Raw genomic sequence first — 57,671 nt, forward strand, 5'->3', positions numbered from 1 at the left:
CCGCCGCGTCCGCAATGTGGTCGAAAGCCGCGCTGATTTCTCGGGCCAACGCTCGTGCATGCCCGGACGCGACCATGCTTTGCCCATCGCGCACGAACAGTGGCTGGCCGAGCCAGTCTTCAAGGATGGTGATATGACGGCTCACGGCGCCGTGCGTCAGGTTGAGCTCACGCGCGGCTGCGGAGTAGCTGCCCGCGCGCGCGGCGACTTCGAACACGCGCAGGGCGTTGAGTGGGGGAAGCTTCGATCGCATGTGTGAGTTTATTTAACGCAATCCGGACAATTTTGTCGGTTGTGTGAGTAGATTGATCATCATACGCTGCCGTCATTCCACTCAGAAAGGTGTCCCCATGACCCAGCAGATCACCGTCAACTCCCGAACTTATCAATTGCCCTCCGCGCCGACGATTGTGGTGTGCGTCGACGGTTGCGAGCAGGAATACATTAATCAGGCGATCCTGGCCGGCAAAGCGCCGTTTCTGGCCAGCCTGCGTTCGTTCGGCACAGTGCTGACCGGGGACTGCGTCGTGCCGTCGTTCACCAACCCGAACAATCTGTCGATCGTCACAGGCGCGCCGCCGTCGGTACATGGCATTTGCGGCAATTTCTTTTTCGACGAGGAGACGCAGACGGAAGTCCTGATGAACGACGCCAAATACCTGCGCGCGCCCACCATTCTTGCGGAGATGGCTCGCGCGGGTCAGCGCGTCGCTGTCGTTACCGCGAAGGACAAGCTGCGCAGTCTGCTCGGACACCGGCTGGAAGGGATCTGTTTTTCGGCTGAGAAAGCTGACGAAGTGACGCGGCAGGAGCACGGCATCGACAACATCCTGGCAAGAGTCGGCATGCCTGTGCCGTCCGTGTACAGCGCAGAGCTTTCGGAGTTCGTGTTTGCCGCCGGGCTTTCCCTGTTGCGCGAAGAGCGCCCTGATCTCATGTACCTCTCTACAACAGATTACGTCCAGCATAAACACGCGCCGGGCACGTCAGACGCAAACGCCTTCTACGCGATGATGGACGACTACCTGCTGCGTCTGCACGCCGAAGGCGCCGTGTTGGCGCTCACCGCCGATCACGGCATGAATGCGAAAACCGATGCGATCGGCCGGCCCAACATCGTGTTTCTGCAAGATAGGCTCGATGCGCAATACGGCGCGCGCACGACGCGTGTTCTCCTGCCAATCACTGATCCGTATGTCGTGCATCACGGCGCGCTCGGCTCCTACGCTACGGTGTACCTGCGCGATCACGACGAACAAAAGCAGCGCGACGTGGCAGCGTTCCTCGCGGCTATCAACGGCGTCGAGGCGGTATTGACCCGTGCACAGGCTAGCGAGCGATTCGAGTTGCCGTCAGACAGGATCGGTGAACTCGTGGTGCTCGGCGAAAGGCTCACGGTGCTCGGCAGCGCAGCCGACAAACATGACCTGTCCGGGCTCACCGTGCCGCTGCGCTCCCACGGCGGTATGTCCGAACAGAAAGTGCCGCTCATTTTCAATCGCAAGCTCAGTGGCAACGACGGCACGCGACGCTTGCGCAATTTCGATGTCATCGATCTCGCGCTCAATCACCTCGTCTGATAACGAAAAACGGCCAGCGCGGCAAAGACCGCGCTCCGCATGGAGACAGCAATGCCCACAGATACGCCTGACGCGTTGCAATACGCGTCGATCAAAGGGAGCACGACGTTCGCGCAATATAAGTGGCGTGCGTTGATCGGCGTGACGTTCTGTTACCTGTTCTACTACACCGGCCGGCAGACGCTGGGTTTTGCCGTTGCCGGTATTCAGCACGACTACGGTCTATCGAAGTACGAGATTGGCTGGATCAGCGCGACCATGCTGTGGTGCTATGCCGGCGGCCAGTTCATCAACGGCAATCTGGGTGACAAGCTGGGTGGCAAGACGATGATGATCGCCGGGGCCGTCCTGTCACTGGCGGCGAACTGGCTATTTAGTTTCGGTCACACGTTCGTGTTCTTTCTGCTGGCGTGGGGGCTCAACGGTTATTTCCAGTCGATGGGTTTCGCGCCTGGCAGCCGCCTGCTATCCAACTGGTGGGGTCACAAACATCGCGGCTTTGTCTATGGCGTTTATGTGGGCTTCTCCGGATTCTCTTCGGTGCTCGCCTACGTTTTTCCGGTCATCATTCTGGGCACGATGCAGCTCGGCTGGGTCTGGATCTTCCGTCTTGCGCCGCTGTCCATGCTGCTGGGCGCACTGGTGTTGTTGCTATTCGTTTCCGAACGACCGGAGGCTCAGCATCTGCCCGCTGCGGAAAAACCGGAAGACGCGGCCTCTCCAGCGGAGTCGGAGGATGAGCTGACGAGCGCGCAGCGATACGCGCTCGTGATGAAGAACTGGAGGCTCTACATCACGGGTCTCGCAATCGGTTTCCAGAACGCGGCACGGTACGCATTGGTGGTCTGGGTGCCGGTCCATTTTCTCGGCATGGACTGGAAGACTTCATCGGCGCTGATCGACCCCAAGTGGATCACGGTCGCGTTACCGGTAGGCATGGCGCTCGGCTCGCTGTCGAATAGCTGGATATCCGACGTATTGTTTCAAGGGCGCCGTTATATGGCGATCGTCTGGTACATGGTGCTGGCCTGCGCGACGGCGATCGTCATGATGTTCGTGCCGCACGGTAGTATGTTTGCGATCGTGCTTCTGTTTTTGTGCGGCTTTTTTGTCTTCGGGCCGGCGTCCTCTTTCTGGGCCTTGTGTCCTGATATTTTCGGGCGCCGCGCTGCGGGGACAGCAACAGGTGTGCTCAACACCATGTCGTACATGTTCGCTGGCATCGGCGAACCGGTTATCGGCCGCATTATCGATGCCACCGGCCATACGTCGATCATCTTTCCGATTGTCGCGGGGCTTTGCGCAGCAAGCGCAGTGCTTTCGATGCTGATCAAGCGCTGATGAATCGCGCCGCGCGAACCGGGATGGACTTATGACGCTTCACTGGAGAGGCGCTGCCGCGGTCTTTATGCGGTCAACCAGTGCGTCTTGCGACCCACGTCCGCTTTGATCTCAGATGTCGAAGAGGGAGACGGCTTGCGCGACGCCGGCCGCTTTCAGACGGATTTCTTCGGATATCGAAGCAACGGGGTCCACCAGTGGCGCAATGAATGGGCTTCTCGACGAAATTATCGAGGCGCATGCCCGCGAGCATGTTGCCCACCCTGACTTGACCGCTAAAAAGCGAGAAAGCGGGCTTGACGCACTGATTGAAGCCATTCGGCGATACACGAAATGACAGACTCAAAGAACCAGGCACTCGGACACGAGCACTCTTTTTTAGGAAGCTCCCACGACGAGAACGCACGCCGGACGCGCTCTGTCGTCGCACTGACGTTCATCATGATGGTCGGCGAGATAGTCGCTGGGTACGTCACCGGCTCAATGGCGTTGCTCGCTGATGGGTTTCATATGGCAACCCATGCAGGGGCGCTCGGAATCGCGGTCCTTGCATACGGATATGCAAAGCGAAACGCTGATAACCGTGCCTACAGCTTTGGGACTGGATTCGGGCCATACAGCCTTTCAAGCGGCAAACTACTCGATCGAGCGAATGACCGAAGCTGGCCGATCACGGTCCGACGTTGCACTGGCCGAGTAAGCCGCGATTGATCGGTCCGCGTCGTGCAGAAGTCGGCCCTCAACGGGCCTTCAAGTTTCTACAAAGCGGACATTGCCGCGCCGGCAGATTTGTCAAAGCGCCGCTTGCGCGACTTCTGTCAGACGCGTTGCCGCCCCGAACCCTGGTTCCTAGTTTTCCGCCGTGACCACGAGCCGTTCGGGCGCAAGCACTCCCTCGCCCGGCTTCGCGACACCGAGCAGGCGGCCCTGCGCCGCCGCGTAGACTCGCACGCGCGACGCGTTCATCGCCTCGCGGCTCACGTTCAGTTCCGCGAGCTTCAAGCGCTGGCCATGCAGAAAGCGGCGCGTCGCGTCCTCGTCGAGATGCACGGACGGGAACGTCGACAGCAACGCGTCGACCGGTTGGAGCCACGCATCGCGTTCGCTTTCCGTTGCGTCCGACAACGCGTCGAGCGTCACCGAATGCTCAAGCGTCAACGCGCCGACGCCGGTGCGCCGCAACGCCACCAGATGCGCGCCGCAGCCGAGCGCCTCGCCGATGTCCTCGGCGAGCGTGCGCACGTACGTGCCCTTGCTGCACGTGACGCGAAAGGTGACGTCGGGCAGCGCGCAAGCGAGCAGTTCGAGCGCGTGGATCGTCACCTCGCGCCCTTCCCGGTCGACGGTCTGACCGGCGCGCGCGTATTCGTAAAGCGGCTTGCCGTCGCGCTTGAGCGCCGAATACATCGGCGGCACCTGAACGATGTTACCGAGAAATCCGGGCAAGGTCGCCAGCACCGCCGCTTCGTCGCAGGTCACCGCGCGCGTGTCGACGGGCTCGCCTTCGGCGTCGCCGGTCGTCGTGCGAATGCCGAGGCGCATGGTGGCCTCATAGGTCTTGTCGGCCTCGAGCAGATCCTGCGAGAACTTGGTGGCTTCGCCGAAACACAGCGGCAGCAGGCCCGTGGCAAGCGGATCGAGCGTGCCGGTGTGGCCTGCCTTCTTCGCCAGATAGAGGCGTTTGGCGCGAATCAGTGCGTCGTTGCTCGACAACCCGAGCGGCTTGTCGAGCAGCAGCACGCCGTCGAGCGCGCGGCGCGGCACGCGGGGGCGTTGAGGTGCGGTCATGTCGAAAGAGGAATTTGATAGTGAAGCCGGATCGGTGCGCGTCAGGTGCGCTGGGTTGCTGCGCCGCGGCCGTTGCAACACGCGGCGCAACGCGAGAACCCCACGCAGCGCTCAATCCTCTTTCGCACGACTGGCGTTAGCCTCGTCGATCAGGCGCGACATTTCGACAGCGCGCTCGATGGTCTTGTCGTAATGGAAATGCAGCGTCGGCACCGTATGGATATGCAGGCGCTTGAACAACTGATTGTGCAGATGGCCGGCCGCGTGCGTGAGCGCCGCGAGCGTCTGCTGCGGATCGCCGGTCAAGGTCGTGAAATAGACCTTCGCGTGCGCATAGTCCGGCGTCAGCTCGACGCTCTGGATCGTGACGATGCCGATGCGCGGGTCCTTGACCTCGCGCAGCAGCTCCGACAGATCGCGCTGGATCTGATCGGCGATCTGCACGTTGCGATTGGGTGAAGAACGTTTTTTAGGCATGGTGTTGTGTGATCCGTTGTGACGGATGCAAAAAATGGTTCGCGGCCGGGGCGTGCCGGACAAATCGCGGCGTTCGCGCGGCGGCGCCGCTCACGGCGCCAGAAGCAGCAGGCCCGAAACGGAAGAGCCCTAAACGGAAGGCCCCAAGCGGCAGGCCCAAACGGGCCGCCCCCAGCGGGTCGCCCCAAACGGGTCGCCCCAAAAACAACGGGCGGAGCGGGCGTTGATGCCCGCTCCGCCCCCTGGAACCGTGCCGCGTGACTTACAGCGTACGCGCGACTTCGGTGACCTCGAAGACTTCGAACTGATCGCCTTCGACGATGTCGTTGAAGTTCTTGACCGACATACCGCACTCGAAGCCCTGACGGACTTCCTTCACGTCGTCCTTGAAGCGCTTGAGCGAATCCAGCTCGCCCGTGAAGATGACGACGTTGTTGCGCAGCACACGCACCGACGACGAGCGCTTCACGAAACCGTCCGTGACCATACAGCCGGCCACCGTGCCGACCTTCGGCACCTTGAATACCTGGCGAACTTCGACCGTACCGGTCACGACTTCGCGCTTCTCCGGAGCCAGCATGCCCGACATCGCGGCCTTCACTTCATCCACTGCGTCATAGATGATGTTGTAGTAGCGAATGTCCACGCCGTTGGACTCGGCCAGCTTGCGAGCCTGCGCATCCGCCCGCGTGTTGAAGCCGATGATGACCGCCTTCGAAGCCGTTGCCAGGTTGACGTCCGACTCGCTGATGCCGCCCACGGCGCCGTGCACGATCTGTACGCGCACTTCGTCGGTGGAGAGCTTGAGCAGCGACTGCACCAGCGCTTCCTGCGAGCCTTGCACGTCGGCCTTGACGATGAGCGGCATGTACTGCACTTCGCCTTCGCCCATCTGCTCGAGCATGTTCTCGAGCTTCGCGGCCTGCTGCTTCGCCAGCTTGACGTCGCGGAACTTGCCTTGACGGAACAACGCGACTTCACGCGCCTTGCGCTCGTCCGGCATGACGATGACTTCCTCGCCAGCCTGCGGCACTTCCGACAGACCCTGGATTTCGACCGGGATCGACGGACCCGCCGACTTGGTCGGCTTGCCGGTTTCGTCCAGCATCGCTCGCACGCGGCCATAGGCGCTGCCTGCCAGCACCACGTCGCCACGGTTCAACGTACCCGACTGGACGAGGATGGTCGCAACCGGACCCTTACCCTTGTCGAGCTTCGCTTCGATGACGAGACCCTTGGCCGGCGCTTCGACCGGTGCCTTCAGTTCCAGCACTTCGGCTTGCAGCAGCACGTTTTCCAGCAGGTCGTCGATACCCGAGCCGGTCTTGGCCGACACGGACACGAACGGCGAATCGCCACCGTATTCTTCCGGCACGACGCCTTCGGCGACCAGTTCCTGCTTGACGCGGTCCGGATTCGCATCCGGCTTGTCGATCTTGTTGATCGCGACGACGAGCGGCACGCCGCCTGCCTTCGCGTGGGCGATCGCTTCCTTCGTTTGCGGCATCACGCCGTCGTCGGCTGCGACCACCAGAATCACGATGTCCGTTGCCTTCGCACCGCGGGCACGCATGGCCGTGAAGGCCTCGTGACCCGGCGTGTCGAGGAACGTGATGACGCCACGCGGCGTTTCGACGTGATAAGCGCCGATGTGCTGCGTAATGCCGCCCGCTTCGCCCGCTGCAACCTTCGCGCGGCGGATGTAGTCGAGCAGCGAGGTCTTGCCGTGGTCGACGTGACCCATGACGGTGACGACCGGCGGACGCGGCAGTGCTTCCGCATCCGACACTTCGCCTTCCACCAGCATGGCTTCCGGATCGTCCAGCTTGGCCGCCACCGCGTGATGGCCCAGTTCCTCGACGATGATCATCGCCGTTTCCTGGTCCAGCATCTGGTTGATCGTGACCATCTGGCCGAGCTTCATCATCGACTTGATGACTTCCGACGCCTTCACCGCCATCTTGTGCGCCAGATCGGCGACCGTGATGGTTTCCGGCACGTGCACTTCACGCACGATCGGTTCGGTCGGCGCCTGGAACGTGGTGTTCTGGTCCTGATGCTTGCCGCGACCCTTCGGGCCGCCGCGCCAGCCGCGGTCGACGCCGCCGCTCGTGTCGCCGCGCGTCTTGATGCCGCGGCGCTTGGCTGCGTCGTCCTGCCAGCCGCCCTTGCCGCCCGGCTTCTTCTTGTCGCCTGCCGACGGCGTGGTCGTCGTCGCAGCCGGAGCCGCGGTAGCGGGCTTGCGGGCTGCGGGACGCGCGGCCGCTTCGCCAGCCGGACGCGCCGGCTTGTGCAGCGTGCCCTTCGCTTCGGCGGCCTTGGCCGGCTCGGCGGGCTTCGGTGCCGGTTCCGGCGCCTTCACCTGCGCCTTGCGCGGCGTGTTCATCATTTCGCGGATCGCACGCGCTTCGGCTTCCGCCGCGGCACGGCGCTTGGCGATCTGTTCCTGCTCGGCACGCGCCTTTTCAGCAGCCTGACGCGCTGCGTCTTCCGCCTTCTTCGCCGCTTCGCGTTGTGCCGCGCGTTCTGCTGCGGCACGCTCGTCGTCCTGCTCGGTGTCTTTCGCGACGGCCGGTTCGGCCGCGCTTGCAGCCGCCGCCTCGACCTTCGCCGTTTGCGTGGCCTGCTGCACTTTCTCGCGAGCCGTTACCTCGGCCGCAGCCGCTGCGCGCTTCTTCGCCGCTTCTTCTTCCGCGCGACGACGCTCCGCTTCAGCAGCCTGCTCGCGCGCCTGGCGCTCGGCCTCTTCGCGTTCGAGCTGCTCCTGACGCGCCTTCAGTTCCTGAGCCTGCTTCTCGAGCAGTTCGGCTTCATGACGCGCTTCTTCTTCGCGGCGCTGAAGTTCGAGATCGTCGACTTCCGGTGCCTCGGCCACATGATTCGATGCCTCTCCGCCTTCAGCGGAGGTTTCGTCGCGGCGGACGAAAGTGCGCTTCTTGCGCACCTCGACCTGAATGGTGCGAGCCTTGCCCGTCGCATCGGACTGCTTGATCTCCGACGTATGCCGTTTCGTCAGCGTGATCTTGCGCTTGTCTGCATCAGTCGAGCCGTGTGACTTGCGCAAGTGGTCGAGCAGACGCGCCTTGTCCGTTTCGGACAAGGAGTCGGCTTCGCTCGCTTTGGTGACGCCCGCCGCCTGCAGCTGCTCGAGCAGCACGCCTGCAGGCATTTTCAGTTCCGCGGCAAATTGGGCTACGTTGTTACTCGCCATTCATTCCTCTTAATGCAAGGACCGATTCCTTGCGGTTAGCATCGGGTCATGCGGCCTGACGGCCGCGTTCAATTTAGTGCGCCATGGTCATTTCTCACTGGAACCAGTGTTCACGTGCTTTCATGATCAACGCCTTAGCGGCATCCTCTTCCATTCCGGTCATCTCGACCAGTTCGTCCACAGCCAGCTCGGCGAGTTCGTCGCGCGTCTGGATCTGATGTTCGGCCAGCTTTGCGAGCAGGTCGGCGTCCATGCCGTCCAGGCTCTTCAGGTCGAGCGCTACATTTTCGACCTTTTCTTCATTCGCGATCGCCATTGTCAACAACGCGTCACGCGAGCGGTTACGCAGTTCGTGGACGGTGTCTTCGTCGAATGCTTCGATTTCGAGCATTTCGTTGAGCGGCACGTAGGCGATCTCTTCGAGGCTCGTAAAGCCTTCGTCGATCAGGATGTCAGCGACTTCCTCGTCGACATCGAGACGCGCCATGAACAGGTCGCGCAGAACACCGCGTTCCTGATTCTGCTTTTGCGCAGATTCGTCCGGCGTCATGATGTTGATCTGCCAGCCAGTGAGTTCGCTGGCAAGACGCACGTTCTGGCCGCTGCGGCCGATCGCGACCGCCAGTTCGTTTTCGTCCACGACGACGTCCATCGAATGCTTCTCTTCGTCGACGACGATCGATTGGACGGCTGCCGGCGCGAGCGCGCCGATCACAAACTGGGCGGGATCCTCCGACCATAGCACGATGTCGACGTTTTCGCCACCGAGCTCGTTACGCACCGCCTGCACACGCGAACCGCGAATGCCGACGCAAGTGCCGATCGGATCGATGCGCTTGTCGTAAGCGACCACGCCGATCTTGGCGCGCACGCCGGGATCGCGCGCCGCCGCCTTGATTTCCAGCAGGCCCTGTTCGATTTCGGGCACTTCCATTTCGAATAGCTTCATCAGAAATTCGGGCGCCGTACGCGACAGTTCGATCTGCGGACCGCGCGCGGTGCGATCGACCTTCGCGATATAGGCGCGCACGCGGTCGCCCACGCGCAGGTTTTCCTTCGGAATCAGCTGGTCGCGGCGCAAGAGCGCTTCGACACGGCCGGTTTCGACGATGAAGTTGCCCTTGTCCAGGCGCTTCACCGAGCCGGTCATGATGTGCTCGCCGCGCTCGAGGAAGTCGTTCAGGATCTGCTCGCGCTCGGCGTCGCGCACCTTCTGCAGGATCACCTGCTTGGCGGCCTGCGCGCCGATCCGGCCGAATTCGATGGACGGCACCGGTTCTTCGATGTAGTCGTCGATCTGGATTTCAGGCTTCTGCTCGCGTGCTTCGAACAGCAGGATTTCCTGATCCGGCTCTTGCAGACCGGCTTCGTCCGGGACCACTTTCCAGCGGCGAAACGTTTCGTGCTCGCCGCTTTCACGGTCGATATGGACGCGGATGTCCGCGTCTTCTTCGAAGAGTTTCTTGGAGGCCGAAGCGAGAGCCGCTTCGAGCGCGGCAAATACCACGTCTTTGTCGACGTTCTTCTCGCGTGCCAGCGCATCCACCAGCATCAACACTTCGCGACTCATTGTTTGCGGCTCCTAAAGTCAACTTTCGGAACGAGGCGTGCTTTGTCCATGTCCGCGAGCGTGAAATCGAGCATCGCGGCGCCTTCCTTCCCTTCAAATTCCAGACCGATGGTCTCGCCTTGCGGGGCATGCAAAATACCCCGGTACGATTTCCGTCCGTCCAATGGCTTTTTCAATGTGATTACCGCTTCGCTGCCTGCAAAGCGTTCAAAATCCGCCAGTTTTTTCAGCGGACGGTCGAGCCCCGGCGACGATACTTCGAGCCGCTCATAATCGATATTTTCGACCGTCAGTACGTGCTGGAGCTGACGCGTGACTTTCTCGCAGTCTTCGATCGCGATGCCGGCAGGCTGGTCGATATAAATACACAGCATGCCGCGCCCGGTGCGCTCGAGATCGACGAGCTCGTAGCCGAGTCCCACGACCGTGGTTTCAATCAGTTCCGTCAGTTGCACAGTGCCCTCTTAGATGTTCGCGCAGCGAGCCTGCCGCTTGTTCTGCAAACAACCAATGCGGGCCGCGCGCCTGGCCGGCGCACGTTCGTGCTACCCGAGATGACGAACCACGATGAACTGAGCGGCAAAAAAAAATGGGCTAAACGCCCATCATCTTATTACCGGTGGTCGCACCTGAGCCGCACATGAAAAGCCGCACGCCCAGCGACTCCGCGATTGTAGCCATTTTTCAGGACAAACGCAAACCGCAGAGCGCCGCGCCAAGCGGATTCCCGCTTGATTTCATGGCGATCTTTCGACGATATGGCGGCGCTTGCGGGACTTTACAAGGCGGCGCCGCGCGATGCGGCCCGAGTTCGGCCTGCGCGGCGTTTCATACGCCTCGCGGTCAGCGACCGCGACGCCCGTCGATTGAATGATTAAGACGGCACTTTGCGGCTGGCGCGATGAAGCCGGGCCGCAATGATCGTCACGCTCGCGATCAGCGCCCGCGCGAACGGCCGCGCGGTGCGCCGCCGCTACGGTTTGCACCGCCGGCGTTGGGGTTGCCGCCACCCGAGCGGTTGGCGTTGCCGCGGTTGCCCGCGGGCGCACGATTGCCGCCGCCCGCATTCGGACCGTTGCCGCCAGCGCGCTTGCCGCCGCCCGAAGGAGCGCGATTGCCGCTGCCCGAAGGCGCGCGGTTGCCGTCGACGTCGCGGCCGCCGCGCGGACCGCCTGCACCGCCGCCTGCGCCTCCCGCGCCGCCGCTAAATCCACCAGCGCCGCCCGCGCCGCGACCCGTGCCGCGATTGCCGTAGCCGCCGCCGAACCCCGTGCCCGCACCCGCGCCGCCGCCGAAGCCGCCGCCTGCCGCACCGCGCCGGCCCTGGCCGCGCGGCTGCTGCTCGAAGCGGCTATGCGACATCAGCACCGGTTCGCGGTTGATGAAGCCCATCGACGTCTGCATCGGATCGGGTTGCTTGCGCTCAGGCGCCGCATTGCGGCCGCCGCGCTCTTCGCTCGGCGCCTTCAGGCCAACCGACGCCATCAGCGCGCGCACCTGATTGTCTTCAAGCTCTTCCCAACGACCGCGCTTCAAGCCCTTCGGCAGCGAAATCGGGCCGTGACGCGTGCGGATCAGACGGCTCACCATCAGACCGGCCGCCTCGAACATACGACGCACTTCGCGGTTACGCCCTTCGGCGAGCGCGACGTGATACCAATGATTGGTGCCTTCGCCGCCGCCGTCGCGAATGCGCAGGAAGTTCGCCGGGCCGTCGTCGAGTTCGACGCCGTTCAGCAGCTTTTGACGCATGCCTTCGGCCAGTTCGCCGACCACGCGAACCGCGTATTCACGCTCGACGCTGTAACGCGGATGCATGAACCGGTTCGCCAGATCGCCCGAGGTGGTCAGCATCAGCAGACCTTCGGTATTGAAGTCCAGACGGCCAACCGCGAGCCACTTGGCGGTTTTCATCGGCGGCAGTTTGTCGAACACCGACGGACGGCCTTCCGGATCGGCATGGCTGACGATCTCGCCGGTCGGTTTGTGATACAGCAGCACGCGCGGCGGCTTGTTGGCGAGCTTGCGCTTGACCGGCTTGCCGTTGATGCGGACCTGGTCGGTCGGCATGATGCGCTGGCCGATGTGAGCCGGCTCGCCGTTCACCGACACGCGGCCGGCGACGATCAGCTCTTCCATGTCGCGGCGCGAACCCATGCCGGCCTCGGCCAGCACCTTGTGGAGCTTCGGCGCGTCGTCGTCGGCGGACAGCACGCGCTTCGGCGCAGCCGGCTTGCCACGGCGCAGCATCGGCGCGCGCACGCCGCCCGTCGTGCTGTTGTCGGCATCGAAGGCCGGCGACGTGACGTAGGAGAACAGATCATCCTGATTCCCTTCGGCCGCTGCGCCCGCTGCTGTGGGAGCTTCGCCGCCGCGGCGATTCTGCCGCTGGCCGCCTGCGCGCGGCTGACGCTCGCGCTGGCCTTCGCGGGGGGCGCCTTCACGGGGGGCGCCTTCACGCGGCGCGCCGTCGCGTTGACCGTCGCGTTGACCGTCGCGTTGACCGTCGCGTTGACCGTCGCGCTGCCCTTCGCGTTTAGCGCCGCCTGCATTGCGTCGCGGCCCTTGACCCTTGGCGCCCGCGTCCTTGCGCGGCGGACGCGCTTGCGCCACCGCTTCGCCTTCCGGCGCAGCCTCGCCGGCGGCCGGCGCGGCCTGCCCCGGCGCGCCTTCGACGGCCTTCGTCTTCGCGCCGGCACGGCGCCGGGCGATCAGGCTGCGCGGCCCGCGACGCAGGCCGCGGCGCGGACGGTCCTCGCCGTCTGCTTCCGTGGTCTGCGCCGGGCGCTCATGCTCGCCTGCCGACGCTTGCGTGGTGCGCGTTTCGTCAGCGCGCGCCGACGGCACGGCGCGCTCGGATTCGGACGAATCGGTGTCGTGGGTATGTGTCAAAACAACCTCAAAATGTCAGGTCGCGCGCGCCCCTTGCAGGCGCGGCAAAAAATGTTCGGTTACGTCAGGCGCTGCGCGACTCGGTTTCGTCGTCGGTCAGAATGCCTGCGTCCTGTGCGGCGTCGCGACGATCTTCCTGATCGCCGTGCGCCGCCCTGGTCGGGTTCGATCCGGCCGCATGCTCCGCGTCGCGGAGAACGTCCGAACCATGTGCGGCTGCTGCCGGATCGGCCTTGGCGGCCGGATCGCGATTCTCTTCGGATGCCACGGCGGCGGGCAGCGGTGCAACGTTTGCCGCTTCGGCGCCGGCCTCGCGGGCGTGTTCCGCACGGTCCGCGTTGTCCGCGTGTTCCGCGTCGTTCATCACGTCCGCCTGCTCCGCGGGTTTTGCTTCTTCTGGTGCTACGTCGGGTTGCGCTCCGAAAGCCTCATTCGCGGCGACTTCAAGAGTGTCGACGCCATCAGCCGCGATGCCCGTTTGCGTGCCATCGGCCTGCTGCGCCGGATCGCCCTGAGCCTCTTCGCCAGCGATTTCCGTTCCTGCCGCGAGCTGCGCGCCGCTTGTTGCTTCCGCGTGAGCCATGTCCGGCTGTTCGGACGCGCTCGCTTCGCCTTCTTCGTTCGATGCCGGCGTCTCGCCGACCTCGGCGTCCGCATCGGAAAACTCGATTGCATGCTGTCCGAGCAAGTCCGCGTTCAGTTGCGCCGACGGGTCCGCGAGCGGCGGCAATTCGTCGAGCGCGCGCAAGCCCAGGTCGTCGAGAAACTGCCGCGTGGTCGCGTAGAGCGCCGGGCGGCCCGGCACGTCGCGATGGCCGATCACTTCGATCCAGCCGCGATCCTCAAGCTGCTTGACGACCTGCGTGTTCACCGTCACGCCGCGAATCTCTTCAATATCGCCACGCGTAACCGGTTGCCTGTATGCAATGATCGCGAGCGTTTCGAGCACCGCGCGCGAATATTTCGGCGGCTTTTCCGGATGCAGACGATCCAGATACGAACGCATCGCGGGCTTGCTTTGAAACCGCCACCCCGACGCCAGCCCGACCAACTCCACACCGCGCCCCGACCAATCCTGTTTCAGGTCTTCGAGCAGAGTCCTAACGGTGTCTGCCGACACGCCGTCGGCAAAGAGCTTGCGCAAATCGCCGAGCTTTAACGGCTCCTGCGCGCAGATCAAGGCTGTCTCGAGGACGATCTTCGCCTCTTGGGTATTCATGCAGCTAGGTCAGACCCTGTGGTCAAAGAACCGGATCAAACAGACGATGTGGAACTGAAGACGCGCTCGCCCGATTCTGATCGGTCATATTGATGGGAGCACGCACCGGGGGGAGGCGAAACAGACTATCGAGCCAAACCCAGCCGGACGGAGCAGCGATATTCCGGACAGGAATCGCGTGACTGAGCGCCATATTACGCAAAAACATCCGGTGCGTAAAGCCAACCGCCGCCAGGCGCCGGAGAACATGCCCGGCGCATTGGTGCATATGCGCGAATGCGGGTGCATCCGTGAGGGCGCTCGTCGCACGCGAGGTCCCTCGCGTCTTTCCCCGCATCAGCTACAGCGCGGCATGCCGCGCGAGAAAGCGCTTCAGGCGCTCGACGCCCGCATCCAGCCGCGCGACGTCGCACGCGTAGCACCAGCGCAGGAAGCCCTCGCCCTCGGGACCGAACGCGCTGCCGGGCGCGATTCCCAGGCCGACTTCGCGCACCAGCGCCTTGCATAGCTCGAGGCTGCGCGAGGCGCCCGTCATCGAGAAAAAGAGATACATCGCGCCGTGGGGCGCCTTCACGTCGACGCCGGGCACGGCAGACAACGCCCGCACCAGATGGTCGCGCGATGCCTTCAGGTCGCGCACCAGGTCCTGCGTGAAGCGCTCGCCCTGCTGCACGGCGGCGATCCCGGCCTGCTGGACGAACGACGGCGCGCACGAGGTGTTGTACTCGACGAGTTTGCCGAGATCGTCCATCAGACGCGTCGGCGCGACGATCCAGCCGAGACGCCAGCCTGTCATCAGCCACGCCTTCGAGAACGAGTTCACGCAGATCACCCGCTCGTCGCGCGAGGCCAGATCGAGAAACGACGGCGCCGTGCGGGCGGGAGCGGCGCCTTCGCTTTCGATGGAAGCGTCCGGGTAATAAAGGCGCTCGTAGACTTCGTCCGCGACGATCCAGATGCCGTGCCGCCGGCAATGCGCAAGCACCGCGCGCTGCTGCTCGCGGCTCATCACCCAGCCGGTCGGATTGTTCGGCGAATTGATGAGCAGCATTTTCGTGTCGGGCGTGAGCGCCGCGAGCAGGCGCGCCAGGTCAAGCTGCCAACCCCCTTCGCCGTAATCGAGCGAGACGGTTTCCACATGAGCGCCGAGAATTTTCGGAATCTCGACGAGATTTGGCCACAGCGGCGTGACGGCAACCACGCGGTCGCCCGCTCCCACGACCAGTTGCGCCGCCAGCATGAGCGCGTTGACGCCCGCGCTCGTCACCGCGACGTGGTCCGGCAAGGTGGCGCCATGCAGTTCGCCGACGTAATCGGCGAGCGCCGCGCGCAACGGCGCGATGCCCAGGTTATGCGTGTAGAAGGTCGCGCCCGCCTGCAGCGCGGCGCTGGCGGCATCGCGGATAAAGGCCGGCGTCACGCGGTCGGACTCGCCGAACCAGAACGGCAGCACGTCGGCGACGCCGAAGCCGGCGTTCGCCACTTCGCGAATCTGCGACGGACGCAGCGCGCGCACCGCCTCGCGCGCGTTGGGCATGGATGACACGGAGAGGTCCGGTTCGCTCATCGAGAGTTCCAGGTTAGAAGAAATGCAGAGGTCGGGCTGGCGCGCCACGAGGCGATATATGTTGTCGGGAAGCGCAGCCGGGAGTGTAGCCCAGCGTTCGGTTGCGTTCGGTTGCGAAACGTCGTGCCGCGCGGGGGTTATGAGAGGCGAGGTGTTGGGGCAAGGCATTGAGAACCTACTGCGGCCTTGGTATTGCGGGAACACCCGAAAGACCCGCCACGACGAATGCAACCCGCCGTGCGCCGGGCCACACCCTTCTGCCTCGGGCGACCGCACCGACCGCACCGACCGCACCCGCAATCGGGAGCTCAAAAGCATCCAGGCCCCCCTCCTCAAACCAGATCTTCCGCCCGCGCCGGCAGTTCGCGGATCAACTCCCACACCGCCTCGGCCGCCGGCGATAGCGAGCGGTCGCGCCGCCGCACCAGTTCGACCGTGCGCTCGGCCCGCGGCACGAGAGGACGCGCGGCAAGCGCAGCGCCCGCCGGCAACGGCAACGCGAGCCACGGCAGCACGCTCACGCCGATGCCCGCCTCGACAAGACCGAACACCGTCGCCGAATGCCCGAGCTCCTGCACCACCGTGGCGTTCACGCCGTGCTCGTGCATCACCGCGTCAATGAGGGGACGGCTCCCCGATGCGTAGTCGAGCATCACCAGCCGCTCGCCTTCGAGATCCGCCCACGCGACCTCCTTCTGGCGGGCAAGCGGATGATCGTCGCGCGAGACGAGGCAGAAGGAGTCGGTCATCAGCGATTCGCTCAGCAGATCGTCGGCGGCGAACGGCCCAATGATCACGCCGAAATCCACCTCGCCCGACTTCACCTTGCGCACCACGTCGCTCTGCACGTCGTCGCGCAAGCCGAGCGCAATGTGAGGAAAGCGCTCGCCGCACGACGCGAGCACGCCCGGCATCAACCGGCAGGCGATGGTCGGACTCGCGGCCACCACCACCCGTCCGCGCCGCTGCTCGCCGATTTCGCGGATCTCGCGCAGCGCGTCGTCCAGATCGCCGAGGAGCCGCGACACGCTCGAGACGAGATTCCCGCCGACGTCGGTGAGTTGCACCTCGCGCGTCGTGCGGTCGATCAGTTTGAGGCCGATTTCGCCCTCCAGCTCGCGCACGCAACGGCTCACCGCCGATTGCGTCAGCCCGACCTCCTCGCCCGCTCGGCTGAAGCTCTGCAGGCGCGCGACCTCGATGAAAACCCTTAGCTGGCGCAGCGTGACGTTCATTTCTTCGGCTCATCAATGGCATGTTTTGATGCGCATTGTACGCGCCGGCGCGCGGTGGCACGGGCTTTCGACGCACTCGTTGCAATGCAGCATTGAGGCGCAAACGCACGCCCTGCGGGCCTCGTTGCACAAGATTGGTGATTGTCCCGATTTGCGAGATGGGTTTTTTGGATTCTCATACGGCCCTAGCTAGCGCCCGCGCTGGCCCGCTGTTACGGGGCTTCGAGGCGGTTGGAGTCAACTTGGCATACATCCTGCATTGACATGCTCACAGGATCGGCGCCACGACTTCTGACCGCATGGCAGACCGTGGCAAACCCGACCCCCTTGGCACTCGCCTATCGAGTGCATGGAGAGTGCGCGGCGCGGGGCAGCGCACCGGAGTTAGCTTCGCTGAGGTGAAACATGATGCTGTTCGACGATTTGAGAGACAACGAGTGGGCGCTGGTCGAGGCGTTGTTCTGTGCGGAGCCTGCACGGAGCGAGCGTCGCGGTCGGCCGCGTGTCGAAGCGCGCGCGGTCGTCAACGCGGTGCTGTGGGTGCTGTCGACAGGCGAAGGCTGGTCCAAACTGCCGGGCCGCTATCCGTCGCCGCCGACTTGCCGCCGCCGTTTCGACGAGTGGCAAGCCGACGGCACGCTCGCCGAAATTGTGAAGCGACTCGGCACGAGCGGCCGCGAGATTTCGCTGCGCGGACGCATCGGCGCAACCGCAGCCAAGCCGCCCGCACCGCCGAGCCGCGACCGTCTGCGTGGCGCATTCTGGACCAATCCGGAATCGTGGCGCGCGCCGGTGAAGATGGCTTAAGCAACCTCGTTTTTCTCCGGGCGCCTGCGGGCGCCCGAAGCTTATCTGGACCCGCCCGGCGCACGCCCGGCGGCTTGTTCCCGACGGCCTCGTTTCCACGGAACTGGGCGGCCGCCACGGTTCACGTGGGCCGCTCGGCCCGCGTCTCCAGACGGTCGCCGGGGAGGCGGCAGTGCATCGGCAAGCCACCGCGCCGCTGGGCGCGCTCCTCCTCGCGTGTGCCGCCGCATTACGTGTCTCGAATCGAACACTCCCCGCAACCACTGAGTTGCGGGTGAAACATCCATTTACTATTACTTACAGCGTGCTTTCGTCCATCCGCATACCTTATACGTATGCAAACAGGCCTGGTAACCAGGGGGCTTGGACGGGAGCTCAGCATGAAACCAATGTCACTGCTTCTGTGCGGCATTGTGCTTTCATCAATGGCCGCATCGGCGCTTGCCCAACAGCGCCCGCAAGGCTGGAACTGGCGGCCCGACCGCACGGCTTCCGTCGAGGCCTGGCAGCGCAGCGCCGAGCGTGGCCGCAACTTCACGCCACCGGCGCCGCGGGGCGACTTGCGCGGCGATATCGCGAGCAATGTGCGCACGCGGCCCGAAGCGCCGCACGGCGACGCGCCGCGGCGCCGTTAACATGCGCGGCTTCGGTAGCTGCGCAGTGCGAACCGCAGCTCGCGCGAAGATCGGCGCGAGTCGCCGAAAGACAAGCGAATCTCGGGGAACCACGGCTATCCGTATCGGTCTGACTTAACGCCATTAGCACAGCGTGGCAGTAGTAATTCCGGTACGCCCGTATCCTTGCGATACGGGCTTTTTTTCGCCGGCGAGAAAGGGAAGAAACGAGAAGGACAACGACGGGCCGAACGCGCACACGCGTCGCGTGATTCGCGCTTGCGCGTCGCTCGACCAGCGGGATTGGCTAAATGCGGCGCAGCTAGGTGCGCGCTTCGAGCGGTGCGACGGCGTGCGTCTCGGCGGCAGCCAGGACGTAGTCGTTCATGCGCTGCACGGTCCAGGTCAGGCGGGTTTCGTCGTGTGAGAGCCGCGCAAATTCGGCGCGGCCGCGATCCGTGAGGACGGCGATGTCGACAGGAGCATGAAAGCCAGGCGCCGGCGCGACGGTACGTTGCCGAACAGTGTCCATCAGGCCGAGCGCGCGAAGATATTGGAAAACGCCCGGGCGCCTGGCCCACGGCACTTGACGATATTGCGCTCGCCGCAGCGCTTCGAGTACTGCTTCGTTGGAATACGTGGTCATCTCACTTCTTTCTTAAAGTGCAGCCATGACACATTTATGCCAACACGTCGCCGCGCCACCAGCGACGCGCCTGGCACCCGCCCATGGCTGGAAGCTGGCCGTAAGCACTACGGCCGAATTCCGCCAGGTGCTGCCTGGTCTAATGTTTCAGGACCCCCGTCAGAACGGCATGTTAGCGTTCTACCTACGAACCGACGATGCAACCGCTGCGGCGCGATAGCAGGCCCGAAGATTTAATCCCGAAAGACATACGTTACCCCATCTAAATTGATTCTATTCACTTTATTGGCGCTTTTTTTTGCAGCAATTGTTATATGGAAGCGCGCTCGACGGCCTCTCCTCTTTTGCACAATCGCCATTTTCTGGCTGCTTTCTGCCGGCTGGCTGACGGCTCCGCTCTTGAGCCTTGCGCAGCCGCAAGCGCAAACCAGCACGCCCGCCAGATTCGCGCCGCGCACCGCCATCGTCCTGCTCGGCGGCGGTACGGTGTACAACCGCGACAAGGTGCTCGTGCCGCCGCGCGAAGTGCTCGCGCGCATCGCGGTCAGCGCGAAAAACTACGCCGCATGCAAACGCAGCGCGACGGTCTGCAGCGTGATTGTCAGCGGCGGCAATCCGCAGCGGCATCCTGCAACCGAGGCCGACACCTATCTGCCCTACCTGCTGCGCGAACAGGTGCCGCGCTCGGACATCGTGCTTGAAAACCAGAGCCTCACGACATACGAGAACGCGCGCAACGTGTCGGCCATTGTGGGCCAGTCACGTTACGATTCCTTGATACTGGTCACGTCCGCGTATCACATGCCGCGCGCGATGCTCGACTTCAGACATTTCGGCCTCGAGCCGCAGCCGTTGATCTCGAGCGCGCGCCGCGCGCGCCTGGGCGTGCTGCCGCGCTACTCGAATCTGGCGAACGCTGAGATCGCGTTGCATGAACTGATCGGCATCGCGCAATATCACCTGTATAGCGCGATTGGCCTGTTCTGACATGGGTCTGACATGTGTCCGACATACGCGGCAGCGGCTTTGCTTAGCGATGCCAATCAATCTGACAGAGCGGCCTCGCTCGCGCGACAAGGACGCCGCATCTAAGCAACGCGCATCAAGAAGCCAGTAACAAGATGTAACCAATGGCGCGCGCGGTTACAAACCGTCCGCTGGAGCGGAGATTGCTGGCTAGAATGCACTGTCTCTCCGATGGATAGACAAGTACTCGGGTCCACAACCACTCTGCGGAGGTAGCAATGAAGAAAGTGTCCCTCGCGATTCTGATTTCTCTCGGTGCCCTATCCGGCGCGGCCTATGCGCAACAAGGCGGCGTCACGATGAGTACCGATCCGGCGCGGGCCGCCGACGTCGAGCAGCGCGCGCAAGATTTGCAAAACCGCCAGCAAACGATGGAAACCGCGCCCGCCGCGCCGATGAAGCATCACAAGGGCTCGCAGCATCATCACAAGAAGGGCGCGAAGGCCGACGCCTCGGGCTCCTGAGCGCAGTGCGCGGCCTTTGGTGAGAGCGGGCAACGCGGGCCATTTTGCCGACCCGCAGCAACGCCCCGCGGCCTCGCCGGCGCAGTGGAAAAGCCGAAGCCGGCAGCGCCGGTTCCGGCTTTTTTATTGTCCAATGGCCCGGCCGGCGCACGATGCCCGGTATGCTAAAGTCGCGCACCGACCGGCGCCTGCCGGAACCCTAACCCGTGCGCACCCTGGTGCGGAGGACAGCATGAGCAACATCCAGCTAGATATCGAATGGACTGAAGCAGCATCCCGCAAAATCGAAAAACTGATGCCGCGCGGCGGTCAGGAAGCGTTCCTTGCGCTGCCGCCCGTCGAATGCCTGCCGATGGAAGGCGACGTGCTGTTTCTCGGCCCGGACGGCAAGCAGCAACCGTTCATCGTCGCCGAGCGTCAGTATCATCACGATGGCGAGGCCGACTGGACGATCATTCTGATCCTCGACGTGCCGCAAGCCACGCATTGATGTGCGCGTCTAGCGGTGCGCGGCGCGCGCCGCGCTAGCCCACACCGCTGATCGCACGAAAACCGCACGATCAGCGCGTCGAACCGCCAGGCGCTCCGCGGAGCGCCCGGAAGACTTACAGAATTTTCGACACCACGCGAATCTCCGCGTGTTCGACCCAATCGGCCACCGCCTGCTTGTAGGCCGTGATGTGCGCCGACTTTGCGTGTGCGGCGAGCGCTTCCTGACTTGTCCAGCGCTCGAAAAAGACGAACCGGCGCGGCTCCTGCATGTCGCGGTGCAAATCGTACTGAAGCGCGCCCTGCTCTTTGCGTGTCGGCCCGACGATTCCTTCGAGCGCTTCGCGCAAGCGCTCTTCGTAACCGGGTTTCGCTACCGAAATGGCGACCACCGCGATCTCCGACATCTTGACTCTCCGTTTTTGCGAAAGCAGCAGCATACCCGCCACCCGCCGATGTTGCAGGCGGCCGCGCACCGCCGCCGCGCCGTTCGGCGTAGAAGCCGTCGAGCGCGCGAAGCTAACGTCTGAGCACCGTCGCCGCCTGGAGTTTGGCGGGCATTCACGGGCCGCCCTGATACCCTCGGCTCATGCAAGCTTGCAGATACCTCACGACGGCCCGCGGCCCGCCACAGCCGGCGCGCGGGGCGAAGCGATGCAAGCGCGCATCGCAGCGAACGCCGGCGAATCCACCGTGACACCGCGCGCGCCGCGCCGTTTGCCCGCGGCAACGCAAATGTCATGCGTTGCACGCGCGGTTCGCGCCTCTGTGACAGCCCGCACATTCATGCGAAATGCAAGCTGCTAGACTCAATTTGACCACTCCGCCGGAGTCCCGCATGGCTGGCACCGCTCTCCGCGTTCCAGGGTTCGATCCGGTCCGCCGTGCGGGTGCTCCGGTTGAGTATTCCGTTGCGCATCCGCCGCGCGCCGAACTCGCGCGCGTGCCCCGCCACCCGATTGCCGCGATGCCACCATGTCCGCTCTCATGCCCGCCGTTATGCCCGCCGTTATGCCGTCCGTCAGCGAACTGAGTCTGAGCGGCCTGCTTCCGCATCTGGTCCGCGACGAGTCCGGCTGGACGGCGACGTGGCGCGCGCTCACGCTGCACAGCGTGTTTCAGCCGGTGCTGTCGGTCACGCATCAATGCGTGGTCGGCTACGAGGCGCTGCTGCGTGCATTCGATCCGGTCGGTTTGCCGGTGTCGCCGGAAGTGCTGTTCTCGGGCACGCGCTCGGCGGCCGACGCGCGCGAGCTCGACCGCATCGCGCGTTGCCTGCACGTCGCGAATTTCATGGAGCAACGCGTCGCGAGCGGCTGGCTCTTTCTGAACACGCGGCCGCAGGTGTTCGAAACCGGCTGGCCGCAGCGGACGTTCATCGACGAACTGTCCGCGCATTTCGGCTTGCCGCAGGAGCGCATCGTGATCGAGGTGCTCGAGCAGCCCGCCGATGACGAATCCGCCGTCGCCAGCATGCTCGCCGCTTCGCAGCCGCGCGACTTCCTGATTGCAATCGACGACTTCGGCACCGGTTTCTCCAATTTCGATCGCGTCTGGCGCTTCCGGCCGGACATCGTCAAGCTCGACCGGTCGCTCGTCGCGCGCGCGGGCAAGCGCGAGGGCGACGACTCGATGATCGGTCACCTGATCGCGATGCTGCATCAGTCCGGCACGCTGGTGCTTGCCGAGGGCGTCGAAACGGACGAGGAGCTGATGATCCTGATGCAGGCCGACGTCGACTTCGTGCAAGGCTTCTGGCTTGGCCAGCCGAACGGTTCGATCGAGGCCGCCGTCGCGAGCGTGCCGGCACAGATCGAGTCGATGTGGGGCAAGTTCGCGGACTACGAGCGCGCGCACGCGCGCCACAAGCAGCTCGGCTTCGAAGGTTTCGCGGAAGCCGTCACAGCCGCCGCCGACGCATACCGGAACACCGGCGATCTGGATCAGGCGGCGCAGAAAGTGTGGCATCTGAGCGAGGCGCGCCGCGTGTTCATCACCGACGAGCACGGTCAGCAGACCCAGGCATCCGTCACGGCCGCGTCGGTGCCGCTGCCCGAACTGCGGCTCGCGCCGCTCACGAGCAGCGCGCGCAGCAACTGGTCGCGGCGCGCCTATCTGAAACACGCGCTCGCCGCCCGCGGACGCGTCGCGATGATGGGTCCGCACTACTCGCTCGCCGACGGCGACGACTGCTACACCGCCGCGCTCGCGTTCGAGCGTGACGGCAAGACGCACGTGCTGTGCGTCGACTTCGTGCCTGCTGGGTCTGCCGGGCCTGCCGGCTCCGTTGCAGGACCGCGCGCCGGCGGACGGGCTCGCTAATCGTCGATCCGGCCACGGCCGGCCTTGATCTCGCCGCGCCGCGTTTTGCTCTCGAGACGCCGCGTATTCGATGCGCGCGTCGGCCGCGTTGCGACGCGCGGCTTGCGCGTCACGCTGACGCTTTCCACCAGTTCGTCGAGCCGCGCGAGCGCCGCCGCGCGGTTCAGATCCTGCGTCCGATGCTCCTGAGCCTTGATGACCACGACGCCGTCACGCGTGATGCGGCGATCGGGCAACGCAAGCAGGCGCATCTTCAGCACCTCGGGCAGCGACGAAGCGCGCACGTCGAAACGCAACTGAATGGCGCTCGATACCTTGTTGACGTTCTGACCGCCGGCGCCCTGCGCACGAACCGCGGTCAACTCGACTTCGTTCAACGGAATGGGATAGCGGGATGTCATGGCGCTCAAAGTGTACACAGCCGCGCGATGCGGCGCGCGTCGGGGGCGGGTGAAAACCGGCGTGCGAGTTGATCCGGCGCCGCGCAATCGTCGATACTGGGCGCTGTCTCTTTCCCTTTCTCCTTCGACGGATCTTTGCATGAAGCTTCGTCCCGGTTTTGTGGCCGAACTGGCCGTCAATTTCGTGTTGCCCTGGCTCGCCTATCGGCTGGCCCTGCCGCATCTTGGCGAAACGCGCGCGCTGCTCGCCTCCGCCGCGCCGCCCGTGATATGGAGTCTCGTCGAACTGGCGCGGTTTCGCCGCGTCGACGCACTCAGCGTGACGGTCGTTGCCGGCATCGTGCTCTCGGTCGGCGCGATGGCGCTCGGCGGCAGCCCTCGCATGTTGCTGTTGCGCGAGTCGCTCGTGTCCGGCGCTGTCGGCGTGGCCTTCCTGCTGTCGCTCGGCATGCGCCGGCCGCTGATTTTCTACCTTGCGCGCGCGACCGTCGCCCGCGAGATGGAAGGCGGTGCGCAACGCTTCGAAGCGCTATGGCGCGAGCGTCCCGCGGTGGTCAGCAGTATGCGGCTGATGACCGTTGTATGGGGCGTCGGGCTCACCGCCGAAATGGTGCTGCGAGCATGGCTGGCAATGGCCTGGCCGATCGAGCGGTTTCTCGCGATGTCGCCGTTCATCGGCTACGGCATCTACGGAGCGTTGGCTCTGTGGACGCTGCACTATCGCCGGACGATGCGCAGGCGCGCGGAGGAACCGGTCGAAGCGGCGCCGAGCGCGAGTTGAGACGACGTGGCGGCTGTGGGTGTGATTGCTGTGTGCGGCGCGAAGCACCGAGCACAGCGCATCCCTCGCTTTTCACACCGATGCACCGCTACTGCTAACGCCCCCGCGAAGCCTCCGCAATTCTCGCGGCAAGCCCCGAGTCGCGCTGCGTCGGCGTGGCGATCGCTTGCGCCAGCACCGCGCGCGCCCCGATCACCTCGACCCGTTCACGAGCGCGCGTGATCGCCGTATAAACCAGTTCGCGCGACAACACCCTGCTGAATGCGGACGGCAGCATCAGAACCGCATGCTCGAACTCCGAGCCTTGCGACTTGTGCACCGTCAGCGCGAACGCGGTGTCGTGCGGCGGCAGCGCGGCGGGCGACACGGCTCGCAGACCGCCGTCGCCGGTGCGAAAATAGACCCGCAGCGCACCGCCCGCGCCCGGCAGCGCAATGCCGATGTCGCCATTGAAAAGCCCCAGCGCGTAGTCGTTGCGCGTGACCATCACCGGCCGCCCGGCAAACCACTGCGCACCGACTGCGAGCGTGACGCCGGCCACGCGCCGCACCTGCGCCGCCATCAGCGCGTTCACCTGATCGACGCCGCGCGCGCCGGAGCGCGTCGCGCACAAAACACGGAAGCGATTGAGCGCGTCGAATAGCGGCAACGGGTTCGGCGTCGCCTCGGCGAGCGCTGCGGCCAGCGCTCGCGCATAAGGCGCGAAGCCGGCGGCGAGGCGCTCGACGGTGCGCTCGGTCAGCGTCGCCTGCGCGTCTTCGTGAAGCACGGCCGCAGCTTGCGTCGCGTCGGCGAGCAGCACGTCGAGCGCGGCGCTCGCCGCGCCATTGCGAATCGCCAGCGACAGGCGGCCGATCGGCGATTCGAGCCCGAACCGATAATTGCGCTCGAGCCACACGACGCAATCCGCGAGTGGGCTTGGCGGCTGCTGAGCGGCCGGCGCGGGGCGCAAGTTGTTGCTGGAGACGTCGGCGTCAAAGAGATCCGCATTGACTGGCTCGCGGGCGGAACGGGCCGCAACGGGCTCGTGGAAAACGTCGTCTTCGGGGCCGCGGAAAAGATCGGGGACGTCATCGCCATCGCTGTCGGGCAAGTGCGAGCCTTTCGTGAAACGCCCGGCGTCCGCGTCGATGTCCTGCGCGACTCGCGGCAGCGACCGAACCAGCCGCGCCTCGTCAATGCCCAAAGCGCCGGCAATCCGCTTCAACCCTTGCGCGGTAAAAGTCGGCTGGGCGCTCAATTCCGCGAACACGGCGCCGGCCTCGACCGCCGCGAGCTGATCCTTGTCGCCGAGCATCACGAGCCGCGTATGCGGTGCAATGGCGTCGAGCAGATGCGCGGCCATCGCGACGTCGATCATCGACGCCTCGTCGATCACGACGACGTCATACGGCAATGGATTATCCCGATGATGCCGGAAGCGCCCGCCCGGCCCCGAGCCGAGCAGACGATGCAACGTATACGACGTCTGCGGCAAACGCGCGGCCAGCTCGGGCGGCAGATCTCCGGCGCGCGCGAGCAGGGCTTCCTGCATGCGCTGCGCCGCCTTGCCGGTAGGCGCCGCCAGCGCGATCCGCAAATCGGCGCGCGTATCGAGCAGACACGCGAGCACGCCGACCACGGTCGTCGTCTTGCCCGTGCCCGGGCCGCCGCTGACAATCGTGAGCCGTCCCGACAGCGCCATCACGGCAGCCACGCGCTGCCAATCGACCTGGTCGTCCTTCGGCGGGCCGAAGTAGCGTAGGAGACGTTCGTTGAGCGTTTGGGTGTCGTCGGCGTTGGTGGAGGCGTTGGAGGAGGCGTCGGTGATCGCGCCAGTGGCTGCGCCAGTGGCTGCGTCGGTGGCTGCGTCGGTGGCTGCGTCGGTGGCTGCGTTGGAGGTGGCGTCGGCATCGCCGCCCGCCACCTTTCTTGCACCGACCGCCTCGTCGCTGCGCGCACCGCCCGCTGGGCCGGAACGCCCGACGAGCCACGGCGCCGCGGCATCGGAAAAACGGTGAGCCGCGCCCGCATGCGCGACCAGCGCCCGTGCGAGACGCCGTTCGTAATCGTAGTAGCGCGCGAGGTACAGCCGCCCTTGTCCGTCGATAACAAGCGGCCGCAGCGCCGCAGCGCCGCTCGCGCCATCGCTCGCCATGCCGCTCGCGAACAGCGCTGCGCGTACCTCGGCAGCGGACGCCTCGAAGCGCTGCGCGAGCGACGCAAGCGGCACGCACACGTGCCCTTCCGCGGTCGCGCGACTCGCGGCGAAAGCAGCGCGCGCCGCCCACTTGACCGCGTCGCCGGATGCGCCGCCGCGTCGCGCCAATGCGCCAATGCGGCGCGCGAAACCTTCCGCGAGCGCAATGCTGAAATCAGCCGGCGCAGGCAGATTGACGCCGATGTCTTCGAGTTGCAACGACGGCACCGACGCCAACGGCACCGATGCGTCCCGATCGAACGTGCTCATACGCCGCCGCCGATCATCGCCGCGTCGAGCAACGCGACCAGTTCGAACGACGGCCGTCTGGCATGCACGCCGGCCGGCCCTTCCGCGTCGCGCCAATGCGGACGCACGCCGCGCACGAACAGATACAGATAGCCGCCGATATGCGCGTCGTACGAATAATCGCGCAACCGCGTCTTCAGATAGCGATGCAGCGCGACCGTATAAAGCAGCGCCTGGAGGTGGTAAGCATGGCTCGCCATCGCGGCTTCGAGCGGCACGGCCGAGTAGTCTTCGGCGGTCTCGCCCAGATGGTTCGACTTCCAGTCGACGATCCAGAAACGCCCGTCGTGTTCGACGATCATGTCGATGAATCCTTTGACGAAACCGCGCAGCGCGCCCGGCTCCAGCGCTACATCTGGATAGCCGTGCTCGATCAGCAACGCGCGCAGCGCGGCGAAATCGAGCGAAGGCGCGGCGAACAGAAATTCGAGCTCGTTCAGACGCCGCCGTGGATCGAGTTGCGCGAGCGTCATGCCGGGCACGAGTTCCGTGCTCACCACGTCCTCCAGCAGCTTATGCATCATCGCCGGCAAACGCGGCGCGAGGTCCGGCGACGCCGGCGCGGGACGCTCGCGCAACGCACCGCGAATCGCGTCGGGCCACGTGCACGGATGGCTGAAATCCGCCAGTTCGAACATCCGGTGCAGGCACTCGCCGGCCGCGGCACCGCGCGGAAACGCGAGAATATCGTCGGCGGCAAGCGAGGATACTTGCAGCGCAGGCGCGGCTGCCAACAACGTCGGCGCCGCGGCCAGCACATCGGCTATCTCGTCGTGATCGGGACGCACTTCCTCCAGCGGCGCTTGCGCCTCTTCGGCCTTGTCGCCCGCGGCGATCAGACCGCTAAAGCTCGCCATGCGCCACTGATCGCGTAAAGACCGGCGATGGCTCCGAGCGCGTTTCCGCGCGCCGCTTTCCTGCATGCTCTCGAGCGGCCTGCGGCGCTCCACCTTCGGCAGCGGCTGCAATGCGATCGGACCGCCCGCCAGCGCTTGCCAGCGCGCGGACAACGCCGCTTCGTCCGGCGGATCGGCGAGCCAGTCGTCGAATTCGTAGCCGCTGCCGGCCACCAGCCAGTTCAACACGCTGCGCCGCGACTCTTTCGTGGAACGCGACGACAGGTAGGTGCCCGCCACGAGATAACAGCGATACACCGCACGCGTCAGCGCGACGTAGACGAGCCGCGCCCGCTCGGCCGCCTGCTCGCGCGCCGCGTGACGGGCCGCGCGTTCCGCCTCTTCGTCGTCGCAGCCGTAATGCAGTACCGCGTCGCCGCCCGGATCGTGATATTCGCGTGCATCCGGCAAACCCGACGACGGCGGTTCGCGCAATCCGCCGTCATTCAGAAATGGGCAGAACACGACTGCATATTCGAGTCCTTTCGACTTGTGCACGGTGACGATCTGCACGAGATTGCGGTCGGACTCGAGCCGCAACTGCGCTTCCTCGCCGCCGCCCTGCGTCCGCTGCGCGGCAAGCCAGCGCAAGGTCGGCGCGATGCCCGGCTGCGTGGCCGCGCGCGCCTGCACGAGTTCGGCAAGATGGTTGACGTTGGTGAGACGTCGCTCGCCGTCCGGCGCGGCGACGAGCCGTTGTGCGATCCGCAGTTCGCGCATCAGCGTGCGCCACATGACGGCAAAGCCGCGCTCGTGCCAGAGCATGCGATAGCGCGAAAACCGCTCGACCCAGCCCATCGCGTCGGCGGCGTGCGCGGGATCGTCGGCGACAGCGGGCGCGTCGGCGACCTGCTCCAAACGCCACAGCGCCGCAGCATCGAGCCCGAGCCAGTCGGTCGCGAGCGCGGCGCGCAGACGGCGCAAGTCGCCGGGCGTATCGACGGCGGCCAGCACGCGCTCGATCTGCTCGGCGTCGAGCGTCGCGAACACCGACGCCTGCGCCAGTTCCACACTGCCGACGCCCCACGCCGCCAGCACGCGTTTGATGAGGCTGCCCTGCTTGTGCGTCTGCACGAGCACCGCGATATTGCCCGGCGCAAGCGGCGCGTCGCCGATCGTCACGGTGCCCTCGCGCGCGCCGCGCAACAGCCGGACGATTTCGGCCGCGCACGCTTCGCTCGCTTCGCGCTGAGCCTCGCGCTTGGTCAACGCCTGCTCGCCCGGTGGCAAGGTCCAGATGCAAAAGTCGCCGCCGCTCGCATCGAGATCGGAGAACGGCGGCCTGCGCCGTTCGCCCGCGCGCACCGGCTGATAGTCGAGCCCTTCGAGCACGAAGGCCTGCGGGTTCGCCTCGAACACGCGATTGCAAGCGTCGACGATGGGCGCCGTGGACCGCTGATTGACGGCCAGCGTATAACGCGCCGAAGCCGACGCGCGCGCCGCCAGATACGTATGCAGATCGGCCGCGCGAAAACTGTAGATGGCCTGCTTCGGATCGCCGACCAGAAAGAGCGGCCCGGCCGGCGCGAAAATGCGGCTGAAGATCGCGAACTGCAGCGGATCGGTGTCCTGAAACTCATCGATCAAAGCGGCGGGATAACGGGCGCGCAACGCATCGGCTAGCCACGGATGCGCGGCCAGCGCACGGTACAAATTCGACAACAGATCGTCGAACGAAACGACGCGGCGCGTGCGCTTGCGCGCGACCAGTTCGGCGGGCGCATGATCGAGCCAGGTTTGCACGATCGCGAGCCAGCGCGCGCGTTGCGCCGCTTCCGCCGCGACGACGGCCGCGGCGAGCGCTTCCGCGTGTTCAAAAAACGCGTGTTGCGGCGGATCCAACTTGACCTTCGTGGCCTTCTTCAACGCCGAGGCCGTCAGTTTCAGCGCGGCCCGCGGCGGCGGCGCATGGCAATCGCCTTGCGCGAAGTACTCGGTCCATGCGGCAATCGCGGCGCTCACGTGATCGGGCTTGTGTGTGGTCTTGCTCAAGCGGTCCTGTGCCTCGGCGAGCAGGCTGACGATCGCATCGCGCTCGGCATGCCACAACTCGCAGGCGGCGTCGAAACCGGCTTGCGGATCGGCGCTCGCGTCGGCGCTCATGCTTCCCCAGCGCAATTGCGCCAACGGCTTCTTCAGGCGCCGCGCGAGTTGTTCGTCGAGCGATGCGGGCCCGGCGCGTCTCGCCACCAGCCATGCGGCGAATGAGGGATGCGCATGCGCGACGGGCTCGACCTGCTCGCGCCAGAAATCGGCGGCCATTTCGAAGCGGAGTGCGGCGTCGTCGGCTTCCATCTCGAAGGCGAACGGCATGGCGGCAGCAAACGGCGCCTCCTGAAGCGCGCGCTGGCAGAACGCGTGAATCGTGTGGATGGCCGCCTGATCGAATGTGCGCAGCGCGCGGCGCACGACCTTCAGCGCGGTCTCGCGGTCGATGCCGCGCTCCGGCGCAAGCGTCGTTTCGAAGAGCCGGCGGATAAACGGATCGCCGCCGTCGTCGTCAAGTTCGATCGCGCGATGCAGTTCCGCGAGCCGGCCGCGAATGCGCTCGTGCAGTTCGGCGGTCGCGGCCTTCGTGAAGGTTACGACGAGAATCTGATCGGCGTTCAGGTTCTTCTCGAGCAGCAAGCGCACATACAGCGCGCAGATGTTCCACGTCTTGCCGGTGCCCGCCGAGGCTTCGATCTGATTGACGCCGTCGAGCGAACACGCGAAGACGTCAAGCTCCTCAGCCGCCAGCGTATGACGATGCAGCGCGCTCATGACGTGCTCCGCAGATGCTGCATCAACGGCTTGAACACGATCGACGCGAGGCTGCCGAACGGTTCGTCGAGCGTGAGCGGCGTGCCTCGCAGCGCGATGCGCAAGGCCGGGTCGTCGGACTCGCCGCGCACGCGGTCGTTGATCCACACGCCCTGCGCTGCGGAATCGCTTTCGCTGACTTTGGCCCACGCGCTCTTCGGGAAAAAGCGCAGCGGCAATCTGCGCCCTGCCCTGAACAGCGCGGCGAGCGGCGCGAGTTGATCGAGCGGCGCGGCGACCGGCGCAAGCTCGAAGCTCTCGCCGCTGCCGTGCCAGACGGTGCGGCGCGGACCGTCCGGCCGGGCCGCGCAATAAGCCAGATGCGCGAGCCATGCCGACAGATAGTCGCGCGCGGTGGGTTTGGCGTAGCGAAAAATCACTTGTCCCGTATCGGTCAGCAGGTTCAACGTGCCGTGCAATTGCAACGGCGCTTCGGCGGCTTCGCGAAGCGCTTCGTCATGCGAGCCGAACAGGTCGCCGGCGATGTCCGCAGCGTCCGGCCAGCGCGGCGCGATGTCGAGCACGAACGGCAAGCGCTCGATGCCCGACGCCACTTCGCGGCGCACGCTGTCGGCCAACTGGCGCAGCGCGCCCAGTTCGCGCGCGCGCCACACCGCGCCGGTCGCGCCTCCTGGCAATTCGGGACTCGCCTCGGCGACACGCCGCACGCGGTCGAACATGAGATCGCCGTCTTCGTCGTCCGTGTCGAGCAGTACCGGCAACAGACGCCCGGCCAACGCGTCGCGACCGGCGTAGTCGAGTTCGAACGGCTCGGTGTCGAGCAGTTCGGCCTGCGCGTCGGACAACACGATGCCGAGGCGATCGCGCAGCACTGCTCGCGCCGGATGACGCCAGAAACGCACGAAATCGTCGAACGCGACAGGCGCGGCGTCTTCGGGCGGCAAGGGCTGGTCGAAGAACGGCGCGGCGGTTTTCTGCTGCGGCGCGGCCAGCAAGGTCGCGAGTTCCGCGCGATCGGCGTCGTAGGTGAAAAGCTCGGGCTGCGCGGCGAAGTACTCCGACGCGAACGCCTGCAACGGATGATCGACAATGAACGCGCGGCGCGCCTCGTCAACCTCCGCGGGACTCGCGCCCTCGCCCGCCGACACTTGCGCGAGATAGTCGAGCAGTTCGTCGACGAGCGCGGCCGGCGGCAACGGTGCGTTGTCGCGAATGCTACGTCCCGTGTACGCGATAAAGAGACGGCTGCGCGCGGCGAGCAGCAGATCGAGAAACAGATTGCGCTCGTCGTCGCGGCGCTGGCGGTCGCCGGCTTTGCCGAACGCGGCCATCAGATCGAACTCGTCGGCACGCGCGAGACTCGGCAGCACGCCGTCGTCCATGCCGAGCAGACACACCACGCGGTAGGGCAAGCCACGCAAGCTCGTCAGCGATGAAAACGTCACGCTGCCCCAAGGCACGCCGCCACGCGCCGGGTCGTCGAGCGCTTCGGTGAGCGCGCCGCGCACGACCGCGGCGGGCAGCGTGACCTCCTGCGCGCCGGCCTGCATCGCGTCGCTCATCTTGTCGATCGCGTCTCGCACGGCGGAGAGCGACTCGGCGAACTGGACGCCGCCGTCAAAACATTGAGCAAGCGTTTCGAGCAGCAACTGCGTCCATTCGGCGGGCGTCTGTTCGCTCGCGCAGCGGCTCGCGAAGCTGTCCACGTCGTCGACGAAACGCGACAGACGGCCGAGCAGTTCGGCGTCCGAGCCGCCCGCGCCCTCGACGGGCAGCCACGCATCCACCGGCTCGCCGCCGTCGGGCATCGCATAGCCGAGGTACAGGCGCGTCAACGCATCGGCAAACGTGTGACGCGCGACCGGCACGTGTTCGCCGCTCGGCTCGGCAGGCGACAGCCCGCGCCGCGCGCCGGCCGCCGCGAGCCATTCCTGCGCGGCTTCGAGCGAACCCGCGTCGATGCCGTAACGCACCGCAACCGCGTCGACGCGCAACCATTCGATCAGGTCCGGCGCGCCGACGCTGCGCTCGGGCAACGCGAGCCAGTCGAGCAAGAGACGCGCGACGGGATTGGCCTGCGAAGGCGGCAAGCCGGTGATCCGATACGGAATGCGGCGCGTGTCGCCAGCCGGCGTGGTGCCGAACACGGCGTCGATCAGCGGACCGGCGGCGGCCAGATCGGACACGGCGACGAGCACGTCAGACGGTTCCAGGTTGTCGAACTCGTCGAACCAGCCAAGCAGACGATCGTGCAGCACTTCGAGCTGCCGCGAGAGGCTATGGCACACATGAACTTCGATGCCGTGCTCGTACGGCAACTCGTCCGCCTGCGTCTCGGAACGCAGATCGAGAATGCTGTTTTGCACGGCGGCGAGCCAGCTCGGTTCGGGATTCTCCGTGAACTCGCCCGTCTCGCCCGAAGCCGCGCTTTCGGTGAGTTCGTGCAGCATGTGCAACTGCGCCTGCGTCTGACGACCCCATTCGGCCAGCAGCGGATGACCCACTTCCTGATAGTCCAACTGCCCTGCCGCGTCGAGCGCCTGAACGCGGCCTTCGCTCACCACGTCGAACCAGAATTCGCGGCACGGGTTCATCACGTACAGACGCACGTCGACCCAACGCGATAGCGCGCGCAGCAACGCGACGTGCAATGGCGGCATGGTGGGCAGCGCGAACACGCTCACCGCTTCGGGCCACCTGGCGTTGGCAATCGCGTCGAGATCCAGCGTGCCGATTTCGTCGAGGAAACGATAGGCGGGCGGCAGCGCGGCTGCGGGCGCTTGTGCCCCCCCGGCACCCCCGGCACCCCCCGCGTCCCCGGCTTCCCCGGCGAGTTCGGTCAGCACCGCGCGCCACAGCGCCGCCTGCCATCGCTCATCTTCGCGCGCTGCCTCGCTTGCGCCGACGAGGCGCGGGCCCGTGTCGTCCGCTGCACCGCTCGCGAAAATCGAACCGCCCTTCTGCCATTGCAACAGCCACTCCGGCCGATAGGTCAGATAGTGATCGAGCACGGTCGCCACACGGCGCGCGAGTTCATAGCGCATGGACGGATCGGCCGCATCGAGATACGCGCGAAGACGCGGCGACGCATTCCACGGCAAGGCTTCGTTCGAATCGCCGAGCAAACGATAACAACGCCACACGAGCCGGTCCGGCGCGAACGGCGAATGCCGCGGCACCTCGATCACGCCGCCGATTTGCGCCCACAGCCATTGCGCGAGATAGCCGAAGCTGACGTTCGCGCACACGCCCTGGCGCGCCGCGATGTCCAGTTCGAGCCGCCGCCGCACAGCAGCGCTCGGCACGATCACGGGCTGCGCGGTCCAGGGATCGGACGGCGCTTGCGCGAGATCGTCGAGCAGCGCGCCGACGAGCGTTTCATAACGGTTCGAATAGAAGAGCTGGAGCATGGGTCCTGACAACGCGATGGGGCTTTGCCGCATTCGCGACGAACGCGCGAAGCTCGGCAGACATTGAAGCGACAGCATAACAAAGCCGCTCGCGGCGCAGAACCCGCCCGAATCGGGGAGGTCAGATCAGACGCAAAATCAGTTAGACTCGTCGGCAGTTTTGGGCTGTCCAAGTTGCGCCCGAAGTTGTATCCGAAGTTGTGTCCTCAACCGCTTTTTGTCAGTGAATGAAACCAGGCTGTCGATGCGCTATTCGGTCGAAATAAAAAAATTCCTTTACAGCCAGTATTTTTATGGCGGACTGCGCATCGCGGTCGGCGTGTCGTTACCAGCGGTGCTGTGCCTGATCGTGTTTCACAATCGCGAGCTGGGCTTCACGATTGCGACGGGCGCGCTCGGCGCATGTGTCGTCGACATGCCGGGTCCGCTCAAGTACAAGCACAACGAAATGCTGGCGTGCTCGGTGATCGGTTTTCTGTCCGCGCTCGCCACCGGCCTTGCCACGGTCAATCCGGTGGCGCTGTGGTGCACCGTCGTGCCGCTCACGTTCGTGCTGTCGTTGATCGTCGTGTATGGCAACCGCTGGCCGCAGATCAGCTTCGCCACGCTCTTCATGATGATCATGACGCTCGAGGAGCACTTTACGCCGATGCAGGCGCTCGTGAATGCGTCGTGGATACTCGTGGGCGGGCTCTGGTTCACGTACTGGTCGACTGCCGTGAGCCGCTGGATGATGCATCGGATCGAGCAGCAGGCGCTCGCCGAAAGCGTGTTCGCCTGCGCCGATTATCTGCTCGCGCGCGCCGCGTTTTACGACCTCGATAACGATCTGGACGAGTGTTATCGCAACCTGGTCGCCAAGCAGATCGCCGCGGTCGAGCGGCAGGACGCGGCGCGTGACATCGTGCTGCGCAATCTGCCGAAGTTAAAGAGCGGCAAGCTCGAGCCGCGTCGCGCGATGCTGTTCAATCTGTTTATCAACACGGTCGATTTGCATGAGTTGTTCGTCGGCACGCATACCGATTACCCGCTCGTGCGCAATACCTTCGGCGGCACCGACCTGCTGGTGTTCTATCGCGATCTGATCCGCAAAGCCGCTGAGGATCTCGAGGAAATCGGGCTCGCCGTCCTGCAGAATCATGCGCCGCGCGCACGCGTGAATGTGAAGGCGGAACTGCGCGCCATCGAGTTCGAAATCGAACTGATGCGCAAGCAGGAGTTGCCGGCGAAGAATCCCGAGGCGTATTCGGCGGTGTCGTCCACATTCCGCCGCGTGTGGAGCGCCACGCGACTGATCGACAAGATGCGCAAGAGTCTTTCGAGCGATCCGGCCACGACCGAAACGGAACTGCGCCTCGATCAGGCGCTGAACCGCTTCGTGTCGAGCCGCCGTGTGCCGTTCGGCCAGATCTTCTCGAACCTGACGATGTCCTCGCCGAGCTTTCGTCACGCGTTGCGCGTGACGATCGCGGTGGCGGTCGGCTTCTGGCTCGGCCGCCTGCTGCCGCTCACGAACGCTTACTGGATCGTGATGACTACGGTCATCATCCTGAAGCCCGGTTATTCGCTGACCAAGCAGCGCAACGGGCAGCGGATCGTCGGCACGTTGATCGGCTGCACGGCGAGCATCGCGCTGATGATCTTCGTGAAGGAGCCGCACATTCTGCTGGTGGTGATGTTCGCGTCGATGGTGATGAGCTACAGCCTGCTGCTGTTCAATTACGCGGCGAGCGTGGTGTTCACGTCATCGTATGTGCTGCTGATGTTTCATCTGCTTGCGCCCGGCAGCCTGCACATCATCGGCGAACGCGCGATCGACACCGTGGTCGGCTGCGCGATCGCGATTGCCGCGAGCCATCTGTTCCCGTACTGGGAATATCGTCTGATGGGCAAGCTGGTCAACAACGTGATCAGCGCGACGCGGCAGTTTCTTGAAGCAAGCTGGTGGTGGAGCGGCAAGCCGGCCGCGCCGCTCGCCGCCACCGTGACCGAAGCGGGCGCGCGGGCGCCGGTCGCGGCGATGGCGGACCCGGCGATCGATGTCGGCAGGCCGGCGTTGGCGGCTGCAAGCGGGCCGCTGACGAGTGATGGTTTGGTGGCTGGCAATCGGGGGCTATCGCAAGCGGATGTGTCGGCGAACGTGCGAACAGGCGCCGAAGCGAACATCGCAGGGAGCGCGGCGTTAGGAGCCGCGGCAGGCGCAACAGCAAGCCCATCGGCAACTGCACCGGCAACAACATCAAGCGCGCCCGCAAGCACACCAGCTTCCGCAACCACCAACACGACGGCGAAGCCCGTCGCCGGCGCCTCGCCCGCTGCCGCGGCCGCCGCCACTGCACTCGATCGCGATTACCGCTACCGCCTCGCGCGCAAGAACGTGCACGTCGCGTTTGCAAACCTCGGCCAGGCCTTTCAGCGGATGATGCTCGAACCGAAATCGGCGCAGAAGTTCGTCCCCGAACTCAATGGTTTGCTGGTGAGCAGCCATGTGCTTGCATCGCAAATCACCGCAGCCGCGCCGCTCTTGCGCACCTCCGCGCAACACGCCGAGGGCGTGTCGCTGCAGCCGCTGCAACGCGCGTTGAGTCTCGTGCGCGACAATCTCACCGAAGCAGAAGCAGGCACTGCGCCGCCTGCGGACCAGGGCGAGCAGATCAAACAGATCACGCGCGAACTGGACACGATGGTGGTCGAAGCGGAGAAATCGCAGGACTATTCGGCCGATGCGGTGCACGACATCAAACTGCTTGCGCATCAATGCAAGCAGATGCTGACGGCGGCGGCGTTGATTCGCAAGGACGCGAGCGTGATCCGCCTGCCCGATGAATGACGCGACCGGGCTTGAACTAGCGTAGTGAAGTGCGACGCCTAAGCGCGTCCGACTCAAACTCACACGCGGTCATACACCATGACCGCGACAAGCTCACTGCGCCGTGCCGCTCGCAGGCTTCGCAGCAGTAGCCGCAGCGCTCGTCGCCGTGGCCGTCGCCGCCGCTGCGCCCGATGAAACGGAAGCCGCCGGCGCGTTGTCGTTGTCGAACTCGCGCTTCTCCTTGATCGCGTTATAGAACAGCGTGGCGATGACGAACAGTACCGCGACCACAATGAATACAGCGATGCCGAAGGTCGGGTTTTTCTTGCGCGGCGGTTTGTTCATGAGGCGACTCGGACCGCGAGGCAATCGCGGAAGATAGCGGAGAAGGCGGCATTCTACGCCGAGGCGCCTTGCACTCGCCTTGCAGTCGGCAAGCGGTGGACAGCAAGGCTTGCGATGCTATCGAACCGAAATGAAAAATCCCCGGCACGCGCAATGCTGCGCCGCTAATGCGGGCCGAAACATTGGAGCCACGCATCACGCCCGCACAAAGAAGCGCGACCCAACGCGCGGTAGTCGGGAGGAAAGATGGATGCGCATGTGCAGTGGACGAAGCACGCTGTTTGCAACAGCGGCGTTGTAATCATCGGATTCGGCAGCATAGCGAGTTCGCTTTTACCGGTGCTTTTAAGACACATCGAGGTGAGCCCAAAAGACGTGACCGTGGTGTGTCCGCCTGGTAATGACACGGCGATCGCCCATGAATGCGGCGTGCATGTCGTCGAGCAGGCGCTCAGCGAAGACAACTTCGAGACACTGCTTACGGCATATGTGACGAAAGGCACGCTGCTGGTCAACCTGTCCGTCAATGTGTCGAGCGAATCGCTGATTCGCTTTTGCTGGTCTCGCGACGCGCTCTATCTCGATACGTCCATCGAACCGTGGGAAGGCGGATCAACCGATCCCGACCGTCCTCCATCACGGCGCAGCAATTACGCACTGCGCGAGGCGGTGCTGGCTTTTCGCCTCGACAAGCGCGACGGCCCGACAGCGGTTTTGACGCAAGGCGCGAACCCTGGGCTCGCTTCGGCTTTCGTCAAACAGGCGCTGGTCGACATGGCGGAGAACAGCGGCATCCAGCCGACCGCGCTCGACAGCTACGAAGATTGGGCCGTGCTCGCGCAGCGCCTCGACATCAAGGCGATTCACGTCGCTGAACAGGACTGGCAGTTCTCCGAACGCCGCAAGGCGCGCAACGAGTTCGTCAACACCTGGTCCGTCGATGCCTTCGTCGAAGAAGGCATGCAGCCGGCGGAACTGGGCTGGGGCACGCATGAGCGTCATTGGCCCGCCGACGCACAGCGTCATGGGTTCGGCAGCGATGCGGCGATCTATCTGCAACGGCCGGGACTTGCCACGCGCGTACGCAGTTGGACGCCGCTCGCCGGCAGCTATCAGGGCTTTCTTGTCACGCATGGCGAGTCGATCTCGATCGCGGACCATCTGACATTGCGCAAGGACGGCGAGGTCGTGTATCGCCCGACGGTTCACTATGCGTATCGTCCGTGCGACGACGCGCTGCTGTCGATCGAGGAATTCGCCGGACGTGGCTGGCGCATGCAGGACAACAAGCGGATCATGCGCGACGAAATCGTCGACGGCGCCGACGAACTCGGCGTGCTGCTGATGGGCAACGACAAAGGCGTTTACTGGTACGGCTCGCGGCTGACCACGCCGCAAGCCCGGCGCCTCGCGCCGCATAACACCGCGACGAGCCTCCAGGTGGTGGCCGGCATCATGGGCGGCATCGTGTGGGCACTCGAGAATCCGCGGGCCGGCGTGGTCGAACCCGACGACATCGACTATCGGACGGTGATGCGGGTCGCTCGTCCGTACCTGGGCGAACTCGTCGGCGTGTACGACACATGGACGCCGCTCGACCAGCGCTCGCCGCTTTTCGACACGCCGTACGACGAGGACCCCTGGCAGTTTCTCAACGTACGGGTTCCGTGGTGAACCGATACCTGGAGCGCAGCCTATGTCGTCGCTGCTGAACAAGGAGCTTGGCGTCGTCGAGGACTCGTATTACGAGGCGAGCGTCACGCGTCCGCAACCGAGCGCGCCGCTGCAGCAAAAGCTGTCCGTGGATGTGTGCGTGATCGGCGGCGGCTACGCGGGCGTTTCGTGCGCGTTGGAACTGGCCGGGCGCGGCTTCGACGTCGCGCTGCTGGAAGCGCAGCGCATCGGCTGGGGCGCGTCGGGCCGCAATGGCGGGCAGGCGATTGTCGGCTTCGGCGCGGAAGGAGAAGACGCGATCGAGCAGCAGTGCTCGCGCGAGATCGCGCGCAAGGCCTGGGACGTGTCGCTCGAAGGTCTGCGCCTGCTCGAAGAGCGTCTCGCGCGTTATGACATCGAATGCCATTATCGGCGCGGTTATCTGACGCTCGCCGTCAACGATCGGAAGGCGCGCAAACTCAAGGAGTGGATGGAGCGCACACAGGACCGGTATGCGTATCCGCTCGAATGGCTGGATCGGTCGGCGCTTCGTTCGCATATCGCCACGCAAAGATTTTCTGCCGGCGTGTATGACGGCGGGTCCGGTCATCTGCATCCGCTGCTGTACTGCCTCGGTCTCGGCGAAGCGGCGCGGCAAGCGGGAGTCAAGGTCTTCGAAAATTCAGCGGTGTCCCGGCTCGAACGCGGCGCGCGGCCCGTCGTGAAGACAGCCGAAGGCGCGGTGTCGTGCGACCGCGTGGTGATCGCCGGCAACGTTTATCTCGGCGAATTCGGCGATCATCCGGCGCCCGAGATCGAGGCGCGGATCATGCCGGTGGGCACCTACATGGTCGCCACCGAGCCGCTTTCCGACGCATTCGCCAACGAGCTCATGCCGGGCCGAGCCGCGGCGTCGGACAACAATCTCATCCTCGATTACTTCCGGCTGAGCGCCGATAACCGGCTGTTGTTCGGCGCCGGAGAAAGCTATGACGCCACGACGCCGCGTAATCTGATCGACAGGATGCGGGATCGGATCACGGGCGTTTTCCCGCAACTCGCCGATGTCGGCATCGACTACGCGTGGGGCGGTTTCGTCGACGTCACCATGAACCGCGCGCCGGACCTCGGCCGGATCGGCGCGAACATTTACTACGTGCAAGGCTTTTCCGGGCACGGTCTGGTGTTCGCGGGAATGGCCGGGAAGATTCTCGCCGACGCGATCGCGGGCGACGCGTCGACCTTCGACGTGTTCAGCCGCATCCGGCATCGGCGCTTCCCCGGCGGCAAGGCGCTTCGCACGCGGGCTCTGGTGCTGGGCATGTGGTACTACAAGCTGCGCGAGCTTTTGTAGGGCAACGCCGTCAGAGACGCGAAGCCGATCGCTACGCGCCCGCTCGCCGTCACGCGCTATACCGCACCGGCAGCGCCGTCGAATATTTGATCTGCTCCATCGCGAAGCTCGAACTGACGTCGTACAGCGGCACGGCGGCGATCAACAGCTTGTACACGCGGTCGTAGTCGTCGATGTCGGAAACCACCACGCGCAGCAGGTAATCCGTCTCGCCGCTCATCCGGTAAACCTCCACCACTTCGGGAATGTCCTGCACCGCCTGCGTGAAAGTCTGCGCCCACGCCTGCGTGTGCTGATTCGTGCGCACGGCGACGAACACGGTCGTGCCGACGCCAAGCTTGCGCGCATCGCACAGCGCCACTTGCCCACGGATCACACCGGTCTCCTTCAGACGCTGCAGCCGCTTCCAGCACGGCGTTTGCGACAGATTCACGCGCTGCGCCAGTTCGGCAATCGGCATGGTCGCGTCTTCCTGCAGCAACTCGAGCAGTTTCCTGTCGATGATGTCCATTCCCATCGTCTCACCCCTTTAGCAAATTTTTCTACTTTTCAGATTGATGGGGGAATTATATGGAAACTCTTTCTCCGGACAAAACGGTATAAATCCTGATCCGAAGAAAAACACGGCAGCCAGTGCCGTTCAACGACCGTGACTCACAACCTCGCTTCCTCCGCCGCCCTCCTCGATACGTTCGCACAAGCTTGCGCCGCGCACGATCTGCCTTCGCGCGCCGCTCAGCCCGCGCCTCTCGCCCGCCTGTGCGATGCGCTCGACGCCATGTTCGAAGCGTGCGCCCAATTTGCCGAGCCTTCGCATTCGAGCTTCTTCGCGCGCAGCATGCGTATCGCGCTCGCGGAAGCGGCTGCGGACGCCGCGCTGCTGACGCCCGCGCAGCGCGAAGGATCTAGTGAGAACTACCGCCGTCATCTGCTCGCCGCCGATCCGCACGGCCGCTATGCGGTCGCCGCGCTTGTCTGGCAGCCGCATCAGGCGAGCCCCGTGCATGCGCATCACACATGGTGCGGATACGCGGTGATCGACGGCGCGTTGAGCGAAACGGTTTTTGAGTGGAACGAGCGCGAGCAGTGTGCGAGCGCTGAACGCACGCAGGCGCGCAGGCAAGGCGCGGTGTCGTTCGTGCGAGGCGGCCGCGGCAGCATTCATCGGCTGCAAAATTGCAGCGATGCGCCGGCCGTGTCGCTGCATATTTACGGCGTGCCCGGCGCGCGCATCGCCACGCATGTCAACGATGTAGTGCGCGCCGCGCCCGTGCTCGTCTGACAGCGGCACGGCGAGCACGGGCAAGGCACGAACAGGCGCACGCACATACGTACACACACGCACAAAACTTCGCGCCCTCTGCCCTCGCCGAATAATCAGCTCTTGCCTTCGCCCGCCGTGGGAACCTGCGGCGGAATCGGCGCCGTTTGCGCGGTCGCCGGCGGCGCCGGCCGTGGTTCATGCGACACGTCGCGCGCCACCGCTACCGCCGGATGCGCGCCGCGCATCGGCAGCGTTTTCTCCGTGTGCGGGCGAGCATGGCCGGACTCGTGGCCGTGCTCTTCATGTCCGGTTTCGTCCGGTGTACTGTCGTCGCGCCACGGCTGCCCCTCGCTGTCTTTCGACGACGTGAACAAGCGCATCTGCGGCACCGGAATCTCGATGCCGGCTTCGTCCATCTTGCGCTTGAGCCGCGCATTGAACGCCCGCGCCACGCTCCATTGCTGCAGCGGCCGCGTCTTGATCTGCCCTTTGACGACCATCCAGTTCGGATCGAAACGGTCGAGGCCCCACACTTCGATCGGCCCGAGCATCTCACGCCGGTAACGGAAGTCGGCCATCAGGTCGGCGCCGACTTCGCGGATCATCTGCGTGATTTCATCGACGTCGGTAGAGAACGACATGCGCACTTCGAACACGGCATACGCGAAGTCGCGCGACAGGTTCTTGACGATCTTGATCTGCGAGAACGGAATGGCGTGAATCGCGCCCTGACCGTCGCGCAGGCGCACCGTGCGGATCGACAGATGCTCGACCGTGCCCGCATGGCCGCCGTCCACATCGATCCAGTCGCCCACTGAAATCGTGTCTTCGATGATGATGAAAAGCCCCGTGATCAGGTCGGTCACGAGCGACTGCGCGCCGAAGCCGATCGCGAGACCGATCACGCCGGCGCCTGCGAGCAGCGGCGTCACGTTGATGCCGAGATTCGCCGCGGTGACGATGCCCGCGATCGTCATGATGCTCACGAGCAGCACGTTGCGCACGAGCGGCAACATCGTGCGCGCCCGCGTGCTCGGGTTGCGCGACTTGTTGCGCGAGCTGCCGGGATTGAGCGCCTCCGTGATCGCGGTGTCGACGAGAATCCACAGCAGCCACGCGATGAACACCGTCGCGACGATCGCGGTCACCGCATGTGCGATGCCGCGCGCCGCGACGTTTTCCTCGACGACCGCGGCCAGCGACACGCCCCACAAACGCGCCGCCAGTTCGAAGAAAAACAGCCAGATGAAAAGCGTCAGCAACGTGCCGCAAAAACGCAGCAAGCGCGTGAGGTACGGCGAGCGGCGCCGCGCGCGCGGACTGCGCGGGCGCGTCATGCGCAGGACGATGGCCGACAGGAAGAACGCGAGCACGAGCAACAGCGCGGTCACCACCGAAATCTGCAGCACGTTTTCGCTCGACCCCGAACCGCCAAGCGTGGCGACCACGGACGCCGTCGCCAGCACGAGGACCGGCACGTGCCACAGCGCGGCGAGCACCTCGAAGGCGTCGGTCGCGGCCTTGTGATCGTTGCGCTGTTCGTAAGGCCGGTTGCGGATCAGGTGCGCGACCGGCCGGCGAAACGCCAGCGCGAAATAGCCGGCGAGCACGGCGGCCGTCATGTTGGCGGCGGTCGAAACGAGTGCGGCCAGGTTGGTGCCGAGTTGATGCGCGACGTCGTAATTGACCGCCGCGTCGCCGAGCGCGCCGAACACGCCGACCGCGAACAGCAGGCGCCGCGCATGATCGATCAGCAGACGCACGGCGATGCGCCGGTGCCCCGAGCCGAACAGCGAAAACATGATCAGGCAGATCGCCGAAAACACCGCGCCCGCGACGATCGCATAGGCGACCACCATGCCGAGCGTGCGGCCGAGCGCATCGGGCATCGCGCGCACGAACAGCAGCGCGGCGACGAACGCGATGATCCACGGCCCCACGCGCCGCAACGCGAAGACGAGCAGCTCGCGTGTCGTCGGATTGGGATTCAGTCCCATCACGATGCCGAGGCGCCGGTACAGCCGCTGCTGCAAATAGATCAGCGCGGCCGCGCATGCGCCCCAGCCGGCCAGCATCGCGAACATCGACAGGAGAATGCGGCCGAAGCTCTCCGGCCCCTGCCCGGAGATGATGGTGTAAAGCTCGTTGCCGGCCGCGTTGAAGCGCCCGCCCCAGTAGCGCACGGGCGTACGGCCCTGATGCATGTCCGATTCGAACGACGCGATGCCCGACGCAATCGCGCCGAGCAAGCCGGGACTCGGCTGCGCGGGCGCCGGCGCGAGCGGACCGACGGTGCGCGAGACGTCGCGCAGTTTTTTGAGTTGCGCGACGAGCGCGGTGCGCTGGCGGTCGTTGTCGAGCGTGGCGATGACGCTGTCGAGCGAACGCGCGATTTCCGCCTGGCTCGCGGGCGACGGCGCCGACGCGGCCTCGGCCGCCGATGCGCCGGACGCCTCCGACGCGGGCGCGACCGTCGCGCTGTTGATCAGGCTCTGCAACGCGGGAATGACGGGCGTGCTGCTGGCTGCAGTGCCGGCGGCGTGCGCGCCGAGAGGCAGCGATGCGATGCAGACGAGAAGCGCGATTCCGATCGCGGCGGGACACGCGCTGATGACGGCACGAAGCCACGCACTGATCGAAGCGCTGATTGAACCGCTTCGCGCCGCATATCTGCGAGCCGACCCGCCCGCGCGCACACGAGCGCCGCCGCGGACGTGCGGCCATCCGACGCAAGCGGAAAGACGAACAAATGCAGCGTGAATCGAAGAAAGCCCGCCGTTTGACGGCGCAGCCTCGGATTCACGCCGCGATGGGCATGACTGCATGGCAATCCGTGAGAAAACGGGAGACGCCAGTGTAGCCTCAGTTGGCGCGCCCGCAACCGGACATGCGTAACGGATTGTTAGGACGCTTGCATGATTTCATGCGTGCAGCGCGCCGCGGAGGGTGACGAGCCGCGGCACCATGCCACCCACGCCGCGCGGCACGCACGCCGCGCAAGCACGCGGCGCCTTCAATAAGCGACCGTCGCGAGCTGACGGATGAAACGGCTCTGCTCGAGTTCGTCGACGAACGCGATCGCGTAATCCTCGGCGGAAATGCGGCTGTTGCCTTCGGCGTCGGCGATCAGCGAGTTCGTGCCGGTGCGGAACGTACCCGTGCGCTCACCCGGCGCGATGATCGCGGCCGGCGAAAAGAACGTCCAGTCGAGATCGGCGACGCTGCGGTAGTAGCCGAGCGCATCGCGATGCGCGAGCGCGACGGCCTTGTAGGCATCCGGGAAACCTTCGCTATCGACGAGCTGTTTGCCGGGCGCGACTTCGAGCGAGCCCGCGCCGCCCACCACCACGAGCCGCTTCACGCCCGCCGCGCGCACACCTTCGACCAGCGCGCGAGTCGCCTTGTCCAGCACGCCGACGTCGCCTTGCGGCGGCGCATATGCGCTCGCCACCACATCGTGACCGCGCACCGCTGCGCCCACGCTCGCCGCGTCGAGCAGATCGGCCTGCGCCGCTTTGAGATTGGGCACGTCGGCCGGAACGCGCGCGGGATTGCGCGCAAGCGCCGTGACCTGATGCCCGCGACGCGCCGCTTCGGCCGCAATTCGCGAACCGATCATGCCGGTCGCGCCGAACAATGCGATCTTCAACTGCCTGCTCATTTCAATGCTCCTGTCATTTGTTTATATGTAACCAAGATGATTACATATATGCCGCAAAAAAGAGGGGCCTCGGCCCCCGTCTGTCATTCCGCGCTTATTGCGCGCTCATTGCATGCGCATTAGCAATCATCGGCGAACGCGGTTTCTGCGCCAAGCACCCGCGTCATCCATGCGGCCGCCGCTTGCGTTCGCGCGCTCGCTCCGCGCGCAGCAAGTCCGCCGTCGCGTCGGCCAACGTGCGCTGCGCGAGCGACGCCTCCATCGCCTGCTGCGCTTCGTCGATGATTCCGCGCAGCACGACCTGGATGTTGCGCCCCACCATGCACGCCGGATTCGGCTCCTCGCGATGAAGCGCGAAGAGCTGCGCGTCGTCGACTGCGCGGTACACGTCGAGCAGCGAAATCTGCTCGGGCGCGCGGGCGAGCAGCGCGCCGCCGCCCGCGCCGAGCTGCGAGGTCGTGAGGCCGGCTTCGGCCAGCATGGTCAAAAGCCGCCGGATCAGCGCGGGATTCGTATTCACGCTGCCCGCGATCATCTCCGACGAAAGCGGCGTGCCCTCCTGCAAAGACAACAGCGCGAGCACATGCACCGCAAATGCAAACCGGCTACTGGTGTTCACAACAACCCGCCCTGCGACGACAATGTGTAACCATAGTAATTACATTTATCGGCACTGTCAAACCCGTCCGCTCTTCCCGGCCGAACGCACGAACGCGCGCGATGGAATCGGCTCACGCGCATCTCACTTGTCCATCTGCTTTTGCGCATCGCCGCCGTAGCCCGAACCGGACGACGAAGCCGCTGCGCTCGTCGACGAAGCCGAGCTTTGCGCCGACCACTGCTGCAGTTTGCGCCCCGCGTTTTCCAGGCTCTCGCCGGTCAGCGACGCGGCTTTGCCGAGCTGCGCCTGCGCCGCGCTGGCGGCGTTCTGCAGATTGGCCTGAGCGCTCGACGCGAGCGCATTCGGATCGATCGTGACCGTCGGCGCCGAAGCCGATTGAATGTTCTGCTGCGCCGCGGATTTGGTTTCGTCGACCTTCTGGCCGACGTAGCTCGCGGCCTGATCGAGCTTCTGCGACGCGGCCTGCGCGGCGTCGTTGAGCTTGCCGGCAACCTGCCCCGCCGACGCATCGTTCTTCTGGCAGGCCGCGAGACCGGCGAATACGAACAGGACCACGGCGGCACGGCGCAGCAACGGCGAACGGATGGATGAATTCATGTGTGTATGTGAACCGCGCGAAGCGGCCTCTCTGACGAAAACGCGCTCATCATACGCTGTTGCCGCCGCCTGCCGGACAACGGCTTCATGCGCGATAAATCGACGCGCACGGCGGGCGGCGGCCGTCGCGGTTCTGTCAAAGCTTGTGCGGTAGACTGGCCAACGCAATCGAGCATTGCTGTGTTCACTTGACCCACTGGAGGCATACGATGGCGGCAAAGAAGATTCTGTTTCTCACCGGCGATTTCGCCGAGGATTACGAAACGATGGTGCCGTTTCAGGCGCTGCAGGCAGTCGGACACGTGGTCGACGCGGTGTGCCCGGACAAGAAGGCCGGCGACCGGATCAAGACCGCGATTCATGATTTCGAGGGCGATCAGACCTACACCGAAAAGCCGGGGCATCTGTTCGCGCTGAACGCATCGTTCGAAGACGCCGATCCGCGTCAGTACGATGCGCTCGCGATTGCCGGCGGGCGCGCGCCCGAGTATCTGCGGCTCAATCCGAAAGTCATCGACATCGTGCGGCAGTTCGCCGAAGCCGGCAAACCGATCGCCGCGATCTGTCACGCCGCGCAGTTGCTCGCGGCCGCGGACGTGATCCGCGGCAAGCGCATCTCCGCGTATCCGGCCTGCGCGCCCGAGGTGAAGCTGGCCGGCGGCGAGTACGCCGACATTCCCGTCGACGCCGCGATCACCGACGGCAACTTCGTGACGGCGCCCGCGTGGCCCGCGCATCCCGAATGGCTGCGTCAATTCCTCGTTCTGCTCGGCACGCGTATCGAGCTTTGAGCCGGCTCAAATGCCGCGGGCGGCCACGGCGGTCGCGCGCGGCATTTGAGAGTCGTCCTATGGTTCGCGCCGGAGGGCCTTCCTATAGTCACGGGCTGACTTGTGGAGCGCTTTTCGATGGAACTTACCGACTGGATCGTCATTCTCGCCGTCGCGTTGATCGCGATTGCTTTTCGCTGCGCGCGCACGCCGGCCGGCTGGGCTCGTGAAAACCGCGCGCGGCGCCTCGCCGGCACGCGAATGCTGGTGCTGGCAGCCTGCTCGGTCTGGGCGGCTTTGTTGATTCTGGCGCGCTGCGTGTTCGCGCTCGACGGCCTGCTCGGCCTGCGCCCCACGCTCTACCAGGTGCTCGTCGTGGTCGCCGTTCTGCTTGCCTGCGCGTGCTACTGGTCGGTTCGCGGCCGGCAACTGCTGAAGTCGCGCCGTTTGTTTGCTTCTTGCTGAGCTGATGTAGCCTGCGGTCACGCTGGCCCACCATCCTGATCGGTTCCGAGCCATCACCTCGGTTTCCGCTTCACGCAACCTTCCTGATTTTCGATTCGCTCGCGCCTGCGCCGTCCGCAGGCCGTCGCGGGTGCTCCCGCATCACCCGCTCGACTGCAACCCACGTCAGCCCTTACGGGCCCATCCGCAGATTCCCCGGCTTGTCCATCGCCTGATCGTTGGCCGCCACGGATAGCGGTCGCCCGCCGCGCCCTTCACCGCCTTCACGCGCTCGCCCCGCCGCCGGCCGGGCCCCCGCTTCGGGCAGCGACAGATAGAACGTCGTGCCCACGCCTTCGGCCGACTCCGCCCAGACCCGCCCGCCGTGCCGCTCGACGACGCGCCGCACCAGCGCGAGCCCAATCCCCTCGCCCGCGGCCGCCGTGCCGTGCAAGCGCTGAAACGCGTTGAATAGCCGCGGCAGCGCGATCGCCGGAATGCCCAGGCCGTTGTCGCGCACGTAAAAGATCCGCAGCGACTGAACGCCCGGCGGCGCGGGCGTCGTGCCGATTTCGATCCGGCCTTCGCGCGACGGGTCCAGATAATTCACCGCATTGCCGATCAGATTCGCGAACACCTGCTCGAGCGCGGTCGGATCGCCCCACACGGCCGGCAAGTCGCTCACCTGCACCTGTGCCCGCCGCGCGCGGATCGAGCCCTGCATCGCGTCGATCACGCGCGGCACGATATCGCGCACCTCGACTTTCTGATGCCGGTATTCGACGCGGCCGATGCGCGACAGCCGCAACAACGCGTCGATGATGTGCGACGCGCGCAGCACCGCCGTCTGCAGATAATGCAGCGCTTCGCCGATGTCCTCGTCGACCACGCGCTCGATGCGTTGCCGCATCTGCGCGTCGATCGACGAATCGCTCAGGGCCGCGCGCAGTTCGTCGCACGCGCGGATCAGTTCCTTCGAAAAGCCCTGCAGATTGACGAGCGGCACACGCAGATCATGCGACACGCTGTAGATGAACATCTCGTTTTCCTGCGTCTGCTGCCGCAGCGTCTCGTTGATGCGCGCAAGCTCGTCCGCGCGGCGCGCAAGGTCCGCCTGAAAGCGCGCCTGGATGCGCTCGGCTTCGAGAAGACGCCGGCTGGTCTCGTGCAAGGTCAGGTCGAGTTGCGCGATTTCGTCGTGGCCCGGCCCGATCGGCGCGAGCGGCTCGTTGCCGGCAAGGCGCCCGGCGTTGTCCGACAGGACCGCAAGCCGGCCACGCAAGCCGCGCGTGAAAAGCCACACGGCCAGCGCCACAAACAGCAGAGAGCCGAACACCGCCGCGCCGACCAGCGCCTGTTGCCGCTCGCGCGCGGCGTCGGCGGCATTGGCGCGCTGGCTGTCGAGACGCCGCTCTTCCGCCTGGAAGGCGGCCACCTGCTGGCGAAAGCGGTCGAGCACGTCGGTCTGCGCAAGATCGCCGAAGCGCTCGACGATGTCGTTGCCGCGCCCCGAGCGCAGCATGTCCTGCATGCGGTCGGACCATTGCCGATAGGCCTGCACCGCCTGGCGTACCTGGACGACGCGTTCGACCTCGGCCGGGTTGTCCGAGACGAGTTCCGCGAGCTGATCGATCCGCCGGTCGACATCGACCCAGACGGAGAGCGGTGTCACAAAGTGGTTGTCGCCGGCAAGCACCGCGCCGCGCAGCGCGACAGACTCGCCGAGTACCGGATCGAGAATCGACGTGGTCTGGCGCAGCACTTCCTGACCGTGGACGGCCCAGCGCTCGGCGTCGGCCGCGTCGGACTGCGCCTTGACCAGTCCTGACAGAAGCGCCAGTTCGAAGACCGCCGGAATCGCGATCAGCAGCAGGCCTTTAGTGGTAAGTCGCATGCGAGCGCATTGGAAGGTGGGCCGCCAGTCGTGTACGGGACGGGACATTATGTCGGCGTTTGCTGCGGAAACAAAGGGTCGGGCTAGCGCCCAAACTTTGGCGGCAGGCGTGTCGATGCAGGCTGCAGGTCGGGCTGCACCGATGTGCTCGCACACCTTCAGGCTCGACGCCGCGCCCGTAAGCCGGACGAAAACTTTGGACCCGTAATGGATCATAGGAACCAAAACGGGACGTTTCCGCACATCTTTTGTGCTTGGACGCGTGCATTGAAGGTGCAGACTGCGCGACTCGGGGCTCGCCGTCGCAGGCGACAATCCCAATCCGGTGCCCGTTTGCACTGCGTTCGCCGGACAAGCACCTTTTTGGCCCGCTTCTTGCATCCAATGCCCGACTTTTTGGCATAAGCGGAAACAACCGATGGCTAGCTTGAAAACCGGCACCGATACGCTCTTTCTTTTGCTCGGGGCCGCCATGGTGCTGGCGATGCACGCGGGATTCGCCTTTCTCGAGCTCGGCACCGTGCGCAAGAAGAACCAGGTCAACGCACTGGTCAAGATTCTGGTGGACTTCTCGGTCTCCACGATCGCCTATTTCTTTATCGGCTACACGATCGCGTACGGCGTGCAGTTCTTCGACAACGCCGGGACGCTCGCCGCGCACAACGGCTACGCGCTCGTGCGCTTCTTTTTCCTGCTGACGTTCGCCGCCGCGATTCCCGCGATCGTCTCGGGCGGCATCGCCGAGCGCTCGAAGTTCAATCCGCAGCTTTTCGCGACCTTCGTGCTGGTCGGCTTCGTCTATCCGTTCTTCGAAGGCATCGCGTGGAACGAGCGCTTCGGCGTGCAGGCGTGGATCGCGCAGATGTTCGGCGTGCCGTTCCACGACTTCGCCGGTTCGGTCGTCGTGCACGCGTTCGGCGGCTGGGTCGCGTTGCCGGCCGTGCTGCTGCTCGGCGCGCGCCACGGCCGCTATCACCGCGACGGCGGGATTGCCGCGCATCCGCCGTCGAATATTCCGTTTCTGGCGCTCGGCGCGTGGGTGCTGGCCGTCGGCTGGTTCGGCTTTAACGTGATGAGCGCGCAGACCGTCGACAAGATCAGCGGACTCGTCGCCGTCAATTCGCTGATGGCGATGGTCGGCGGCACGCTGACCGCCTGGCTCGCGGGCCGCAACGATCCGGGCTTCACGTACAACGGGCCGCTCGCCGGGCTGGTCGCCGTATGCGCCGGCTCGGACCTGATGCATCCGCTCGGCGCACTCGTCACGGGCGGCATCGCCGGCGTGCTGTTCGTCTATATGTTCACGTGCGTGCAAAACCGCTGGCGCATCGACGACGTGCTCGGCGTGTGGCCGCTGCACGGTCTGTGCGGCGCGTGGGGCGGCGTCGCGGCGGGCATCTTCGGCTTGCGGGCGCTCGGCGGAATGGGCGGCGTGTCGTTCGGCGCGCAGGTGCTCGGCACGCTCGGCGGGATTGTCGTGGCGACGCTCGGCGGCACGCTCGTGTACGGCGCGATTCGCCTGACGGTGGGCCTGCGGCTCGACCAGGAGGACGAATACAACGGAGCCGACCTGTCGATCCACAAGATTTCCGCGACGCCGGAGCGCGAAAGCCTCGGCTGACGCAGCGGCTCGCGTGGGCGCAAGCCAATGCTCGTGGGCAAGCCGCGGCCTGGTCCGACCTGTCCCCATAGAGCCGCCGAATGTTAGACTTGCGCGCTGGAGATGGCATTCTCCAATGGGTGTCCGGCGTGCGCTTCAACGCACACGCTCGCGCCAATCCATTAACCGCCTCGTGCTGATGATGCCTGCTTCCCCGGACCCATGCGGAGGCGGCATCGCGTCTTCCCGCTCAGCCCGGCTTGTCGACTCCGGTTTCAGCAAAGTCCACTCATGTACTGGTCCATCTTGGCCGTCGCTATCGGCGGTGCGCTCGGTTCGCTGTTTCGCTGGTTTCTCGGCCTGCGTCTGAATGCGCTATTTCCGTCGCTGCCGCTCGGCACCTTTGCCGCCAATGTGATCGCCGGCTACGTGATCGGCGTGGCCGTCGCCGGCTTTGCGCGCGCGCCGCAGATCGCGCCGGAATGGCGGCTCTTCGTGATCACCGGGATGATGGGCGGACTCTCCACCTTCTCGACCTTCTCCGCCGAAGTCGTGCAGCATCTGCAGGACGGCCGCCTCGGCTGGGCCGCGGGCGAAGTCGCGATCCACGTCGGCGCATCGCTTTGCATGACGGTTCTCGGCATCGCCACGGTCGCGCTTTTATCGCGTTGAGAGAGCGGTTTTGCCGCCGGGCGGGCACATCGCTTGCGCACCTTCGGACGCACCCTTTTCGTTAAGGAGGTGAAAGATGGGCTCAATCAACCCGCAAGGCGCCACTCGAGGCGGAGCGAAGATTGTCGGCGGCGGCATCGGCGAAGGTCCGGGGCCGGAAGTCATGGCGGCTGCCACGCTGGACGGAACGAAGGTGATGTCGTCGGATGGTGAACATGTCGGCAAGATCTCCGACATCATGCTCGACGTGCGCAACGGACGCATCGCCTACGCGGTGCTGTCGGAAGGCGGTTTTCTCGGGATGGGCGCGAACCTGCACGCCATTCCGTGGAGTGCGCTGACGCTCGACACCGACCAGAAGTGCTTCTTCGTCGACATCACCGCACAGCGCCTGAAGGACGACCCGGGTTTCGACAAGGACCACTGGCCGTCGATGGCCGACCGTGCCTGGGGCGAATCGACGTACAGCTACTACAACCGGGAACCGTATTGGTCCGCGACACGCGGCGTCGTCGAGGACGACCCGGCCATCCGGCCAAGCGAACACTAATGCAGGATGACGCTCGCGAAGGAGCGCGCGTCTGACTGACCATGCCACCGCGTCGCAATGCGGTGGCATGGATCGCGCGCAAGCAACGCACGATCCCTCTTCACATGGCGCAACGCGCGTGAGTTAGCGCGCAGCCAGCATGCCGATGATGAGCCCGCCGATCAGCGCCATCGTCACCGCTTTCCACGGACTGTCGTGAACGAAATCATCGGTCGATTCGGACACGACGCGATATTTCGTTTTGACCACGTCCTGCGCGTCAGCAAGTTTGTCCTTCAATTCCGAGAGTTTCATCGTGCTGCGGGCACGCAATTCGTCGCTGCCGTTGGGTCGTCCCGCGAGGCTGTCGTCGCGCGACGCATCGGCGGAACCGGAACTGGTGGATTGATAAGACTCGGCCATTTTCAACCTCCCTCTCTTTGCGTTGAGTGGACAACGTTCAGCAAACCTTGTGCCTCGCGTGCGGCTTATCGTTATTAGTTAGGATGGCGATGCTTTTTTACTGCGCACGCAAATGTCTGATCAGTGACTGCGCCCCAGCAGACGACGGCATCTATGCCGAAGCCGGCCGCACAGGCACAGCCATTGCGCTCCGTGAAGGCCGGCCGCATTGGCCGGTACGAACGAGGAGCGACACATGAGCATTTTTTCAAGCATTCTCAACAAGATTTTCCCGCACGATCATCCGGCCAACACCGGCTCCGGCGCAGCGGCCGGCGCGGCGGCCTCGCCCACTGCGGCACCCGGCAGCGCGAGCGCTCCGGCGGGCACGCCGGCCACGCCATCCACCACGGCCGCCGGCAATTCGCAACCGCCTGTCACGCCGATGCCGACCGTCGACGTCGAAGCGGTGCTCGCGAAAATGCAGGAAAGCAGCGGCGAAAAGTTGAACTGGCGCACATCGATTGTCGATCTGCTGAAACTGCTCGGTCTCGACAGCAGCCTTGCCGCGCGTAAGGAGCTCGCGTCGGAACTGCACTACACCGGCAGCACGGAAGACTCGGCCGCGATGAACATGTGGCTGCACAAGCAGGTCATGCAGAAGCTCGCGGAGAACGGCGGCAAGGTGCCGGACGATCTGAAGAGCTGATAGGCCGGCGCGATAGTTGGTGTGCAACGCCGCGGTCACCCGCGGCTTTTCGCGCGACCGATTGCTACAACGTCTTCCTCATGCAAGCGGCAGTCGCCGGACACAGTTGCGCGAACTGCGTGGTGGACTTCACTTCCGCGGCCACTTTGCTTCTGTCGACATCCACGTAGCCCATGCGCCTGAAGAACCCGGCCGCGGTCGTCGTAAGCAGCCACAAGTCGGATATGTCCGACGCTCGCGCCATCGACTCTGCATGAGCGACCAGCATGGTGCCCAATCGCGCGTGACGAGCGGTCCGCGCGACTGCCAGCGAGCGTAGCAACGCATCGACTCCCAACCGCTCGAGCCCAACGCTGCCGACAATCCTCCCACCCTCGTCTTCCGCGACGAGGAAGTCCGCGAGCATGGCTGCATTCACATCGGCGACCGGGAGTTCGTTTTCTGCGAGCAATGCCTTGATGGCCTCAAGGTCTTCGCTTTGTGCAGCGCGCATCTTCATAGTCGATGTTGTCCCCTGTGACGATCCCTGAAGCGAAGTCAGGCGGCTCGGACTGTCGCGTGTCGGCTAAACCGGATAGCCGCAAAGAAAGCAATTGCCGACAGTATCGAGACGAGAAACACTGTCCACTCGACGGCCACGTAACCGTGCGTAAAGCTCCATATGCTGGCAGCGGCAATCGGTGCTACGCCCTTCGCAACGTTGGACGGAAACGAAAGCATGCCACTGACCGCGCCGTAGCCTTCGGTCCACATCAGGTCCTGAACAATGGTGCCGCGAAGGATCGTCATCATCCCATTCGCAGCGCCGTAGCACAGCGCGAAGAGCCATAGCAGCGCGGCCGAATGACCCGCGCCGATCAGGATAAGCGTCGAGACCGGGAACAACGTCACGATGACGATACCCACCGTGCTGATATGCACCCCTCGACCGAACATGAACCAGATTGCTCGAGCGGCGACCTGCGCCGGTCCGATGAGCGCCATGGTTGTCACGAGCACTGCGTTCGATATGCCGCGCTCGACCATGAGCGGCACGAGATGAAATGTGAGCGCGGCGAACGTCGCGTAGTAGGCGGTGAAGCAGACGGCGAGCGCCCAGAAAACGGGCGAACGAAGCGCGCGTTGCGTAGCGGCATCGTTCGTCTGTTTCACTTCGGCGCTGGTCGGCCGTGCTTCGGCGTCAAGCCTCGATGAACGGATTGCCGCCACGTGAACAGGAAGGCATATAAACACATTCAATGCGGCGAGGACAACAAGCGACGTGCGCCAGCCGACGGCGCCAACGAGGAACTGCGTCAACGGAATAAAGACCGTGCTCGCGAATCCGGCGACCAATGTAATGAGCGTGATCTTGGTGCGGAAGCTTCGCGGATAACGGTGCGTCACGACCGCGAACACCGGGTCATAAAACGTGGCGGCCATCGAAACGCCCAGGCCAATCCACACGACGAAGAGCACCGTCAACGATTGCGCATCGGCCCACAGCAGCAGCATCGCCGCGGCGATGATCGAGCCGAGGGCCATGACGCGGCGGCCAAATCCGTGGTCGATCCAGCGGCCGATCGGATAGGCCGCGACGCCCGAAACGAGTAAGCCCACGGAAAGCGCCGCGTTCATCGCCGTCCGGCTCCAGCCCATGGCCTGCTCCATTGGCACGACCAGCAGCGAAAAGGAATAGTAGACGGAGCCCCACGATACGAGTTGAGCGACGGCTAGTGCCCACGTCACCAGTCTGTCGCGACTGTCCGTTGTTTCTGTGTCGGCTCTTGCGCTCTCGTCCGGATTCGACGTCGTGCTCAATTTTTTTGGCCTTTCATTTGGCTTCGTGGATTAAAGGTCCGGAGTGCAGCCTTTCTTTTCACGCCGTGGTCGTTACTTTGACATTTCCAGAATACCGGAAACGTCATAGAATGCAAAGCACCAACAGTGATGTATTGCTCGTCATCCGCCGCAATGCCCGCGTTGACTCGCCAAACATCCGTGTGCAATTGCAAAGATCAAATAGCAAGGTAATCAGATGACCGTTGATGCAACGAAAGACGACCACAGCTTTCCGGCCGCCAGGACAGATTTTTTCGACACCGATATCGCAGCGCGCCTCGGCATGAATGGGCAACCGCCCGTGAGGATTTTGCTGCTCTACGGTTCGCTGCGTGAACGCTCGTATTCGCGGCTGCTAGTCGAGGAAGCCGCCCGCCTGCTGCAGACGTTCGGCGCTGAAACGCGGATTTTCGATCCGCGCGGTCTGCCGCATGCAGACGACGTCGACGTGAAGAACCATCCGAAAGTAAAAGAGTTGCTCGAGTTGTCGCTGTGGTCCGAAGGACACGTGTGGTGCAGCCCCGAGCGCCACGGCACGATCACCGGTTTGATAAAGACGCAGATCGATCATCTGCCGCTCGTCAGCGGCGGCATCCGCCCGACACAGGGGCGCACGCTTGCCGTCATGCAGGTCAGTGGCGGTTCGCAGTCGTTCAACTCCGTCAATCAACTGCGGCAGCTCGGACGATGGATGCGCATGTTCACCATTCCCAATCAGTCGTCGGTAGCCAAGGCGTTTGAAGAGTTCGAAGAGAACGGGCGAATGAAACCGTCCTCGTATTACGACCGCCTCGTCGACGTCATGGAAGAACTCGTGAAGTTCACGCTGCTGCTTCGCGGCCGCGCCGATTATCTCGTCGACCGGTACAGCGAACGCGTGAAGGAAGACCGTCTGCTCGACCCGGCGACCGACTTGGTGACCGACCCAACATCGCAGGCAATTACCGACCATTCGCGGAAAGAAGCACAGACGAGCAACCAATAAAGGTACGTCATGGCAACGTTCGATTCGAAGCTCGCAGTCAAGGCGCTGGCAGCGCTCGCGCATGAGACTCGCCTCGCCGTCTTCCGCCTTCTGGTTACGGCGGGCCCCTCGGGCATGAGTCCGGGCGCCATCGCCGAACAAATGGGACTGCCCGCGCCGACGCTGTCGTTCCATCTGAAGGAGCTTGCGCACGCGGGGCTTATCGAGGGAAAAAGTCAGGGGCGGTTCATCATTTACAGCGCCAGTTATGACCACATGCTGACGCTCATGGACTTCCTGATGGAGAACTGTTGCGCCGCGGATCAGGCAGAGCAATGCGACTGCGCGATCAATGAGACCCAGGCGTGGAGGAAGCCTTAGTGAAGCGCTTCTGCAGATGTCGATTTAAAACTCAATCGCGGCGAGACGTCGTCAGGAGAAATGTGTGACAGAAAACCGAAAGTACAACGTCTTGTTCCTTTGCACCCACAACTCGGCGCGTTCCATCCTTGCCGAGGCTGCGCTTAATCAGCTCGCCGGTGACCGCTTTGTCGGGTACAGCGCGGGCAGTCATCCGGGAACGGCGCCGAACCCCTACGCAATCGCCTTGCTCAAATCGCAAGGTATCGAAACGGACCGGCTGCGCAGCAAGAGCTGGGACGAATTCGCTAAAGACGGCGCGCCGCAAATGGACTTCATCTTCACAGTCTGCGACGATGCAGCCGGTGAAGTCTGCCCGATCTGGCCGGGCCATCCTGCGAAAGCACATTGGGGCGTCGCGGACCCATCGAAGGCAAAAGGTTCGGACGACGACAAGCGCGAGGCATTCCTGCAAGCCTTCGTGCAGATGAAAAAGCGCATAGAGCTTTTCACGAATCTCCCGCTCGAAAAGCTCGACGGTCTCGCCATCCAGCAGCAGATGCAAAGTATCGGCACGTCGCTGCGTGAGAAGGGAGAGTAACGATGGCGGGCAGTCAAACCGTCGCGAAAGCCGCGCGGCGCGCGCCAGGCGGCATCGGATTTTGCGAGCGCTATTTGTCGCTGTGGGTCGCGCTCTGTATCGTGGTTGGCATCGTGCTTGGCAAGCTGTTGCCCGGCGCAGTCCACACCGTGTCGATGCTCGAATTGGCCCACGTCAACATCCCCGTCGGCATTCTGATCTGGGTAATGATTATTCCGATGCTGTTACGCATCGACTTCGCGTCGCTCGGCAAGGTGCGGACTCAACTCAGGGGCATCGGCGTGACGCTGGTCATCAACTGGGCGGTGAAGCCGTTCACGATGGCCTTCCTCGCGTGGGTCTTCGTGCGGCACGCGTTTGCGTCGCTCTTGCCCGCCGACCAGTTGGACAGCTACGTCGCCGGGCTGATTTTGCTGGCCGCAGCACCTTGCACCGCGATGGTCTTCGTCTGGAGTCAATTAACGAAGGGCGACCCGTACTTCACGTTGTCGCAGGTCGCGCTGAACGACCTGATCATGGTGTTCGCGTTCGCGCCCGTGGTTGGCCTGTTGCTGGGCATCTCGAACATCGCCGTACCGTGGGATACGTTGCTGACTTCGGTGGTGCTCTA

48 protein-coding genes, 2 pseudogenes and 1 riboswitch (2 of these 51 running past the window's edge) are annotated in these 57,671 nt (G+C 64.7%); of the genes and pseudogenes, 24 read left to right on the plus strand and 26 right to left on the minus strand.

Going from position 1 to position 57,671, the window contains the following annotated elements:
- Nucleotides 1-253: the start of a LysR substrate-binding domain-containing protein gene (locus C8K18_RS16590; RefSeq protein WP_029969244.1), read on the minus strand. Its footprint begins 650 nt before the window's first position; the window shows 253 of its 903 coding nt (coding positions 1-253); its start codon is at nucleotides 251-253; the stop codon falls past the left edge of the window.
- 97 nt (nucleotides 254-350) lie between these two features.
- Here C8K18_RS16590 and phnA point away from each other — a divergent pair, with 97 nt between their 5' ends.
- From phnA to C8K18_RS16610, 3 genes and pseudogenes are all read left to right on the plus strand, one after another.
- Nucleotides 351-1,580, plus strand: a complete 1,230-nt coding sequence (gene phnA, locus C8K18_RS16595; protein ID WP_107708368.1) for a phosphonoacetate hydrolase — start codon at nucleotides 351-353, stop codon at nucleotides 1,578-1,580.
- Nucleotides 1,581-1,631: 51 nt separating this feature from the next.
- Nucleotides 1,632-2,921 carry an MFS transporter gene (locus tag C8K18_RS16600; protein ID WP_107708370.1) on the plus strand — a complete coding sequence of 430 codons (1,290 nt, stop codon included), beginning with the start codon at nucleotides 1,632-1,634 and terminating at the stop codon, nucleotides 2,919-2,921.
- Nucleotides 2,922-3,254: 333 nt separating this feature from the next.
- A pseudogene (locus tag C8K18_RS16610) lies at nucleotides 3,255-3,527 on the plus strand (cation transporter); the annotation flags it as partial.
- A gap of 243 nt (nucleotides 3,528-3,770) precedes the next feature.
- Here C8K18_RS16610 and truB read toward each other — a convergent pair.
- The 9 genes from truB to C8K18_RS16655 form a co-directional block, all read right to left on the minus strand.
- Complete coding sequence (gene truB, locus C8K18_RS16615) at nucleotides 3,771-4,709, minus strand: tRNA pseudouridine(55) synthase TruB (protein ID WP_107708371.1); 939 nt, start codon at nucleotides 4,707-4,709, stop codon at nucleotides 3,771-3,773.
- Nucleotides 4,710-4,820: 111 nt separating this feature from the next.
- Nucleotides 4,821-5,186 carry a 30S ribosome-binding factor RbfA gene (gene rbfA, locus C8K18_RS16620; RefSeq protein WP_006053158.1) on the minus strand — a complete coding sequence of 122 codons (366 nt, stop codon included), beginning with the start codon at nucleotides 5,184-5,186 and terminating at the stop codon, nucleotides 4,821-4,823.
- 262 nt (nucleotides 5,187-5,448) lie between these two features.
- A complete protein-coding gene (gene infB / locus C8K18_RS16625; RefSeq protein WP_107708372.1) occupies nucleotides 5,449-8,397 on the minus strand; it encodes a translation initiation factor IF-2 in 2,949 nt (982 codons plus the stop codon).
- Nucleotides 8,398-8,491: 94 nt separating this feature from the next.
- On the minus strand, nucleotides 8,492-9,967 hold the full coding sequence (gene nusA, locus C8K18_RS16630; RefSeq protein WP_006052963.1) for a transcription termination factor NusA: 1,476 nt from the start codon (nucleotides 9,965-9,967) through the stop codon (nucleotides 8,492-8,494).
- Entirely contained in the window at nucleotides 9,964-10,422 is a 459-nt protein-coding gene (gene rimP / locus C8K18_RS16635; RefSeq protein ID WP_006052964.1) for a ribosome maturation factor RimP, read from the minus strand. Before rimP ends, nusA begins: the two co-directional genes overlap by 4 nt.
- Before the next feature lie 481 nt (nucleotides 10,423-10,903).
- Nucleotides 10,904-12,859 (minus strand): 23S rRNA pseudouridine(2605) synthase RluB, encoded by a 1,956-nt coding sequence (gene rluB, locus C8K18_RS16640; RefSeq protein ID WP_107708373.1) that lies wholly within the window; start codon nucleotides 12,857-12,859, stop codon nucleotides 10,904-10,906.
- A 64-nt stretch (nucleotides 12,860-12,923) separates the two neighbouring features.
- The gene (gene scpB / locus C8K18_RS16645) at nucleotides 12,924-14,078 is read right to left on the minus strand and encodes an SMC-Scp complex subunit ScpB (RefSeq protein WP_029969238.1); all 1,155 of its coding nucleotides are present in this window, start codon (nucleotides 14,076-14,078) and stop codon (nucleotides 12,924-12,926) included.
- A gap of 340 nt (nucleotides 14,079-14,418) precedes the next feature.
- Nucleotides 14,419-15,645, minus strand: a complete 1,227-nt coding sequence (locus C8K18_RS16650) for a pyridoxal phosphate-dependent aminotransferase (protein ID WP_107708374.1) — start codon at nucleotides 15,643-15,645, stop codon at nucleotides 14,419-14,421.
- A 332-nt stretch (nucleotides 15,646-15,977) separates the two neighbouring features.
- Entirely contained in the window at nucleotides 15,978-16,880 is a 903-nt protein-coding gene (locus C8K18_RS16655) for a LysR family transcriptional regulator (RefSeq protein WP_107708375.1), read from the minus strand.
- A 408-nt stretch (nucleotides 16,881-17,288) separates the two neighbouring features.
- Here C8K18_RS16655 and C8K18_RS16660 point away from each other — a divergent pair.
- Nucleotides 17,289-17,684: pseudogene (locus tag C8K18_RS16660) on the plus strand (transposase); the annotation flags it as partial.
- A 383-nt stretch (nucleotides 17,685-18,067) separates the two neighbouring features.
- Nucleotides 18,068-18,322, plus strand: a complete 255-nt coding sequence (locus tag C8K18_RS16665) for a hypothetical protein (RefSeq protein WP_006052970.1) — start codon at nucleotides 18,068-18,070, stop codon at nucleotides 18,320-18,322.
- Nucleotides 18,323-18,623: 301 nt separating this feature from the next.
- On the opposite strand, the gene C8K18_RS16670 is transcribed toward C8K18_RS16665, so the two are convergent.
- Nucleotides 18,624-18,947, minus strand: a complete 324-nt coding sequence (locus tag C8K18_RS16670; RefSeq protein WP_053857918.1) for a hypothetical protein — start codon at nucleotides 18,945-18,947, stop codon at nucleotides 18,624-18,626.
- A gap of 267 nt (nucleotides 18,948-19,214) precedes the next feature.
- Between C8K18_RS16670 and C8K18_RS16675 the strand changes: the two genes are divergently transcribed.
- From C8K18_RS16675 to C8K18_RS16685, 3 genes are all read left to right on the plus strand, one after another.
- The gene (locus C8K18_RS16675; protein ID WP_181324916.1) at nucleotides 19,215-19,934 is read left to right on the plus strand and encodes a YdcF family protein; all 720 of its coding nucleotides are present in this window, start codon (nucleotides 19,215-19,217) and stop codon (nucleotides 19,932-19,934) included.
- 257 nt (nucleotides 19,935-20,191) lie between these two features.
- Nucleotides 20,192-20,437 (plus strand): hypothetical protein, encoded by a 246-nt coding sequence (locus C8K18_RS16680; RefSeq protein WP_006052973.1) that lies wholly within the window; start codon nucleotides 20,192-20,194, stop codon nucleotides 20,435-20,437.
- 232 nt (nucleotides 20,438-20,669) lie between these two features.
- Nucleotides 20,670-20,927, plus strand: coding sequence for a hypothetical protein (locus C8K18_RS16685; RefSeq protein ID WP_006052974.1), 258 nt, complete (start codon nucleotides 20,670-20,672; stop codon nucleotides 20,925-20,927).
- A gap of 115 nt (nucleotides 20,928-21,042) precedes the next feature.
- Here C8K18_RS16685 and C8K18_RS16690 read toward each other — a convergent pair whose 3' ends face one another.
- Nucleotides 21,043-21,333 (minus strand): putative quinol monooxygenase, encoded by a 291-nt coding sequence (locus C8K18_RS16690; protein ID WP_006052975.1) that lies wholly within the window; start codon nucleotides 21,331-21,333, stop codon nucleotides 21,043-21,045.
- A 604-nt stretch (nucleotides 21,334-21,937) separates the two neighbouring features.
- On the opposite strand from C8K18_RS16690, the gene C8K18_RS16700 reads away from it, so the two are divergent.
- Entirely contained in the window at nucleotides 21,938-23,248 is a 1,311-nt protein-coding gene (locus C8K18_RS16700; RefSeq protein ID WP_107708514.1) for an EAL domain-containing protein, read from the plus strand.
- Here C8K18_RS16700 and arfB read toward each other — a convergent pair.
- Nucleotides 23,245-23,649 carry an alternative ribosome rescue aminoacyl-tRNA hydrolase ArfB gene (gene arfB / locus C8K18_RS16705; protein WP_029969227.1) on the minus strand — a complete coding sequence of 135 codons (405 nt, stop codon included), beginning with the start codon at nucleotides 23,647-23,649 and terminating at the stop codon, nucleotides 23,245-23,247. The genes C8K18_RS16700 and arfB overlap by 4 nt on opposite strands.
- Nucleotides 23,650-23,788: 139 nt before the next feature.
- Between arfB and C8K18_RS16710 the strand changes: the two genes are divergently transcribed.
- Nucleotides 23,789-24,430, plus strand: a complete 642-nt coding sequence (locus C8K18_RS16710; protein WP_107708378.1) for a VC0807 family protein — start codon at nucleotides 23,789-23,791, stop codon at nucleotides 24,428-24,430.
- Nucleotides 24,431-24,524: 94 nt separating this feature from the next.
- On the opposite strand, the gene C8K18_RS16715 is transcribed toward C8K18_RS16710, so the two are convergent.
- From C8K18_RS16715 to recC, 3 genes are read right to left on the minus strand one after another with little or no spacing between them, the layout of a single operon-like run.
- On the minus strand, nucleotides 24,525-26,879 hold the full coding sequence (locus tag C8K18_RS16715; protein ID WP_107708379.1) for an AAA family ATPase: 2,355 nt from the start codon (nucleotides 26,877-26,879) through the stop codon (nucleotides 24,525-24,527).
- Nucleotides 26,876-30,577 carry an exodeoxyribonuclease V subunit beta gene (gene recB / locus C8K18_RS16720; protein WP_107708380.1) on the minus strand — a complete coding sequence of 1,234 codons (3,702 nt, stop codon included), beginning with the start codon at nucleotides 30,575-30,577 and terminating at the stop codon, nucleotides 26,876-26,878. The genes C8K18_RS16715 and recB overlap by 4 nt, the downstream gene beginning before the upstream one ends.
- A complete protein-coding gene (recC, locus tag C8K18_RS16725) occupies nucleotides 30,574-33,987 on the minus strand; it encodes an exodeoxyribonuclease V subunit gamma (RefSeq protein ID WP_107708516.1) in 3,414 nt (1,137 codons plus the stop codon). The genes recB and recC overlap by 4 nt, the downstream gene beginning before the upstream one ends.
- Nucleotides 33,988-34,231: 244 nt before the next feature.
- Here recC and C8K18_RS16730 point away from each other — a divergent pair, with 244 nt between their 5' ends.
- Nucleotides 34,232-36,817 (plus strand): FUSC family membrane protein, encoded by a 2,586-nt coding sequence (locus tag C8K18_RS16730; protein ID WP_107708381.1) that lies wholly within the window; start codon nucleotides 34,232-34,234, stop codon nucleotides 36,815-36,817.
- 93 nt (nucleotides 36,818-36,910) lie between these two features.
- Here the strand turns inward: C8K18_RS16730 and C8K18_RS16735 are convergent, their stop codons facing one another.
- The gene (locus tag C8K18_RS16735; protein ID WP_029969219.1) at nucleotides 36,911-37,144 is read right to left on the minus strand and encodes a hypothetical protein; all 234 of its coding nucleotides are present in this window, start codon (nucleotides 37,142-37,144) and stop codon (nucleotides 36,911-36,913) included.
- A gap of 246 nt (nucleotides 37,145-37,390) precedes the next feature.
- On the opposite strand from C8K18_RS16735, the gene C8K18_RS16740 reads away from it, so the two are divergent.
- A complete protein-coding gene (locus tag C8K18_RS16740) occupies nucleotides 37,391-38,818 on the plus strand; it encodes a homospermidine synthase (RefSeq protein WP_107708382.1) in 1,428 nt (475 codons plus the stop codon).
- A gap of 22 nt (nucleotides 38,819-38,840) precedes the next feature.
- On the plus strand, nucleotides 38,841-40,151 hold the full coding sequence (locus C8K18_RS16745; protein WP_107708383.1) for an FAD-binding oxidoreductase: 1,311 nt from the start codon (nucleotides 38,841-38,843) through the stop codon (nucleotides 40,149-40,151).
- 49 nt (nucleotides 40,152-40,200) lie between these two features.
- On the opposite strand, the gene C8K18_RS16750 is transcribed toward C8K18_RS16745, so the two are convergent.
- Entirely contained in the window at nucleotides 40,201-40,668 is a 468-nt protein-coding gene (locus C8K18_RS16750) for an Lrp/AsnC family transcriptional regulator (RefSeq protein ID WP_006052938.1), read from the minus strand.
- A gap of 132 nt (nucleotides 40,669-40,800) precedes the next feature.
- Here C8K18_RS16750 and C8K18_RS16755 point away from each other — a divergent pair, with 132 nt between their 5' ends.
- Nucleotides 40,801-41,433 (plus strand): cysteine dioxygenase, encoded by a 633-nt coding sequence (locus C8K18_RS16755; protein WP_374710133.1) that lies wholly within the window; start codon nucleotides 40,801-40,803, stop codon nucleotides 41,431-41,433.
- A gap of 95 nt (nucleotides 41,434-41,528) precedes the next feature.
- Here C8K18_RS16755 and C8K18_RS16760 read toward each other — a convergent pair whose 3' ends face one another.
- From C8K18_RS16760 to C8K18_RS16775, 4 genes are all read right to left on the minus strand, one after another.
- Nucleotides 41,529-44,240 (minus strand): mechanosensitive ion channel family protein, encoded by a 2,712-nt coding sequence (locus tag C8K18_RS16760; RefSeq protein WP_107708384.1) that lies wholly within the window; start codon nucleotides 44,238-44,240, stop codon nucleotides 41,529-41,531.
- A 188-nt stretch (nucleotides 44,241-44,428) separates the two neighbouring features.
- Nucleotides 44,429-45,076 (minus strand): NAD(P)-dependent oxidoreductase, encoded by a 648-nt coding sequence (locus C8K18_RS16765; protein ID WP_107708385.1) that lies wholly within the window; start codon nucleotides 45,074-45,076, stop codon nucleotides 44,429-44,431.
- A 163-nt stretch (nucleotides 45,077-45,239) separates the two neighbouring features.
- Nucleotides 45,240-45,695 carry an Rrf2 family transcriptional regulator gene (locus tag C8K18_RS16770; RefSeq protein WP_006052942.1) on the minus strand — a complete coding sequence of 152 codons (456 nt, stop codon included), beginning with the start codon at nucleotides 45,693-45,695 and terminating at the stop codon, nucleotides 45,240-45,242.
- A gap of 123 nt (nucleotides 45,696-45,818) precedes the next feature.
- Nucleotides 45,819-46,295, minus strand: coding sequence for a hypothetical protein (locus tag C8K18_RS16775; RefSeq protein WP_107708386.1), 477 nt, complete (start codon nucleotides 46,293-46,295; stop codon nucleotides 45,819-45,821).
- 209 nt (nucleotides 46,296-46,504) lie between these two features.
- Here C8K18_RS16775 and C8K18_RS16780 point away from each other — a divergent pair, with 209 nt between their 5' ends.
- Together C8K18_RS16780 and C8K18_RS16785 are read left to right on the plus strand one after the other, a co-directional pair.
- A complete protein-coding gene (locus tag C8K18_RS16780; protein WP_029969212.1) occupies nucleotides 46,505-47,086 on the plus strand; it encodes a DJ-1/PfpI family protein in 582 nt (193 codons plus the stop codon).
- 117 nt (nucleotides 47,087-47,203) lie between these two features.
- Nucleotides 47,204-47,530, plus strand: a complete 327-nt coding sequence (locus tag C8K18_RS16785; RefSeq protein ID WP_006052945.1) for a hypothetical protein — start codon at nucleotides 47,204-47,206, stop codon at nucleotides 47,528-47,530.
- 172 nt (nucleotides 47,531-47,702) lie between these two features.
- Here C8K18_RS16785 and C8K18_RS16790 read toward each other — a convergent pair whose 3' ends face one another.
- Nucleotides 47,703-49,403 (minus strand): ATP-binding protein, encoded by a 1,701-nt coding sequence (locus C8K18_RS16790; RefSeq protein ID WP_029969211.1) that lies wholly within the window; start codon nucleotides 49,401-49,403, stop codon nucleotides 47,703-47,705.
- Between the two features lie 418 nt (nucleotides 49,404-49,821).
- Between C8K18_RS16790 and C8K18_RS16795 the strand changes: the two genes are divergently transcribed.
- The 3 genes from C8K18_RS16795 to C8K18_RS16805 all read left to right on the plus strand — a co-directional run bounded on the left by C8K18_RS16795 (nucleotide 49,822) and on the right by C8K18_RS16805 (nucleotide 52,225).
- Entirely contained in the window at nucleotides 49,822-51,024 is a 1,203-nt protein-coding gene (locus tag C8K18_RS16795; protein ID WP_107708387.1) for an ammonium transporter, read from the plus strand.
- 89 nt (nucleotides 51,025-51,113) lie between these two features.
- Nucleotides 51,114-51,219: riboswitch (Fluoride riboswitch) on the plus strand.
- A gap of 75 nt (nucleotides 51,220-51,294) precedes the next feature.
- Nucleotides 51,295-51,675, plus strand: a complete 381-nt coding sequence (gene crcB, locus C8K18_RS16800; protein WP_006052948.1) for a fluoride efflux transporter CrcB — start codon at nucleotides 51,295-51,297, stop codon at nucleotides 51,673-51,675.
- 76 nt (nucleotides 51,676-51,751) lie between these two features.
- Complete coding sequence (locus C8K18_RS16805) at nucleotides 51,752-52,225, plus strand: PRC-barrel domain-containing protein (RefSeq protein ID WP_006052949.1); 474 nt, start codon at nucleotides 51,752-51,754, stop codon at nucleotides 52,223-52,225.
- 123 nt (nucleotides 52,226-52,348) lie between these two features.
- Here C8K18_RS16805 and C8K18_RS16810 read toward each other — a convergent pair whose 3' ends face one another.
- Nucleotides 52,349-52,627, minus strand: a complete 279-nt coding sequence (locus C8K18_RS16810) for a YqjD family protein (protein ID WP_029969205.1) — start codon at nucleotides 52,625-52,627, stop codon at nucleotides 52,349-52,351.
- A gap of 235 nt (nucleotides 52,628-52,862) precedes the next feature.
- On the opposite strand from C8K18_RS16810, the gene C8K18_RS16815 reads away from it, so the two are divergent.
- Entirely contained in the window at nucleotides 52,863-53,315 is a 453-nt protein-coding gene (locus tag C8K18_RS16815) for a DUF3597 domain-containing protein (protein WP_006052951.1), read from the plus strand.
- Between the two features lie 64 nt (nucleotides 53,316-53,379).
- Here C8K18_RS16815 and arsN2 read toward each other — a convergent pair whose 3' ends face one another.
- Entirely contained in the window at nucleotides 53,380-53,808 is a 429-nt protein-coding gene (gene arsN2, locus C8K18_RS16820; protein ID WP_244230980.1) for an arsenic resistance N-acetyltransferase ArsN2, read from the minus strand.
- A 44-nt stretch (nucleotides 53,809-53,852) separates the two neighbouring features.
- Nucleotides 53,853-55,115: an MFS transporter gene (locus C8K18_RS16825; protein WP_181324918.1), complete on the minus strand. Its 1,263-nt coding sequence runs from the start codon at nucleotides 55,113-55,115 to the stop codon at nucleotides 53,853-53,855.
- Between the two features lie 217 nt (nucleotides 55,116-55,332).
- Here C8K18_RS16825 and arsH point away from each other — a divergent pair, with 217 nt between their 5' ends.
- The 4 genes from arsH to arsB form a co-directional block, all read left to right on the plus strand.
- Nucleotides 55,333-56,121 carry an arsenical resistance protein ArsH gene (gene arsH / locus C8K18_RS16830; RefSeq protein ID WP_006052954.1) on the plus strand — a complete coding sequence of 263 codons (789 nt, stop codon included), beginning with the start codon at nucleotides 55,333-55,335 and terminating at the stop codon, nucleotides 56,119-56,121.
- A gap of 9 nt (nucleotides 56,122-56,130) precedes the next feature.
- Nucleotides 56,131-56,481, plus strand: coding sequence for a helix-turn-helix transcriptional regulator (locus tag C8K18_RS16835; RefSeq protein ID WP_006052955.1), 351 nt, complete (start codon nucleotides 56,131-56,133; stop codon nucleotides 56,479-56,481).
- Nucleotides 56,482-56,545: 64 nt separating this feature from the next.
- Nucleotides 56,546-57,061, plus strand: coding sequence for an arsenate reductase ArsC (locus tag C8K18_RS16840; RefSeq protein ID WP_107708390.1), 516 nt, complete (start codon nucleotides 56,546-56,548; stop codon nucleotides 57,059-57,061).
- Between the two features lie 2 nt (nucleotides 57,062-57,063).
- Nucleotides 57,064-57,671, plus strand: partial view of an ACR3 family arsenite efflux transporter gene (arsB, locus tag C8K18_RS16845; RefSeq protein ID WP_107708392.1) — the 5' portion only. It continues 466 nt past the right edge of the window; only the first 608 of its 1,074 coding nucleotides appear in the window; it begins with the start codon at nucleotides 57,064-57,066; its stop codon lies off the right edge, out of view.

It is taken from the genome of Paraburkholderia sp. GV068 (assembly GCF_003058125.1).
GTDB lineage: Bacteria > Pseudomonadota > Gammaproteobacteria > Burkholderiales > Burkholderiaceae > Paraburkholderia > Paraburkholderia graminis.

Coding starts and splice junctions, on each gene's coding strand:
- phnA (WP_107708368.1), top strand. CDS start 351: ATGACCCAGCAGATCACCGTCAACTCCCGAACTTATCAATTGCCCTCC.
- C8K18_RS16600 (WP_107708370.1), top strand. CDS start 1,632: ATGCCCACAGATACGCCTGACGCGTTGCAATACGCGTCGATCAAAGGG.
- truB (WP_107708371.1), bottom strand. CDS start 4,709: ATGACCGCACCTCAACGCCCCCGCGTGCCGCGCCGCGCGCTCGACGGC.
- rbfA (WP_006053158.1), bottom strand. CDS start 5,186: ATGCCTAAAAAACGTTCTTCACCCAATCGCAACGTGCAGATCGCCGAT.
- infB (WP_107708372.1), bottom strand. CDS start 8,397: ATGGCGAGTAACAACGTAGCCCAATTTGCCGCGGAACTGAAAATGCCT.
- nusA (WP_006052963.1), bottom strand. CDS start 9,967: ATGAGTCGCGAAGTGTTGATGCTGGTGGATGCGCTGGCACGCGAGAAG.
- scpB (WP_029969238.1), bottom strand. CDS start 14,078: ATGAATACCCAAGAGGCGAAGATCGTCCTCGAGACAGCCTTGATCTGC.
- C8K18_RS16650 (WP_107708374.1), bottom strand. CDS start 15,645: ATGAGCGAACCGGACCTCTCCGTGTCATCCATGCCCAACGCGCGCGAG.
- C8K18_RS16655 (WP_107708375.1), bottom strand. CDS start 16,880: ATGAACGTCACGCTGCGCCAGCTAAGGGTTTTCATCGAGGTCGCGCGC.
- C8K18_RS16665 (WP_006052970.1), top strand. CDS start 18,068: ATGAAACCAATGTCACTGCTTCTGTGCGGCATTGTGCTTTCATCAATG.
- C8K18_RS16670 (WP_053857918.1), bottom strand. CDS start 18,947: ATGACCACGTATTCCAACGAAGCAGTACTCGAAGCGCTGCGGCGAGCG.
- C8K18_RS16680 (WP_006052973.1), top strand. CDS start 20,192: ATGAAGAAAGTGTCCCTCGCGATTCTGATTTCTCTCGGTGCCCTATCC.
- C8K18_RS16685 (WP_006052974.1), top strand. CDS start 20,670: ATGAGCAACATCCAGCTAGATATCGAATGGACTGAAGCAGCATCCCGC.
- C8K18_RS16690 (WP_006052975.1), bottom strand. CDS start 21,333: ATGTCGGAGATCGCGGTGGTCGCCATTTCGGTAGCGAAACCCGGTTAC.
- C8K18_RS16700 (WP_107708514.1), top strand. CDS start 21,938: ATGCCGTCCGTCAGCGAACTGAGTCTGAGCGGCCTGCTTCCGCATCTG.
- arfB (WP_029969227.1), bottom strand. CDS start 23,649: ATGACATCCCGCTATCCCATTCCGTTGAACGAAGTCGAGTTGACCGCG.
- C8K18_RS16710 (WP_107708378.1), top strand. CDS start 23,789: ATGAAGCTTCGTCCCGGTTTTGTGGCCGAACTGGCCGTCAATTTCGTG.
- C8K18_RS16715 (WP_107708379.1), bottom strand. CDS start 26,879: ATGAGCACGTTCGATCGGGACGCATCGGTGCCGTTGGCGTCGGTGCCG.
- recB (WP_107708380.1), bottom strand. CDS start 30,577: ATGAGCGCGCTGCATCGTCATACGCTGGCGGCTGAGGAGCTTGACGTC.
- recC (WP_107708516.1), bottom strand. CDS start 33,987: ATGCTCCAGCTCTTCTATTCGAACCGTTATGAAACGCTCGTCGGCGCG.
- C8K18_RS16730 (WP_107708381.1), top strand. CDS start 34,232: ATGCGCTATTCGGTCGAAATAAAAAAATTCCTTTACAGCCAGTATTTT.
- C8K18_RS16735 (WP_029969219.1), bottom strand. CDS start 37,144: ATGAACAAACCGCCGCGCAAGAAAAACCCGACCTTCGGCATCGCTGTA.
- C8K18_RS16740 (WP_107708382.1), top strand. CDS start 37,391: ATGGATGCGCATGTGCAGTGGACGAAGCACGCTGTTTGCAACAGCGGC.
- C8K18_RS16745 (WP_107708383.1), top strand. CDS start 38,841: ATGTCGTCGCTGCTGAACAAGGAGCTTGGCGTCGTCGAGGACTCGTAT.
- C8K18_RS16750 (WP_006052938.1), bottom strand. CDS start 40,668: ATGGGAATGGACATCATCGACAGGAAACTGCTCGAGTTGCTGCAGGAA.
- C8K18_RS16760 (WP_107708384.1), bottom strand. CDS start 44,240: ATGCAGTCATGCCCATCGCGGCGTGAATCCGAGGCTGCGCCGTCAAAC.
- C8K18_RS16765 (WP_107708385.1), bottom strand. CDS start 45,076: ATGAGCAGGCAGTTGAAGATCGCATTGTTCGGCGCGACCGGCATGATC.
- C8K18_RS16775 (WP_107708386.1), bottom strand. CDS start 46,295: ATGAATTCATCCATCCGTTCGCCGTTGCTGCGCCGTGCCGCCGTGGTC.
- C8K18_RS16780 (WP_029969212.1), top strand. CDS start 46,505: ATGGCGGCAAAGAAGATTCTGTTTCTCACCGGCGATTTCGCCGAGGAT.
- C8K18_RS16785 (WP_006052945.1), top strand. CDS start 47,204: ATGGAACTTACCGACTGGATCGTCATTCTCGCCGTCGCGTTGATCGCG.
- C8K18_RS16790 (WP_029969211.1), bottom strand. CDS start 49,403: ATGCGACTTACCACTAAAGGCCTGCTGCTGATCGCGATTCCGGCGGTC.
- C8K18_RS16795 (WP_107708387.1), top strand. CDS start 49,822: ATGGCTAGCTTGAAAACCGGCACCGATACGCTCTTTCTTTTGCTCGGG.
- crcB (WP_006052948.1), top strand. CDS start 51,295: ATGTACTGGTCCATCTTGGCCGTCGCTATCGGCGGTGCGCTCGGTTCG.
- C8K18_RS16805 (WP_006052949.1), top strand. CDS start 51,752: ATGGGCTCAATCAACCCGCAAGGCGCCACTCGAGGCGGAGCGAAGATT.
- C8K18_RS16810 (WP_029969205.1), bottom strand. CDS start 52,627: ATGGCCGAGTCTTATCAATCCACCAGTTCCGGTTCCGCCGATGCGTCG.
- C8K18_RS16815 (WP_006052951.1), top strand. CDS start 52,863: ATGAGCATTTTTTCAAGCATTCTCAACAAGATTTTCCCGCACGATCAT.
- arsN2 (WP_244230980.1), bottom strand. CDS start 53,808: ATGCGCGCTGCACAAAGCGAAGACCTTGAGGCCATCAAGGCATTGCTC.
- arsH (WP_006052954.1), top strand. CDS start 55,333: ATGACCGTTGATGCAACGAAAGACGACCACAGCTTTCCGGCCGCCAGG.
- C8K18_RS16835 (WP_006052955.1), top strand. CDS start 56,131: ATGGCAACGTTCGATTCGAAGCTCGCAGTCAAGGCGCTGGCAGCGCTC.